Origin of the sequence: Paracoccus sp. J55, assembly GCF_000513975.1 — a bacterium.
Taxonomy (GTDB): domain Bacteria; phylum Pseudomonadota; class Alphaproteobacteria; order Rhodobacterales; family Rhodobacteraceae; genus Paracoccus.
In genome coordinates, this window is sequence record NZ_AZVA01000035.1 from 1 (window position 1) to 42,521 (window position 42,521).

General features: G+C 67.7%; 31 protein-coding genes. 17 read left to right on the plus strand and 14 right to left on the minus strand.

The genetic code is table 11. The features are described from left to right. Positions 1-683: 4-hydroxyphenylpyruvate dioxygenase family protein (locus PARJ55_RS0117830; RefSeq protein ID WP_028714258.1), on the minus strand; the 683-nt coding region annotated here is incomplete at its 3' end. 126 nt (positions 684-809) lie between these two features. Between PARJ55_RS0117830 and PARJ55_RS22475 the strand changes: the two genes are divergently transcribed. Then, positions 810-1,295 carry an Lrp/AsnC family transcriptional regulator gene (locus PARJ55_RS22475; protein WP_036714446.1) on the plus strand — a complete coding sequence of 162 codons (486 nt, stop codon included), beginning with the start codon at positions 810-812 and terminating at the stop codon, positions 1,293-1,295. A gap of 97 nt (positions 1,296-1,392) precedes the next feature. On the opposite strand, the gene PARJ55_RS22480 is transcribed toward PARJ55_RS22475, so the two are convergent. From PARJ55_RS22480 to PARJ55_RS0117865, 6 genes are read right to left on the minus strand one after another with little or no spacing between them, the layout of a single operon-like run. Then, positions 1,393-1,587, minus strand: a complete 195-nt coding sequence (locus PARJ55_RS22480) for a hypothetical protein (protein WP_028717064.1) — start codon at positions 1,585-1,587, stop codon at positions 1,393-1,395. 10 nt (positions 1,588-1,597) lie between these two features. Continuing rightward, positions 1,598-2,884, minus strand: coding sequence for a TRAP transporter large permease (locus PARJ55_RS0117845; RefSeq protein ID WP_028714259.1), 1,287 nt, complete (start codon positions 2,882-2,884; stop codon positions 1,598-1,600). Continuing rightward, positions 2,881-3,417: a TRAP transporter small permease gene (locus PARJ55_RS22485; protein ID WP_051416340.1), complete on the minus strand. Its 537-nt coding sequence runs from the start codon at positions 3,415-3,417 to the stop codon at positions 2,881-2,883. The genes PARJ55_RS0117845 and PARJ55_RS22485 overlap by 4 nt, the downstream gene beginning before the upstream one ends. Then, positions 3,414-4,406, minus strand: a complete 993-nt coding sequence (gene dctP / locus PARJ55_RS0117855; protein ID WP_028714260.1) for a TRAP transporter substrate-binding protein DctP — start codon at positions 4,404-4,406, stop codon at positions 3,414-3,416. Before dctP ends, PARJ55_RS22485 begins: the two co-directional genes overlap by 4 nt. 31 nt (positions 4,407-4,437) lie before the next feature. Next, positions 4,438-5,391, minus strand: coding sequence for a hydroxymethylglutaryl-CoA lyase (locus PARJ55_RS0117860; RefSeq protein WP_036698386.1), 954 nt, complete (start codon positions 5,389-5,391; stop codon positions 4,438-4,440). Further along, positions 5,391-6,533 carry a CaiB/BaiF CoA-transferase family protein gene (locus PARJ55_RS0117865; protein ID WP_028714262.1) on the minus strand — a complete coding sequence of 381 codons (1,143 nt, stop codon included), beginning with the start codon at positions 6,531-6,533 and terminating at the stop codon, positions 5,391-5,393. The genes PARJ55_RS0117860 and PARJ55_RS0117865 overlap by 1 nt, the downstream gene beginning before the upstream one ends. Positions 6,534-6,639: 106 nt before the next feature. Between PARJ55_RS0117865 and PARJ55_RS0117870 the strand changes: the two genes are divergently transcribed. The 3 genes from PARJ55_RS0117870 (at position 6,640) to PARJ55_RS0117880 (ending at position 11,585) form a co-directional block, all read left to right on the plus strand. After that, positions 6,640-7,581: a LysR family transcriptional regulator gene (locus tag PARJ55_RS0117870; RefSeq protein WP_028714263.1), complete on the plus strand. Its 942-nt coding sequence runs from the start codon at positions 6,640-6,642 to the stop codon at positions 7,579-7,581. A 197-nt stretch (positions 7,582-7,778) separates the two neighbouring features. After that, positions 7,779-9,710: a Hint domain-containing protein gene (locus PARJ55_RS0117875; protein WP_028714264.1), complete on the plus strand. Its 1,932-nt coding sequence runs from the start codon at positions 7,779-7,781 to the stop codon at positions 9,708-9,710. A gap of 177 nt (positions 9,711-9,887) precedes the next feature. Beyond that, the gene (locus tag PARJ55_RS0117880) at positions 9,888-11,585 is read left to right on the plus strand and encodes a calcium-binding protein (protein WP_028714265.1); all 1,698 of its coding nucleotides are present in this window, start codon (positions 9,888-9,890) and stop codon (positions 11,583-11,585) included. A 61-nt stretch (positions 11,586-11,646) separates the two neighbouring features. On the opposite strand, the gene PARJ55_RS0117885 is transcribed toward PARJ55_RS0117880, so the two are convergent. After that, positions 11,647-12,420 carry a WecB/TagA/CpsF family glycosyltransferase gene (locus PARJ55_RS0117885; protein ID WP_028714266.1) on the minus strand — a complete coding sequence of 258 codons (774 nt, stop codon included), beginning with the start codon at positions 12,418-12,420 and terminating at the stop codon, positions 11,647-11,649. A 118-nt stretch (positions 12,421-12,538) separates the two neighbouring features. Here PARJ55_RS0117885 and PARJ55_RS0117890 point away from each other — a divergent pair, with 118 nt between their 5' ends. The 5 genes from PARJ55_RS0117890 (at position 12,539) to PARJ55_RS0117910 (ending at position 26,600) form a co-directional block, all read left to right on the plus strand. Beyond that, positions 12,539-13,963 (plus strand): hypothetical protein, encoded by a 1,425-nt coding sequence (locus PARJ55_RS0117890; protein ID WP_028714267.1) that lies wholly within the window; start codon positions 12,539-12,541, stop codon positions 13,961-13,963. A gap of 100 nt (positions 13,964-14,063) precedes the next feature. Then, positions 14,064-20,369, plus strand: coding sequence for a type I polyketide synthase (locus tag PARJ55_RS0117895; RefSeq protein WP_028714268.1), 6,306 nt, complete (start codon positions 14,064-14,066; stop codon positions 20,367-20,369). A gap of 2 nt (positions 20,370-20,371) precedes the next feature. Beyond that, positions 20,372-21,364 carry a glycosyltransferase family 2 protein gene (locus PARJ55_RS0117900; protein WP_028714269.1) on the plus strand — a complete coding sequence of 331 codons (993 nt, stop codon included), beginning with the start codon at positions 20,372-20,374 and terminating at the stop codon, positions 21,362-21,364. Beyond that, on the plus strand, positions 21,361-25,980 hold the full coding sequence (locus tag PARJ55_RS0117905) for a MupA/Atu3671 family FMN-dependent luciferase-like monooxygenase (RefSeq protein WP_028714270.1): 4,620 nt from the start codon (positions 21,361-21,363) through the stop codon (positions 25,978-25,980). Before PARJ55_RS0117900 ends, PARJ55_RS0117905 begins: the two co-directional genes overlap by 4 nt. Continuing rightward, positions 25,977-26,600, plus strand: a complete 624-nt coding sequence (locus tag PARJ55_RS0117910) for a 4'-phosphopantetheinyl transferase (RefSeq protein ID WP_028714271.1) — start codon at positions 25,977-25,979, stop codon at positions 26,598-26,600. Before PARJ55_RS0117905 ends, PARJ55_RS0117910 begins: the two co-directional genes overlap by 4 nt. On the opposite strand, the gene PARJ55_RS0117915 is transcribed toward PARJ55_RS0117910, so the two are convergent. Next, on the minus strand, positions 26,581-27,786 hold the full coding sequence (locus PARJ55_RS0117915; protein ID WP_028714272.1) for a glycosyltransferase: 1,206 nt from the start codon (positions 27,784-27,786) through the stop codon (positions 26,581-26,583). The genes PARJ55_RS0117910 and PARJ55_RS0117915 overlap by 20 nt on opposite strands. Positions 27,787-28,175: 389 nt before the next feature. Beyond that, positions 28,176-28,874 carry a sugar transferase gene (locus PARJ55_RS0117925; RefSeq protein ID WP_028714274.1) on the minus strand — a complete coding sequence of 233 codons (699 nt, stop codon included), beginning with the start codon at positions 28,872-28,874 and terminating at the stop codon, positions 28,176-28,178. Between the two features lie 391 nt (positions 28,875-29,265). On the opposite strand from PARJ55_RS0117925, the gene PARJ55_RS0117930 reads away from it, so the two are divergent. Then, on the plus strand, positions 29,266-29,952 hold the full coding sequence (locus PARJ55_RS0117930) for a hypothetical protein (RefSeq protein WP_232215741.1): 687 nt from the start codon (positions 29,266-29,268) through the stop codon (positions 29,950-29,952). On the opposite strand, the gene PARJ55_RS0117935 is transcribed toward PARJ55_RS0117930, so the two are convergent. Then, positions 29,949-30,779 carry a glycosyltransferase family 2 protein gene (locus tag PARJ55_RS0117935; protein ID WP_028714276.1) on the minus strand — a complete coding sequence of 277 codons (831 nt, stop codon included), beginning with the start codon at positions 30,777-30,779 and terminating at the stop codon, positions 29,949-29,951. The genes PARJ55_RS0117930 and PARJ55_RS0117935 overlap by 4 nt on opposite strands. A gap of 295 nt (positions 30,780-31,074) precedes the next feature. Here PARJ55_RS0117935 and PARJ55_RS0117940 point away from each other — a divergent pair, with 295 nt between their 5' ends. From PARJ55_RS0117940 to PARJ55_RS0117955, 4 genes are all read left to right on the plus strand, one after another. After that, on the plus strand, positions 31,075-31,812 hold the full coding sequence (locus tag PARJ55_RS0117940; RefSeq protein ID WP_028714277.1) for a chromosome partitioning protein: 738 nt from the start codon (positions 31,075-31,077) through the stop codon (positions 31,810-31,812). 43 nt (positions 31,813-31,855) lie between these two features. After that, the gene (locus PARJ55_RS0117945; protein WP_028714278.1) at positions 31,856-33,340 is read left to right on the plus strand and encodes an LPS biosynthesis protein; all 1,485 of its coding nucleotides are present in this window, start codon (positions 31,856-31,858) and stop codon (positions 33,338-33,340) included. Continuing rightward, the gene (locus PARJ55_RS0117950; RefSeq protein ID WP_028714279.1) at positions 33,340-34,713 is read left to right on the plus strand and encodes an oligosaccharide flippase family protein; all 1,374 of its coding nucleotides are present in this window, start codon (positions 33,340-33,342) and stop codon (positions 34,711-34,713) included. Before PARJ55_RS0117945 ends, PARJ55_RS0117950 begins: the two co-directional genes overlap by 1 nt. An 82-nt stretch (positions 34,714-34,795) precedes the next feature. Next, positions 34,796-37,078 carry an NADP-dependent malic enzyme gene (locus PARJ55_RS0117955; RefSeq protein ID WP_028714280.1) on the plus strand — a complete coding sequence of 761 codons (2,283 nt, stop codon included), beginning with the start codon at positions 34,796-34,798 and terminating at the stop codon, positions 37,076-37,078. Between the two features lie 55 nt (positions 37,079-37,133). On the opposite strand, the gene PARJ55_RS0117960 is transcribed toward PARJ55_RS0117955, so the two are convergent. Both PARJ55_RS0117960 and PARJ55_RS0117965 read right to left on the minus strand, forming a co-directional pair. Beyond that, positions 37,134-37,736 (minus strand): outer membrane protein, encoded by a 603-nt coding sequence (locus PARJ55_RS0117960; RefSeq protein ID WP_028714281.1) that lies wholly within the window; start codon positions 37,734-37,736, stop codon positions 37,134-37,136. A gap of 258 nt (positions 37,737-37,994) precedes the next feature. Continuing rightward, complete coding sequence (locus PARJ55_RS0117965; RefSeq protein ID WP_028714282.1) at positions 37,995-38,891, minus strand: rhodanese-related sulfurtransferase; 897 nt, start codon at positions 38,889-38,891, stop codon at positions 37,995-37,997. A 101-nt stretch (positions 38,892-38,992) separates the two neighbouring features. On the opposite strand from PARJ55_RS0117965, the gene pncA reads away from it, so the two are divergent. Both pncA and pncB read left to right on the plus strand, forming a co-directional pair. Beyond that, a complete protein-coding gene (gene pncA / locus PARJ55_RS0117970) occupies positions 38,993-39,589 on the plus strand; it encodes a bifunctional nicotinamidase/pyrazinamidase (protein WP_028714283.1) in 597 nt (198 codons plus the stop codon). Beyond that, positions 39,586-40,896, plus strand: a complete 1,311-nt coding sequence (gene pncB, locus PARJ55_RS0117975; protein WP_028714284.1) for a nicotinate phosphoribosyltransferase — start codon at positions 39,586-39,588, stop codon at positions 40,894-40,896. The genes pncA and pncB overlap by 4 nt, the downstream gene beginning before the upstream one ends. Positions 40,897-40,944: 48 nt before the next feature. Here pncB and PARJ55_RS23485 read toward each other — a convergent pair whose 3' ends face one another. After that, the gene (locus PARJ55_RS23485; RefSeq protein WP_084637904.1) at positions 40,945-42,081 is read right to left on the minus strand and encodes a Hint domain-containing protein; all 1,137 of its coding nucleotides are present in this window, start codon (positions 42,079-42,081) and stop codon (positions 40,945-40,947) included. A gap of 211 nt (positions 42,082-42,292) precedes the next feature. Between PARJ55_RS23485 and PARJ55_RS23490 the strand changes: the two genes are divergently transcribed. Beyond that, on the plus strand, positions 42,293-42,521 hold a 229-nt coding region (locus tag PARJ55_RS23490; protein WP_156929528.1), incomplete at its 3' end, for a transposase.

Genomic DNA, 42,521 nt, shown 5'->3' on the forward strand with positions numbered 1-42,521 from the left:
GTGGATTCGTTGATCGGGATGCGGATCTTGCCGTCGGGCGAGGTCAGCGCCCGGCTGACCAGGCCGGTCTGCTTGCCCTTGATGTCGAAATACTTGATCTCGCGGAAATTGAACGTGTCGTGGTAGAACTTGTACCAGGTGTCCATGTTGCCGCGGATGACATTGTGGGTCAGGTGGTCGAGATAGTAGAAGCCGAAGCCCTCGGGGCGCGGGTTCGGTTCGGCCAGCCAGTCATAGTCCGCATCATAGGCGCTGCCGGCATCGCCGTAGCGGTCGATGAAATAGAGCAGCGAGCCGCCGATGCCGTAGACCGCCGGCGCGTCGATGGATTTGCCCGCCCCGGTATATTCCTCGGCGCCCAGGTCCAGCGCCCGCTTCAGCGCCACCTGCGCATCGACCACGCGCCAGGCCATGGCGGGGGCGCAGGGGCCGTGGTCCTTGACGAAACCCGCCGCATGGCTGTCCGGGTCGGCATTCAGCAGATAGTTGATGTCGCCCTGGCGATAGAGCGTGATGTCCTTGCGCTTGTGCTTCGCCACCGGGACGAAGCCCATCTGGCGAAAGATGCGATCCAGCACCCCGGGCTGCGGATGGGCGAATTCGACGAATTCGAACCCGTCGGTCCCGGCGGGATTGCCGGCGCTGATCGTGGCTTTGGGGGCGTCATGCGGGAACGGTCCCATAATTTCCTCCTGTTCGCTCCATGTGCAGGAATGTGACACAATGTCGCTGCAAAGGGGTTGCAAATTTTGCGGAATCCACGCCATATTCGCATGAGATAAGCATATTGAGCTGGATTCTTGCGCGAAATGAATCTTGATAGCTTTGACATCGCGATACTTGTTGCATTGCAGGCCGATGGCGCGATGACCAATGCCGCCCTGTCCGAGCTGGTGAACCTGTCGCCCTCGCAATGCTCGCGCAGGCGGGCGGCGCTTGAACAGGCCGGTGTCATCGAAGGCTATTCGGCACGGCTCAATGCGGCCAGGCTCGGCTATGGGCTGCGCGCCATCATCCGGGTGAACCTGTCCAGCCACGGCCAGCGGAAAGACGACGATTTCGCCCGTTTCGTCGCCGCGCATCCGCAGATCCGCTCGGCCTTTTCGGTGTCCGGCGACGCGGATTACGTGCTCGACGTCAGGGTCCGCGATCTGGAGGCGTTTTCGGATTTCATCCATCGCCACCTGCTGCCGCAGCCGCAGGTCGCCCAGGTGCGCTCCGAGATCGTGCTCAGGACGCTCAAGGACGAAAAGGGCGTCGCGCCCGGTCTGGTCGCGACGTCCGATCCAGGCTGATGCGAGCTCAGATCTCGGCGAGGCCGGTTGCGAAGCGCCGCCAGTCCGCCACATAGCTCGCTGCCGATGGTGGCCGGAAAACCTGGATCGGCATGGATCATCGCGTGTTCCTGGATGTGGTGCGCGCGCCCACCAAGATCGGTTCGTTGTCGCCGCGCAGGACCGCGCCGGACCAGATGCCGACCTCGGGGCCGGGCGCGACATCCCCCACCACCGTGGCAGACGGCGCGATCCAGTAGTTGCCCCCGGCCGGCAGCCGGGGCCGGCGGTCATTCAGCCTGTAGAGGCTCATCCCGCTGTCCTCAGAACTTGTAGCCGGCGACGCGCGGCAACCATGTCGCCAGCTCGGGCACCGCCATGATCGTGAGGATGCCGCCAATCATCAGCAGCACGAAGGGCGCCGCGCCGCGGATCACCGTCGAGAGCGGGCTGCCGGTGATGCCCTTGATGACGAAAAGGTTCATGCCCACCGGCGGGGTGATCATCGCCAGTTCCAGATTGATCATCAGCAAGACGCCATACCAGATCGGGTCGATGTTCAGCGCGATCATCGAGGGCAACAGGATCGGCGTGGTGATCAGGATAATGGCGATGCTTTCCAGAAACATCCCCATCACAAAGATCATCGCCATGACCACGAGGATGAACAGCGTGGGCGTCAGGTTCAGCGCAATGATCAGTTCGGAGACCTGGTTCGGCAGGCGAAGGATGGTGATCGCATTGCCGAAGACCGCCGCGCCCGCGATGATGGCGAAGACCATCAGCGAGGTCAGCACCGTGTCGCGCAGGCAAAGGCCCAGATTGCGCAAGCCCAGATTGCGATAGGCCAATATCCCGACCAGCAGTGCGTAAAGGCAGCCGATGGCAGCGGCCTCGGTCGCCGTGAAGATACCGAAATAGATCCCGCCCATCACTACCGGAGGCATCAGCAGCGCCCAGATCGACTTGTGCATGGCGCGCCACACCGACAGCCAGCCGGGGAAGGGCGCCTGGTCGATCCGGCCGGACCGGCGGGCGCTGATCAGGCAGAAGACCGCGAAGACCAGGGCCAGAAGCAGGCCGGGAATGATCCCTGCCAGGAACAGCGCCCCGATCGAGGCGTTGGCCACCACCGCATAGAGGATCATCGGCCCCGAGGGCGGGATCAGGATGCCGAGCGTGCCGCCCGCCGCCACCAGCCCAAGCGCGCTGCGTTCGGGAAAGCCGTATCGCTTCATCTGCGGGATCGCTGTCTGGCCGATGGAAACGGCGGTCGCGACCGACGATCCCGAGATCGCGGCGAAGATCGTGCAGCTGAGGATGGTCGCCACACCGATGCCGCCCTTTACATGGCCGATCAGCGTGTTGGCCATCTGGAACAGGTCGTCGACCGCGCCGGACCGGATCATCAGCTGCGCCATCAGGATGAACAGCGGGATGGTCAGCAACACGGGCGAATTGAGATGTGCGAAAACCGTGTCGGCCACGCTTTCGACCGAGCCCTCGGCCAGGAACAGCACCGCCGATCCGGTCAGCAGCAGGGCGGCGAAGATCGGAATGCCCGACAGCAGCAGCGCGATCAGCCCGATGACGATGAGCAGTCCGGTCATTTCGTTTTCTCCTGCATGGTGCGCAGCAACCGCATCAGCGCCGCAAGTCCCAGGACGACGGCGCCGGGAACCATCGGCGCCTGCGCCCACCAGATCGGGATCTCCAGCGGGCCGGTGGAATAGGTGCCGAAGTCGCGGTTGAACAGGACGGTATGCCAGGCCGAGGAGGCAAGTATTGCCGCGCAGACGAGCACGCAGAGCGATGCCCAGATCTCGAGCCCGCGCTTGGCGCCGCGACCAGCCGAGGCGGTCAGGATATCGACCCCGATATGCTGGTCCAGGAGCAGCGCGCTGCCCAACCCGCAAGAGGTGATGGCGACGACCAGATAGCCGGTCAGCTCATCCACGCCGTTCAACGGCGCACCCAGCAGGTAGCGATAAAAGACCGCGATCACTACGGCCGCGAAACCCACCGCCACCAGCGCCGCCGAGACCGCCGCAAGCGTATGGATGGGCCAGGTCAGGAAGGACCAGAGCGATCCGACCCCTTCGCCTCTCAGGCCTTGTCGTTTGGCCGGATGCGTCACCGTCATTGCACCATCCTGTCGACCAGCTTCAGCAGTTCCGTGACGGACTCGCCGCCTTCCTTGATGAAAGCCTGATCGAAGGCGGGCTGCATCACGGCACGCAGGGCTTCGTTCTCCTCGGCGGTCGCAACATGCAGCGTCACGCCTTCGGCTTCCAGAAGACCCGGCGCGGCTTCTTCGGCCGCCAGCCCTTCCTCGACCGCCCAGACCGCGGCCTTCCTGCCGGCCTCGTCCAGGGCCGCACGCTGCGCATCGGTCAGGCCCTCGTAAAAGCGCTGGTTCATGTAGCCGTTGAAGAAGACCGATATGATGGGCGTCACCGTCATATGGTCCTGGACCTCGTAATATTTGCGAGCATAGGCAGCGGCCACGTCGGTAAGGGCAGCGTCGATGACACCGGTGGACAGCGCCTGGTAGACTTCGGACCCCGGCATCGAACTGGTTGCCGCTCCCATGGCCGTCAGGCCGGTGTCAAAGGCCGGGTTCAGACCGCGGATCTTGATGCCCCGGAAGTCGGCGGGCGCGGTCAGCGGCTTGCCCTTCGAGGTGAAGACGCTCATCCGGGTCTGAAACAGCCAGGCAATGTTCTTCAGCCGTTTTTCCTCCATCAGCCCTTCCAGATAGGCGGCGGGTTCGGAATCCGGCCAATTGCGCCAGATCTCGGGATCGCTGAAGGCATAGGGGCGCAGCGTCACGTTCATGGCGGGCAGGGTCTTGCCCCACTGGAAGTTGACCGAGAAGGCGCATTCAAAGCTGCCCTTGGCGACGGAGGGAATGTTCTCCTCGGGTTTCGCCAGAGCGTTGGCGCCGAACAGCTGAACATCGAGGTCGCCCTCCGACAGCGTCTCGACCTCGGCGGCCCAGCGTTCGATGACTTTCGCCACCTCGTGCTGCGGCGGCAACTGATGGCTGCAACGGATCGGCGTCGCTGCCATCGCCGGAAGCGTGGTCAGGACCAGCAGCGTCGTGCTGGCCAGAATGGTTCGTGCGGGCATTGGGTTCCTCCTCCCCGTGATCGTTGTCGGATCAGGCCGCCTCGGCCTGCCATTTCATCTCCTTGGGCGGGCCGGCTTGCGCCAGGGCGCCGTGAAGCTGTTCTTCGGGCATTTCGCGCGCCAGGATCTCGCGGATGGCGATGACCTCCTCCAGGTCGATGCCGGTGCGGATGCCCGCGGTTTCGAACAGATAAACCAGATCCTCGAAAACCACATTTCCGGTCGCGCCGGGTGCGAAGGGACAGCCACCCAGCCCCCCCAGCGAGGCATCGAAGACCCGCGCCCCGGCATCATGGGCCGCCAGCGCATTGGCAAGGCCCATGCCGCGTGTGTCGTGCAGATGCACGACATAGGGCCGCTTGCCCATCAGCGCGGTCATGCGGCGGCACAGGTCGGCGATCTGGCGCGGCCCTCCATAGCCCACGGTATCCGCGATGCCGACCAGGTCGACGCCCGCATTCAGGCAGAGCTCGGCCAGCCGCTCGACCTCGGCGGGATCGACCGCCCCCGACAGCGAACAGCCGGTCGCCATGGCGATGCCCACATTGACCAATGTCGCCGAACCCGCCTCGTCGCGCAGCCGCACGATGTCGGCGATCTCGGCCAGGGATTGCTCGCGCGGACGGCGGGCATTGGCCATATTGTGCGCTTCGGTCGCGGACAGCACCATGGTCAGTTCGCTGACCCCGGCGGCCAGCGCGTCGCGGGCGCCGCGCTCGTTCAGCGCCAGCCCCAGCGCATGGGCGCCCAGCCCGTTGACCAGTTCGGTCAATGCGCGCACGTCGGCAAATTGCGGGAAACGGCTGGCGGGAAGGAAGGATCCGACCTCGAAATGCCTCACGCCCGCAGCATGTTCGCGCCGGATCCATTCGGCCTTGGCTTCCGTCGAGGGAAAGCCCTTGGTCAGCTGCAGGCCGTCGCGCAGCCCGACCTCGCGCAGGATCAGCTGCCCGGCGGGATAGACTCGCTTCACATCGCTGACCATTACGCCTTCTCCATCTGCGGCAGGGACGACAGGATCTCGGCCGTGTGTTGGCCGATCGACGGCAGATCGGCGTTGGCCGGCACCGGCGCCGCGCCATCGACCGAGAAGGGCAGGCCCGGGGCGCGGAAATCCTTCTTGTCGGCATAGCGCGAATGAATCAGCCCGCCGGGACGCGTGACATGCGGATCGTCATACATCTCGGCCGGCCGGGCGATCGGCGAGCACAGCAAGGCCGCGGCCTCGCAAGCGGCCAGGAGATCGCCGAAGTCGCGGCTGGCGACGGCCTGCGCCACGATGGGCAAGGTCCAGTCCCGCGCGGCAATCTGGTCAGGGCGGGTCTGAAGCCGCGGGTCAGACAGCAGATCCTCTAGCCCCAGCACATGGCAAAGCGCCGTCCATTGCGTCTCGGTCACCGCGCCCATGAAGATCTGGCGGCCGTCGCGAGTCTGGAAGATGTCATAGACCGGCCACGAGAATATGCGCTCCGGCATCGGCGGGCTTTCGGTGCCTTCGATGTCGAATTGCACCATGTGCTGCGCCACCAATAGCAGGCAGTTCTCGAACAGGCCCGCGCGCACGACGCTGCCCTTGCCATCCCGGCCGCGCCGGATGATCTGACCCAGAACGCCATACGCGGCGAAAAGCCCGCCCATGATGTCGTTGGCCGAAGAGCCGATCCGCAGCGGCCGTCCTGTCGGCCCGGTCATGTAGGCCATGCCGGTCATCATCTGCACCAGCTCGTCCATGGCGGCGCGGTTTTCGTAGGGCCCTTCCAAGAAGCCCTTGCAGGACGCGACGATCAAGCGCGGGAAGCGTTTGTGCAGGCTTTCGGGGTCGAGGCCCATCTTCGCCAGGCTCTCGGTGCGGAAATTCTCGACGAAGACATCGGCCGAGTTCAGAAGCTGCTCGAGATCGGCGCGGCCTTCGGGCTGCTTTATGTCCAGGACCACCGACTTCTTGCCGCGGTTGAAGGTGGGAAAGAAACCGGCGCCCATGCCGGTCAGATTGCGAGTCTTGTCGCCCTCGGGCGGCTCGACCTTGATCACCTCGGCCCCCAGGAAGGCCAGGAACATCCCACAGGACGGGCCCATGACCATATGGCTCATCTCGACGACGCGGATGCCGTCCAAAGGCAGATTCATCGATTTCCTCCCGTTTCTCTGTGCACGGAGGTTGCCAAGCATCAAGGCATCGGACAAATAGAAGATACAGATCCACGATATCTGTAAAACAGATGGATGAGCATGAATGCCGCTGAGCCTGCGCCAGCTTCGGTATTTCGAGCATATCGCCCGCATCGGGGTCATTGGCCATGCCGCCCAGGATCTGGGCGTTGCGCAATCCGCGCTGAGCCATCACATGGCCGAGCTCGAGGCGCAGCTGGGCGTGCGCCTTTTCAACCGCCGCCCGCGCGGTGTCGCCCTTACCCCGGCGGGCGAGCGGCTTCATGAGCATGCGCAGGTGATCCTTGCCGCGCTGGAGCGCGCGGAAGCGGACGTGCGCGACTTCACCGAACAGGCGGTGGGACCGTTCGTGCTGGGTCTCTGTCATACGGCGACCGAGGTTGCGGCCCTGACGATCATGCAGAAGGCGGCCGAACGGCTGCCGGGTATCCACCTGACCATCGTCGAAAGCGTCAGCGGCAACCTGCTGGCGATGATGCTGCGGGGCGAGGTCGACCTGGCCGTGGCCTATCAGCCGCCCGAGGACAGCCGGTTCAACGCCCTGCCGATCCTGAACGAACATCTTTATCTTGTCGGCCTTCCGCAGATGATCGGATCCCAGGATGCTCCGATTTCCTTCGACGACCTGCCTCAGGGGAAGGTGCTGGCGCTGAACCTGGTCCGGTCCTCGCGTTCGATCGTGCACAGCCAGTTCTTGCGCCGCCAGATCACCCCCCATCCGCAGCTTGAGATCGAATCCCTCAGCGCGCTGATCCAGGCGATGCGGGCGGGGCTGGGCTGTTCGATTCTCGCACGCGCAACGGTGGCGGAGGATCTTGCCAAGGGCAGCCTCCACGCGCGCAGGATCAAGGATCCCGAGCTGACCCGGACGCTTTATCTGGTCGTCCCGGCAAACCGTCCGCGGCGCCGGGTGGATGACGAGATGCGCAAGCTCATCTCGACAACTCTGGTTGATGCTGTGGCTGCGGGGCGTTGGCCCGGTGAACGTCTGATGAGCTCTGCGTAACTTAACATGTCGCAGAAAATCATTGCTGCCAGCATTCTCGAACAGACGATAGCCTGGGCAACACCGCCCGGACCTGCCCAAAAGCACAGCTGAACTCGGGCCCGCCAAGCGGGTTAAATCGGCATGAATCTGCCGATTCGGCCGCATTGTGCAGCGGCCTTTTGCGTATGGGTAACGATTTCAGCGGAGGTCTTTTCATGGCGACGATTCCCGGAACCGCAGGCGACGACAGCCTCCTCGGAACGGCCGAAGACGACTTCATCGAAGGCGGTGCGGGCCATGACACGCTCAACGGCGGGCCGGGCAGCGACACGGTCGATGGCGGCGAAGGCCGCGACCTGCTGTTCTGGGACGAGGATGCGGATGCCTCCGGCGTCCATGACGTCTATCACGGCGGCAGCGGCGGCGAGGATTTCGATCCCAGCCCCTATACCCATGCGGGCGGCGACACGCTGAACCTCGGTCATGGCGGCAGCGGGCTGGGCGGCTTCACCGTGCAGTTCGACAGCGCGCAATCCGGCCAGGCCCAGGACGCCTATGGCAACAGCCTGGCATTCGACGGGTTCGAGCGGCTGGTTTCCGGCGGGGGCGCCGATTCCATCGACGCCTCGGGCGCGACGATCACCGACGGGGTCGGCATCCGGGCCTATACCGGCGGCGGCGACGACACCGTCATCGGCAGCGCGGCTGCGGATTACATCCATGCCGGGGTCGGCGACGATCTGATCCATGGCGGCGACGGCGACGACGTCATCGAGGCGGGGCCGGGGGACGACACCGTCTATGGCGAGGGCGGCAATGACGGCATCCGCTGGGGCGACGGCCATTACGACGGTCCCGTCGGCAACGACCTGTTCTATGGCGGCGAGGGCTACAACACGCTGAACGCCTGGCAGCACGACACTGCCGGCAATGGCGTGCGCATGGCGCTGACCACCTCGGACAGCGGCACCGTCGATGCCACCGGCCCGGCCGCAACCGGGCATCTGGAGTTCTACGAGTTCCAGAACCTGCTGACCGGCAACGGCAACGACACGGTGGACGGCTCGGCGGCGGGGGTGGACGGGTTCCGCGTCTATACCGCCTGGGGCGACGACCTGATCCTCGGCAGCGCCGGCAATGACACGATCGAGGGCGGTTTCGGCTCGGACACGATCGACGCGGGGGCCGGCGACGACCTGATCTCGATGGCGGCCGACCTGTTTGCCGCCCATGCCGCGCCGGATGACGGGGCGGACCTGCTGGTGCTGCGCGACGGGTTCGGCAACGACACCGTGCGCGCCTTCACCATCGAGGCCGGGCTGGACGAATGGGGCAACCCGATCCCGATGGATCGGCTGGACGTCAGCGATCTGCACGATGCCGATGGCAATCCGGTCGATCTGGACGACGTGACCGTGATCCCCTTTGCCGACGCCTTCGGAACCCATGCGAAGCTGATGTTCCCGAACGGCGAAAGCCTGGTCCTGCACGATGTCGATCCGGCCCAGCTGACCCGCGAGAAGCTGCGCGAAATCGGCATTCCCTGCTTCTGCCGCAGCACGCTGATCCAGACGGATCGCGGCGCCGTCGCGGTTGAACAACTGCGGGTGGGCGATCTGGTGCAGACCCGCGACCATGGGTTGCAGCCGATTCGCTGGATCGGGCGGCGGGCGCTGGATGCGGTCGATCTGGCGGCGGCGCCGCGGCTGCGGCCGATCCGCATCCGCGCCGGGGCGCTGGGGCGGGGGGTGCCGGCCCTGGACCTGACGGTCTCGCCGCAGCACCGCATCCTGGTCCGCTCGGCCATCGCGCAGCGCATGTTCGGCTGCGCCGAGGTCCTGGTCGCGGCCAAGCAATTGCTGGCGATCGAGGGCATCGAGCAGGTCGAGGCCGAGGCGGTCGAGTATTTCCACATCCTGTTCGACCGGCACGAGATCGTGCTGTCGAACGGTGCCGAGACCGAGTCGCTCTATACCGGCGCCGAGGCGCTGAAGGCGGTCGGCAAGGCGGCGCGGGACGAGATCCTGGCGCTGTTTCCCGCCCTTCGCGACAGCCCGGCCGAGGCGGCGCGGCCGCTGATTCCGGGTGCGAAGGCGCGTCAGCTTGCGCAGCGCCATGCGCGGAACCGAAAGGCCCTGAATGGATAAAATATCAACCGAAAGGTGAAAACGCAGCGTAAAAACCGGGGTTGAACTGTCCAAAAGGACAGGTGCCTTGGCTTCAGTCAATTTAATCTAATCCGCCCCGGATAGGCGATTCGGGCGGGGTGTCCTGCTGTTCTTTCTTCAAAGCCTATCCCCAACGACATCGAATTGGGGACAGACATGGCCGTGATTACTGGGACAGCGGGCAATGACAGCCTGCGCGGAACCGTGGGCCGCGACACGATCAACGGATTGGCCGGGCGCGATACCCTGAACGGCGGCCATGGCAACGACTCGGTGCATGGCGGGCCCGGCGCGGATACGCTGATCTGGGAACAGAATCCCAACGCGACCGGCGGCCTGGACCTCTATTACGGCGGGCTTGCCGAGGAACGCTATGACGCCAATCCCTATGGCGACCTCTCGGGCGGCGACCGGCTGCATCTGGCCGGGCTGGCCGGGTTCCGCGTCACCTTCAACACCAGCGAGAACGGCTTCGCCACCGATGCCTTCGGCAACCGGCTGAACTTCTGGGGCATCGAGCGGCTGCAGACCGGCAACGGCAATGACTGGATCAGCGCCCAGGGCGCGCCGCTGAACGCCGCGCGCGGCACCGGCGTGAACCATACGCCGGCGCATGGCGTGACGATCAACAGCGGCGGCGGCAACGATTACGTGCATGGCGGCCCGGGCGACGACGTCCTCGACGGCGGCAATGGCAACGACACCATCTTCGGCGGCAACGGCAACGACCTGCTGATGCCTTCGCAGGGCAATGACTATGGCCATGCCGGCGCCGGCGACGACAATGTGCGCTGGGGCAATAACGGCGGCATGGCGCCGATCCAGAACATCGGCCACGACACGCTGGTCGGGGGCGCCGGCTACGACCTGCTGAACATGTGGGCCAAGGGCAATGCCGAGAACACCGTCGGCGTCAATGTCGTGTTCACCAGCCGCAGCGCCGGCAATGCCAGCTATCCGCAGGGCAACGGCACCTTGGTCTTCAGCGAGTTCGAGCTGTTCTGGACCCATGAGGGGCGCGACACGGTGACGGCCGCCACGGCCAATATCGGCCTGAACGCGCAGGGCATCCATATCAACACCCGCTGGGGCGATGACCGCATCACCGGCAGCGCCGGGCGGGACACCATCGAGGGCGGTGCCGGCGCCGATACCATCGACGGCGGCCGCGGCAACGACTTCATCTCGATGTTCGAGGACATCTTCGCCTCGAACGGCGCCTCGGTCCTGCCGGATTCGTCGCGCGACGTGCTGATCCTGCGCGACGGTTTCGGCGTGGACACCGTCCGCGCCTTCCAGGTCGGCGACGTGCGCGACGCCGGCGGCAACATGCTGCGGCCCGGCGACCGGCTGGACGTCAGCGGCCTGCATGATGCGCAGGGCAATCTGGTCGATGTGAACGACGTGCGGGTCTCGGCGCAGGGCAGCAGCGCCGTGCTGAGCTTTCCGAACGGCGAGCGGCTGATCCTGGAGGGGGTGAATGCCGCCACGCTGACCCGCGCCATGCTGAACCAGATGGGCATTCCGCTGACCACGGGCCAGAGCGGGCAGGTCTCGGCGCAGGCGGTGCGCACGGCTTCGGCCGAGGAGGGCGCCGCGTCGGCGGTCCTCGTCGCGCCGCTGGACGGCGAACTGGGCGATGCGGCCGATCCTGGCGCCGCGGTGCTGCGGCATCTGGGCTGGCTGGGGCAGGGCGGCGACAAGGCCGGTTCCGTGCTGGACGAGGGGTCGCATTCCGGCGGCTGGAACCCCCGCGCCCTGCTGGACGCCTATCTCCAGCAGGCGCAGCAGGACGGACCGGAGCCGCTGCAGGCGCTGAGCCTGGCCGACAGCCTGCAGTTCGACTGGCACTGAGCGCAGCGCCCGCCGGCGCACCGAGCGAAGGGCGCGTCTGCGTCGCTGCGGGCGGGCGCCGTTACTTCCCCGTCTTGTTGTCCTCGGCCCGGATCGCCAGCGCCCGGCGCACATGCCCCGGCAGGATGGCGAAGCCCTTCGCATAGCGCAGGAACAGCCGGCGCGGGTTCGACAGCATCCGCCACAGCCATTCCAGCTTGATCCGGCGCAGCAGTTCCGGCGCCCGCCGCTGGTGGCCGGACAGGAAGTCGAGCCCGGCCCCGATCGAGGCGAAGCCGACATCGCCCAGCCTGTCCCGGGCGCGGATGGCGAACAGCTCTTGCCGCGGCGCGCCAAGCGCCAGGAAGCACAGCCGCGCGCCCGAAGCGCGGATGCGCTCGATGATCGCGGCCGCTTCCTCGCCCATCGGGTCGAAGGGAAAGCCCGGCGCATGGGTCAGCGCCACCCGCAGCCCCGGAACGGCGGCCTGCATGCTCTGCGCGGCCAGCGCCAGCGATTCGTCGCTGCTGCCGATCAGCGCCACGGGCAGGCCGGCCCGCGCCGCCTCGGCCGCCAGCGGCAGCACCAGGTCCGAGCCCGGCGCCAGCGCCACCGGCCGCCCGGCGATGCGCGACAGCCAGACCACGGGGTTGCCGTCGGCGCAGATCAGGTCATGCGCGGCATAGGCGCGGCGGAAAGCGGCGTCCTCGCGCAGCCTTTGCAGGTGATCGACGTTGATCGTGGCGATGGCGAAGCCCTGCCCGTCCTGAAGCCGCTGCCGCACCGCGGCCAGCAGGGCGGAAGAATCCCGACAATTGATCCGGACGGCATTGCCGTCGGGAAAGCTGAAATGCATGATATGCCTCGGTCCGGCTGGAATCCGCGGCAGGATGTGTTGATGGCGAGGGGATTGCAACGTCCTTCCCCGCCGTGGATCGAAAAGGCGGCCGCGCCGCGAGACGGGAGTCAGGGCCATGCCCGTATTGGCCTTTCTGGTGCTGTTGACCTGGCCGCTGGTGGTCGCGGTGCTGTTCCAGCGCATGGAGCGGGCGCGGGCGCTGATCTGGTCGATCTTTGCCGGCTATCTGCTCTTGCCGCAGCTGGTCGAGATCGACCTGCCCGCCTTTCCCGGCCTGAACAAGCACATGATCCCGGCCCTGGCCGCCGCCGCCATGGTCTATTTCGTCACCAAGGACCGCGCCCGGGACGAGCCGGCGCCGCCGCCGCTGGGCCCGTGGGTGATGCTGCTTCTGGCGATGAACTGCGTCTCGCCCATCATGACGGCGGTGACCAATCCCGATCCGCTGATCGACGGCGTCAACTATCGCCCGGCCATGTCGATCAGCCAGGGCTTTGCCGACCTGATCCTGCAGCTGATCCAGCTGCTGCCCTTTCTTCTGGGCTACAGGCTGTTGTGGAACGCCAAGGGGGCCGAGCTCTGGATCCGCTGCCTGGTGCTGGGGGTGCTGTGCTATACTGTCCCGATGCTGATCGAGCTGCGGCTGAGCCCGCAGATCAATGTCTGGGTCTATGGCTATTTCCAGCACGATTTCATCCAGACCATCCGTTACGGCGGCTATCGGCCCATCGTGTTCCTGGAACATCCGCTCTGGGTGGCGCTGATGACCATGACCGCCTTCCTGTCGGCCATCGCCATCGCGCGCAACGACCGCACGCGGCGCAACCTGCTGATCGCGGCCTATCTGGGCTGCGTGGTGGTGCTGTGCAAATCGGCCGGCGCGCTGATGCAGGCCTTCATGGCGGCGCCGCTGGTGGCCTTCGCGCGGCCGCGCATGATGGTGCTGGTGGCCGCCCTGGTCGCCAGCGTCGCCTTTGCCTATCCGACGCTGCGCACCACCTCCTGGATGCCGCTGCAGGGCATCGTGGACACGGCCATGTCCGTTTCGCCCGAGCGGGGACGGTCGCTGGAATTCCGGCTCATGAACGAAGAGGCGCTGCTGGAGCGCGCCATGGAGCGGCCGCTGTTCGGCTGGGGCGGCTGGGGCCGGCCGCTGTTCTACGATCCCTATAGCGGCCGGCTGGCCTCGATCCCGGACGGGCAATGGGTGATCTGGGTGGGCGCGCGCGGCATCTTCGGCTACATGGCCTATTTCCTGCTGCTCCTGACGCCGATCTTCGCCCTGCTGCGGGCGATGCCCGGCGGCCGCCGCCCCCCGCGCGAGCGCGAGCTGGTGGTGCTGGGGACCCTGTCGCTGATGCTGGCGATGAATCTGCTGGACCTGATCCCGAACGCCACGCTGACCCCGCTGAGCTGGCTGACGGCCGGCGCGCTGCTGGGCAATGCCCACCGCCTGCGGCAGGGGGTCGCAGAGGCGGGCGATTCCCCGGCTGCCGAGCGGATTCTGCCTAAAAAGGCAGGCATCCAGACGGTTTTATAGGTTGGTGCCGGGCGCCGGATTCGCTATGCCGGACACGCGCGCCAGTTGTTAAGTCATTGCCGCCCACAAGGGCATTCCACGAGTTGAAAGAGGCATCGCCATGGCCTTCGACAAGACCGTCGTTGAGGACACCGATATCGCGATCGTCGGCATGGCGGCCCAGCTGCCCGGGGCCGCGGGCGTCGCTGAATACTGGGACAACCTGTGCCGTGGGGTCGAATCGATCCAGCGCGTCCCGCAGGCCGAACTGCTGGCGCGGGGCGAGTCGCGGGCACGGCTCTCGGACCCGAGCTATGTCGCCTCGGCAGCGGTGCTGGACCAGTTCGACGAATTCGATGCCGAATTCTTCGGGCTTTCGCCCAAGGAAGCGGCGATCATGGACCCGCAGCACCGCAAGTTCCTGGAAACCTGCTGGCACGCGCTGGAGGATGCCGCGCATGTGCCCGAGCGTTTCGCCGGCAATATCGGCGTCTGGGCCGGCTGCGGCGCGGGCAGCTATTACTACTGGAACGTCTGCTCGAACCGCGATCTGGTCGATGGCGTCGGGCATTTCCTGCTGCGCCATACCGGCAACGACAAGGACTTCCTGTCTACCCGCGTCAGCCATGTCTTCGACCTGAAGGGGCCGTCGGTCAACGTGCAGACGGCCTGCTCGACCTCGCTGGTGGCGATCCACATGGCCTGCCAGTCGCTGCAATCGGGCGAATGCGACATGGCGCTGGCCGGCGGCGTGACCATCGAGCTGCCGCATGGCCTGGGCTATCTCTACAAGGAGAACGAGATCCTGTCGCCCGACGGCCATTGCCATGCTTTCGACCATCGCGCGCAGGGCACGGTGTTCGGCAGCGGCGCGGCGGTGGTGGCGCTGCGCCGGCTGCGTGATGCGCTGGCCGACGGCGACCACATCTGGGCGGTCATCAAGGGCTCGGCCATCAACAATGACGGCGCCGCCAAGGCCGGCTACCTGGCCCCCAGCGTCGAGGGCCAGGCGCAGGCGGTGGCCGAGGCGCTGGTGATGGCCGGGGTCTCCTCGGACAGCATCGGCTATGTCGAATGCCACGGCACCGGCACCGCGCTGGGCGACCCGATCGAGGTGGCGGCGCTGAACCAGGCCTATGCGCGCGTCTCGGAAGGGGGGCGGCAGGGGCCGTGCCGCATCGGCTCGGTCAAGACCAATATCGGCCATCTGGACACCGCGGCGGGCAGCGCCGGGCTGATCAAATCGGCCCTGGCGGTGCATCACGGCAAGATCCCACCCAGCCTGAACTACGAAGCGCCCAACCCCGCCATCGACTTCGAGGGCGGGCCGTTCCAGGTCAACGACCGGCTGTCGGACTGGCCGGTGCCGGGGCCGCGCCGCGCCGGGGTGAACTCGCTGGGCGTCGGCGGCACCAATGCGCATGTGATCCTTGAGCAGCCGCCGGCGGCCGAGGCTTCGGGCGAGTCCGACTGGCCTTTCCACATCATCGCCGTGTCGGGCCGCAGCAAGGCGGCGCTGGATGCCAATTCGGCGGCGCTGGCGGGCTGGCTGCAGGCCAATCCGGGCGTGGACATGGCCGACCTGTCCTTTACCCTGACCCAGGGCCGGCGGCAGTTCGACCGCCGCCGCGTGCTGGTGGCCGAGACGGCGGCCGAGGCGGCGCGGCTTCTGGCCGAGCCCGATCCGCTGCTGGTCTTCGATCACCAGCCGGTGGGCGATCCGGCCGAGGCGGTGTTCATGCTGCCCGGCGGCGGCGCGCAATATGCCGGCATGGCGCGCGGGCTCTACCAGACCGAGCCGGTGTTCCGCGAATGGATGGACCGCGGCCTCGACCACGTGGCGCAGGCTCATGGCACCGACCTGCGCGCGCTCTGGTTGCCCGAACCGGGGCAGGAGGCCGAGGCCGACCGGCGGCTTCTGCAGCCCTCGCTGCAACTGCCGCTGCTGATGATCACCGAATACGCGCTGGCGCAGCTGTGGATCAGCTGGGGTGTGACGCCCGCGGCGCTGATCGGCCATTCCATGGGCGAGAACACCGCCGCCTGCATCGCCGGGGTGATGAGCTTCGAGGATTGCATCGGCCTGGTGCGCCTGCGCGGGCTGCTGATGGACCGGGTGCCGGCGGGCGGCATGCTGTCGGTGCCGCTGCCGCCCGAGGAGTTCGCCGCCGAGCTTGAGGCGCTGGAACTGGACCTGGCGGCGGTGAACGGGCCGGGCCTGTCGGTGGTCTCGGGGCCCGATGCGGCGCTGGACCGCTTTGCCGCGCGCATGGCGGCGCAAGAGGTGGAATGCCAGCGCATCGCCATCTCCATCGCCGCGCATTCGCGGCTGCTGGAGCCGGTGCTGGGCGAATTCCGCGCCTATCTCGCCTCGATCCGGCTGAACGCGCCGCAGATCCCGATCATCTCGAACCGCTCGGGCCAGCCCTTGACCGCGGCCGAGGCGACCAGTCCCGACTACTGGGTCGCGCATCTGCGCGGCACCGTGCGCTTTGCCGACGGCATCGCGCATCTGGCGCAGGTGCCGGGGCGGGTGTTCGTCGAGGTCGGGCCGGGCCGGGCCATGCAGGCCATGACCAAGGCGCATCCGGCGGTCGCCGCCAACCAGGTGATCTCGACCCTGCGCCACCGCGACCATGCCACCGGCGATGACAGCTATTTCATGGCTGCGCTGGCGCGGTTCTGGGCCTGCGGCGGGCAGATCGACTGGGATCAGGTCTGGGGCGGTGCCCGGCGCCGGCGCCTGTCGCTGCCGGGCTATGCCTTCCAGCGCAAGCGCTATTTCATCGAGCGTTCGGCCAATGCCGCGGCGGAGACTGCCGAAGAACTGGCGCGGATCGAGGAGCCGGCGGAATGGGGCTGGCGCCCGGCCTGGAAGCTGGCCTCGCCGAATATCGAGATCGGGCCGCAGGGGCCGGTCGCGCGGGGCCAGCGGAACTGGCTGGTCTTTGCCGACGATCTGGGCCTTGCCGAGCGCGTGTCCGAGGGGCTGCGGGCCCGCGGCCAGCGCGTCGCGGTGGTCGAGGTGGGCGATACCTTCGCCGACAAGACGGTTGCGGGTGGCGACGGTCGCTTCCTGCTGCCGGTCGAATCCGACCGCGAGGGCTATGAGATGCTGCTGGCCGCACTGGCCGGGCAGGAGATGGTGCCCGACCGCATCCTGCATCTCTGGTCGGTGACGCAGGGGGCGAAGTTCCGCCCCGGCTCCAGCCTGCTCAACAGCCAGCTGGAACGCGGCTTCTTCGGCCTGCTGCATCTGGCGCAGGCCATCGGCGCCGAACTGCCCGACGCGAAGCTGGAGGTGATCGCGGTCTGCAACGACGCGCTGCGCGTCGCCGAAGAACCGGCGCCGGTGCCGGAAAAGGCCACGGCAGCAGGGCCGATCCGCGTCATGCCGCATGAGATGCCGAACGTCTCGGCCCGTCTGGTGGACATCCGCCTGCCGGCGAAGGGCGGCCTGGACGCGCTGGCCGCCAACCTGCTGGAGGAGGCGCTGGCCCCTTCGGGCGCCGCCGTCGCCGCATGGCGCGACGGGCGCCGCTTTGAGCAAAGCCTTGAAAAGGTTGCGCTGGCCGATGACGGCATGGCCGCCATCCCGCAGGGCGCGGCCTGCCTGATCACCGGCGGCTTCGGCGGCATCGGCCAGGCCATCGCCCGCGAGCTGGCGCAGCGCGGCGGCGCGAAACTGGCGCTGACCACGCGCGGCCGGGTGGATTCGCCCGCCGTCACCGCCTCGGTCCGCCAGCTGGAATCGCTGGGGGCCGAGGTGCTGGCGATCCGCGCTGACGTGACCAGCCCCGAGGACATGGCCCGCGCCGTGGCCGAGACCAAGGCGCGTTTCGGCAGCCTCGACGTGGTGCTGCATGCCGCCGGTGTGATCCGCGACAGCCTGATCGCCGCCAAGACCGACGACGATGCCTGGGACGTGCTGGCGCCGAAGCTGTTGGGCACCCGCGCGCTGATCGAGGCGCTGGCGGACAATCCCGCCAAGCTGACGGTGCTGTTCTCCTCGACCTCCTCGGTGATCGCGCCGGCGGGGCAGGCGGATTACGTCGCCGCCAACGAATATCTGAACGCGGTGGCGCGCAGCGCGCCGCAGGCGCTGGGCCGGGTGGTCGCGGTCAACTGGGGCGTCTGGGCCGATGCCGGCATGGCGGCGCGGGCCATGGGGCTGGACACCGCGTCCGCCGTCGCCGTGCCGCAGGGCCGGCCGCTCTTGGACGAAAGCCTGCCCATGCCAGGCGGGCGCGAGTTCCGCACCGCGCTGAAGATGCAGGACTGGATCATCGGCGGCCACAAGACCGCGCAAGGCCAGGCGCTGATGCCCGGAACCGGCTGGATCGAGCTGATCTCGGAAGCCGCGCTGGAATGCGGGCTGAGCCTGCCGCTGGTGATCCGCGACCTGGAATTCCGCCGCCCGGTGCTGGTTTCCGATACCGCGCTGGTCAGCACCCGCGTCCTGCCCGAAGGCGATGCGATGCGCGTCGAGATCCTCGACGACCCGCAGGGAGAGCCGAACGTCTCGGCCCTGGTCGCCGGCCTGCACGAGGCGGCGCCCGAGGCGCTGCGGATCGCCGGCGGCTGGGACCGGGACGGACAGGGCGCGGCGATCGCCTCGGCGCAGGAAGGCCAGATGGTGTTCGGCCCGCGCTGGCAGGTGCTGCGCCGCTATCGCATTGCCGGCGACGAGGGGGTGGCGGAACTGTCGCTGCCGCCGGAATATGCCGCCGAGGCCGGGGAATGGCTGACGCATCCGGCGCTTCTGGACATCGCCACCGGCTGGGCGATGGAATTGATCAAGGGCTGGACGCCCGGCAATCTCTGGGTGCCGATGGGCTATCGCGCGATTCGGCTTTATGCGCCCTTGCCGGCGCAGGTCATCAGCCACATCCGCAATGCCGGCGACAACAGCGACGCGCAGGGCATGGCGCAATTCGACATCACGCTGGCCGCGGCGGACGGCACGGTCTGCGCCGAGATCAAGGGCTTCGCCCTGCGCAAGCTGGCGGCGGCGATTTCCGCCACGCCGCAGGCGCGGGTGCAGCCGGCGCGCAGCCTGTCCCCGGCCGAGCGGCGCTTGCATCACAATATCAGCCAGGGCATCCCGGCCGCCATCGGCCCGGCGATGCTCAGCCGCGCCATCTCGACCGGGCTTTCTCAGGTCTATGTCTCGTCGCTGGACCTGCCGGCGCTGATTGCCGAGGCGGGGGTGGTCGAGGATGCCGCGCCCGCCGAGGGCGGCTTCGAGCGCCCCGACCTCGACAGCGATTTCGTCGAACCGGCGCCGGGCATCCAGGCGGAACTGGCGGCGATCTGGTCCGAGCTCCTGGGCATCGCCCAGGTCGGCGCCGCCGACAGCTTCTTCGACCTTGGCGGCCATTCGCTGATCGCGGTGCGCATGTTCGGCCAGCTGCGCAAGGCTTTCGGCGTGGACCTGCCGATCTCGACCCTGTTTGAGGCGCCAACCATCGCCGAATTGGCCGCACTGGTCGAGGAGCGCACCGGCCCGCGCGAGCTGGTCTCGCCCGACAACGTGCGCGAGCTGCCGGTTTCGGCCCGGCCGCGCTTCCGCTTCCTCGTCGATATGGGCGGGCGGGGCGAGGGCACGCCCTTCTTCATGGTCGCCGGCATGTTCGGCAATATCATGAACCTGCGGCAGCTGGCGCAGCGGCTGGGGCCGGACCGCCGTTTCTGGGGCATCCAGGCGCGCGGCCTCTTGGGCGACGACAAGCCGCATGAGGATTTCACCGAAGCCGCCCGCGACTATATCGAGGAACTGCGCCAGATTCAGCCGGCCGGCCCCTATCTGATCGGCGGTTTCTCGGGCGGCGGGCTGACCGCCTATGAGATGGCGCGGCAGTTGCGCGCGGCGGGCGAGGAGGTGGCGATGCTGGTCATGCTCGACACGCCGCTGCCGCTGCGCGAGCCGGTCAGCCGCAAGGACCGGCTGGCGATCCGCCTGGGCGAGCTGCGCGAGGGCGGGCCGGGCTTCGTCTGGAAATGGCTGCGCGACCGCGTGGCCTATGAATTCCAGCGCCGCAGCAAGGCCAAGGCGGTCGAGGCCGAGGTTTCGGCCGAGGCAACCGGCGCCTTCCACGACCTGGCCATCGAGGCCGCCTTCCTCGCGGCGCTGCCGAAGATGCGGCTTTCGGTCTGGGACGGGCCGGTGGCGATGTTCCGGCCGCCGCTCGACCGGCGCTGGAAGGTGACCGGCGGGCGCTGGATCAATTCCGGCCGGGATTACGTCATCGAGGACAATGGCTGGTCGCCCTGGATGCCCAATCTGCGGGTGATCGAAGTGCCGGGCGATCACGATTCGATGGTGCTGGAGCCGAATGTGCGCCGCCTGTCTTCGGTCCTGCGCGAAATCCTGCGCGAGGCCGATGCCGAGATGGACGCCCCGGCCGGGATCAAGGCGGCGGAGTGACCATGACCCAGAATCCGACCACGGCCAGCGTGCATGTCATCGTGCTCAACTGGCGCACGCCAGAGATGTCCTTGCAGGCCGCCGAGGCCGCATTGCGCGAAATGCAGGGCATCGACGGCGGGCTGACCATCGTGGACAACGATTCCGGCGATGGCAGCTACGAGGCGATGCAGGCTGGGGTGCGGGCGCGCGGCTGGCCCTCGGATCGCGTCGCGGTGGTGCAATCGGGCTGGAACGGCGGCTATGGCGCCGGCAACAATCACGGCATCCGCCAGGGCCTGCCGGACGGGCGCCGCGCCGATCTGGTCTATCTGCTGAATTCCGACGCGATTCCGCAGCCCGGTGCGATCCGGGCGCTGGTCGATTATCTGGCTGCGCATCCGCAGGCCGGGATCGCCTGTTCGCGCCTGCGCGGCACCGACGACGTGCCGCACAGCACCGCCTTCCGCTTTCCCACCGCGCTGGGCGAGTTCGAATCGGAATGCCGCACCGGCCCGATCTCGCGCCTGCTGCGGCGGCGCATCGTGGCGCTGCCGCAGCCCGAGGCATCGGGTCGCGTGGACTGGTCGGCCGGGGCGTCGATGATGATCCGCATGGATGTGCTGGATCGAATCGGTCTCTTCGACGAGGGCTTCTTCCTTTACTACGAGGAGACCGACCTGTGCCGCCGCGCCGCGCTGGCGGGCTGGCAGACCCATTACGTCGTCGAAAGCCTGGTGCTGCATATCGGTTCGGTCAGCACCGGCATGAAGGAATGGAAGCGCGCGCCGGATTACTGGTACGATTCCCGGCGCCGCTATTTCGAAAAACATCATGGGCGTCTGGGCGCGCTTTGGGCCACGGTCGCGCATCTGGGGGGCGCGGGCCTGTTCCGCCTGCGCTGCCTTCTGTCGGGGCGCAAGCCGGACGGGCCGCCGGGCCATCTGGCGCATCTGGCGCGCCACGCCTTTCGTTCACAACCAAAGCCCGTTCATGTTGAAAAGGGTAAGCCATGACGCAATTTTCCGCGATTCTGGTGGGTAACGAATCTCTCTTGCGCCACGCGGCCGAGACGCTGCTGGCGCGCGGGCATCGCATCCATGCGGTGGTGACGCGCAATCCCGACCTGCGCGACTGGGCGCAGGGCGCCGGTCTTGCGGTCGAGGATCAGGACGCGCCGATGGCCCCCGATGCGCCGCCTGCCGACTGGCTGTTCAGCGTCGCCAACCTGTCGATCCTGCGCCCCGAGATGCTGGCGCGCGGCCGGCTGGGCGCGATCAACTTCCACGACGGGCCGCTGCCGCGGCTGGCGGGGCTGAACGCTCCGGTCTGGGCGATCATCGGCGGCGAGGCGCAGCACGGCGTCACCTGGCACATGATCGAAGGCGGCGTGGACGAGGGCGACATCTTGTCCCAGACCCTGTTCGAGATCCGCCCCGACGACACCGCCCTGACCCTGAACGCCCGCTGCTTCGCCCGCGGGGCGGAAAGCTTTGCCGAGGTGGTGGCTCAGCTTGAGGGTGCCGGCCCGCAGCGGGTGAAACAGGACCTGTCGCAGCGCAGCTATGTCGGCCGCGACAAGCGCCCCGAGGCCGCGGGCCTGATCGACTTCTCCCAGCCGGCGGGGCGCATCTGCGCGCTGGTGCGCGGGCTCGACCATGGCGGCTACTGGAACCCGCTGGCCGAAGCCAAGGTCCGGCTGGCCGATGGCCGGGTGCTGGCGGTGACCGCCTCGGCCGGGACCGAGCCGGCCAGCGCCGCGCCGGGCACCGTGCTGGCCCATCACGGCGATATCGCCACCGTCGCCGCCGCGGATGCGGCGATCCGGCTGGTCTTTCGCGGCGAGCTGCCTCCGCTTGGCGCGGTGATCCCGGCGCTGGCCGCCGAGGAGCGCGCGCGGCTGAGTGATCTGGCCGCGCAGGCCGCCAAGCATGACGGCTTCTGGCGGGGCCGTCTGGCGCGGATGAACCCGGCGGTGCTGCCGGGCGAGGGCTCGGGCGCGACGCAGCGCCTGCCGCTGCTGCCCGGCGCCGCGCCCGAACGCATCGCGCTGGCCGCGGCGCTGCTGGCGCGGCTGGCCGGACAGGCCGAGTTCGATCTGGCGCTGCGGCCGCAAGGCCAGCCCGAGGCGGCGGGGATCGTCGCCGACTGGCAGCCGCTGGTGGTCGAGGCACGCAGCGACCGGACCCTGGCCGATCTGGGGCAGGCGCTGGCGGCGCAGATCGCCGATCAGGCGAAGCGCGGCTTTTTCATGGCCGACCTGCTGCACCGCGCGCCCGAGCTGCGCGACATGGCGCTGCCGGATCTGGCGATCAGCCTCGATGCCCGCGGCCCGGTCAAGGGCGCGGCGCTGACCGTGATCCTGACCGGGGACGGCGCCTGGCTGGACCACGACCCGGCCCGCGTCACGCCGGCGCAGGCGCAGCGGCTGGCCCGGGCGCTGGACGGCGGGCTGGCGCTGCCCGGCTCTACGGCGCTGCGCGACATCCCCCTGATGGACGCGGCCGAGCGCGAGGAACTGCTGGTCGGCCGCAATGCCACGCAGCTGGATGTGCGGCTGGCCTGCATTCACGAGCTGATCGCGGAAAAGGCTGCCGAGAACCCCGATGCGGTGGCGCTGGCCTTCGAGGATCACCGCCTGACCCGCAGCCAGCTGGATCGCGCCGCCAACGCGCTGGCCGAAAAGCTGGTGGCGATGGGCGTCGGCCCGGATCAGCCGGTGGGCCTGTTCGCGAAACGCTCGCCCGAGCTGGTGATCGGCGCGCTGGCGATCTGGAAGGCCGGCGGCGCCTATGTGCCGCTGGACCCGGACTACCCCGCCGATCGCATCGAGCTTTACATCGAGGATTCCGGCGCCCGGGTGGTGCTGGTCCAGGACGGTCTGGCCGAGAGGCTGCCTGCGCATGGCGCGCAGGTTGTGACCATCCCGTCCGACCTGCCGCATGGCCTGGTCGCGGCCCCGGTCAGCGCCGTCGGACCGGAAAACCTTGCCCATCTGATCTATACCTCGGGCTCGACCGGCCGTCCCAAGGGGGTGATGGTCGAGCATCGCAATGTCGCCAATTTCTTCGCCGGCATGGACGCGGTGATCCCGCATGCCGAGGGCGATGCCTGGCTGGCGGTCACGAGTCTTTCCTTCGACATCTCGGTGCTGGAGATCTTCTGGTCGCTGGCGCGGGGCCTGAAACTGGTGATCGCGGGCGAGGAATCGCGGCTCGCCGTCTCCTCGACGCCGGCGCAGCCGCGCCGCGAGCCATCCGGCGGCATGGATTTCAGCCTGTTCTACTGGGGCAATGACGACGGCCCCGGCCCAAAGAAATACCAGCTGCTGCTGGAAGGCGCGCGCTTTGCCGACCAGAACGGCTTCGTCGCCGTCTATACGCCGGAACGGCATTTCCACGCCTTCGGCGGCCCCTATCCGAACCCGGCGGTTTCGGGCGCGGCGGTGGCGGCGGTGACGAAGAACATCTCGGTTCGCGCCGGCAGCTGCGTGCTGCCTTTGCATCACCCGGCCCGGGTGGCCGAGGAATGGGCGGTGATCGACAACCTGACCTCGGGCCGGGCGGGGCTGGCCATCGCCTCGGGCTGGCAGCCGGACGATTTCGTGCTGCGCCCGGAAAACGCCCCGCCGAACAATAAGACCGCGCTGGCCCAGGGGATCGACCAGCTGCGCCGGCTGTGGCGCGGCGAGGCGGTCGAGTTCCCGCGCAAGGACGGCAGCCTGTTCGGCGTGGTGACGCAGCCGCGTCCGGTGCAGAAGGAGCTGCCGCTGTGGATGACCGTCGCCGGCAACCCGGAAACCTGGGTCGAGGCGGGGCGGCTGGGCATGAACGTGCTGACCCATCTGCTGGGGCAAAGCATCGACACGGTCGCGGCGCGGATCAAGGATTACCACGCCGCGCTGCGCGAGGCCGGCCATGACCCGGCGCGCTTCACCGTCACGCTGATGCTGCATACCTGCCTGGCCGAGGATCGCGAGACGGCGCGCGAGATCGCCCGCGAGCCGATGAAGAACTACCTGAAAAGCGCCGCGGCGCTGGTCAAGCAATATGCCTGGGATTTCCCGGCCTTCCGCCGCCCGGCGGGCATGACCAACCCGATGGCCATCGACCTCGGCTCGCTCTCCGAGGAAGAGCTGGACGGCATCCTGGAATTCGCTTTCCTGCGCTATTTCGAGGATTCCGGCCTTTTCGGCTCCATCGAGGACGGCATCGCCCGGGTCGAGCAGCTGAAGGCCATCGGCGTGGGCGAGATCGCCTGCCTGATCGACTACGGCATCGCGCCCGAGCAGGTCATGGCCGGCTTCCCGCTGCTGGCGCGGCTGCGGGCCGAGGTGAACCCGCATGGCGAGGAACCCGAGGACGGCGATTTCTCGATCGCGGCGCAGATCCGGCGCTGGAAGGTCACGCATCTGCAATGCACGCCCAGCATGGCGCGCATCCTGGTCTCGGACCCGCAGGTGGCGGCGGCGATGGCCGGGCTGACATGCGTGATGGTGGGGGGCGAGGCGCTGCCGCCCTCGCTGCTGGCCGAAATCAAGGCGGCCACGCGGGCGCGGGTGCTGAACATGTACGGCCCGACCGAGACGACGATCTGGTCCACGGTGGCCGACATGACCGATGCGGCCGAGGTGACGCTGGGCCGGCCGATCGCCAATACCCAGCTTTACGTGCTGGACGCCGACGGTGTGCCGGTCCCCCCCGGCGCGCAGGGCGAGCTTTGGATCGGCGGCCATGGTGTGACCCGCGGCTATTGGCGGCGCGAGGACCTGACTGCGGCGGCTTTCCGTCCCGATCCCTTCGTGCCCGCGGATCGCGGCGCGCCTTGGGGCGCGCGCATGTATCGCACAGGCGATCTGGTGCGCTGGCGCGAGGATGGCTGCCTCGACTATATCGGCCGCGCCGACCACCAGGTGAAGCTGCGCGGCTTCCGCATCGAGCTGGGCGAGATCGAGGCGCAGCTGGCCGCCCAGCCCGGCGTGCGCGAGGCGGTGGCGCTGGTGCGCGAGGATGCCCCCGGCGACAAGCGGCTGGTGGCCTATGTCACCGGCGCGGGCGAGTTGTGCGAGAAGGGGCTGCGCGAGGCGCTGCTGGCGCATCTGCCGGCGCATATGGTGCCCGGCCGGATCGTGCGGCTGGAAAAGATGCCGCTGACCCCGAACCGCAAGATCGACCGCAAGCATCTGCCGGTGCCGGGGGCTGTCGCCTCCGCTCCGGTGACGGCGCCGACCGTCGAGGCCACCACTGCTGTCGCCGCCAACGCCCCGACCGAGGATCTGGCGCAGGCGGTGCAGGCGCTGTGGTCCGAGGTGCTGGGCGTCGAGCAGATCGGCCCGCGCGACAACTTCTTCGCCTTGGGTGGGCATTCGCTGCTGGCGATCCAGCTGCACCGGACCATGCGGGACCGGCTGGCGCTGCCGCGGCTGGGGGTGACGGATATCTTCCGCTTCCCGGTCATGGCGGATTTCCTGAAGCACGTCGCCGCGCTGGCGCCGGCGAACAATGTCGCTCCGGCGGTGGCGGTGTCGGCCCCTGTGGCACCTGTGCGCCCCGAGCCCGAGCCGGTCGGGGCCGGTGACGATGCCATGGCCCGGCGCCGGGCCTTGCGGGCGCAATTGCGCGGCGGGCGGTGAGCGGCGCCGAGGCGCTCGAGGCGCTGGCCCGCCGCCTGCTGCCCGCGGGTCATGGCTGCGCGGTGCTGCCGCTGACGGCCGAGCCCGCGCCGCTTTTGCCCGAGGAGGCGGGGGCTATCGCCCGCGCCGTCCCGAAGCGGCGGCGCGAGTTCGCCTTGGGGCGCATGGCGCTGCGCGCGGCGATCCGGCAGGCCGGGCATGACCTGCCGGCGGATCGGCCCATCCCGGCGCGTTCCGACCGCCGGCCGGACCTGCCGCCGGGCATCCGCGCCAGCCTGTCGCATGGCGGCGATTACTGCATCGCCATCGCCGCCCCACCCGGCGGGGCAAGCGTCGGCGTCGATCTGGAGCCTTGCGACCGCGCCCTTCCGGAAGGTCTGGCCGAGACCATCATGCCCTTTCGCCTGAACGGGGCCGGGGATGCCTTGCTGGCCTTTTGCGCCAAGGAGGCGATGTTCAAGGCGCAATATCCGCTGACCGGGCGGATGCTGGACTTCCGGGCGGTCCCGGCGGTGATCGATGCGCAGCGGTTCCGCGCCTGCATGGGCGACCGGCTGATTGGCGGGCGCTGGGGGCAGGCGGCGGGCTATTGGCTGGCGCTCAGCCTGTGGCGCGGCTGAACAACGCCGCCAGACGCCGGGCGGATTCGCGGATGTCGTGGCGTTCCGTGACGCGGGCGCGGGCCGAGGCGCCCATGCGTTCCAGCGTGGCGTGGTCGGTTTCAGCGGCTTGCAGCATGGTTTCGGCCAGGGCCTCGGCATCGCCGGCGGGGACCAGCCAACCCTCTTGTCCGGGGCGGACCAGTTCGGGGATGCCGGCGATATAGGTGGCGATCACCGGGCGGGCGCAGGCCATAGCCTCCATGATGACCACCGGCAGGCCCTCGGCGAAGCTGGGGGTGACCAGCGCATGGGCGGCATCCATGGCGGCGCGGACGCCGGCCTCGTCCTGCCAGCCGAGCAGGCGGACGGCCTCGCCCATGCCCTCGGCCGCGATCAGCGCCTCGATTTGCGGGCGCAGCTCGCCGTCGCCGACCAGCGACAGGCGCAGCGCGGGATTGCGCCGCCAGGCCAGGGCGAAGGCGCGGATCAGCAGGCCGAATCCCTTCTGCTCGGCGAAACGTCCGACCGCGACCATGTGAAGCGCGCCCGGGGGGAGCGGCGAAGGCTCTGCCCAGCGGGGCAGATCAAGCCCGCAATGCACCACATGCACCTTTTCCCAATCTTCAGCGGCCGACCAGCGGAAGATTTGCGAGCGGCCATAGCTGCTGACCGCAATGCAGAACTCCGCCAGCGCCAGCTTGCCGCCCAGGTCCAGGGCCAGGCTATTGTCGAATTCCTCTGGGCCGTGGACGGTAAAGCTGAAGCGCGGGCCGCCCAGCAAGCGGGCATAGGCCGCGACCCGGGCCGAGTTCGTGCCGAAATGCGCGTGGATATGCGCAAGCCCCAGCGCCTTGGCCCGGGCGGCGACATGGGCACCCTCGGCCAGATAGATGATCTGCCGCGCCAGGCTGGATTCCCCGGCCCGCGCCCGCCGCCGCGCCAGGCGCATGGCGCGGAAGAATCGCGCAGGATTTTCCAGAGCTTGCCGCGCAAGTCCGGCGAGGAGCCGCTTGCCCCCGGCCTCAAGCACCCGCTCGGTCCGGGCATGCTCGGCGCGGTCGGCGGGATCGGTCAATGCGGCCGGATCGCCGCGCATGGCGAATCGTTGCACCTGCAGGCCCTGCGCCTCCAGGGCCGCGATCTCGCGCCGGATGAAGCTGTGCGAGGGGCGGGGATAGGTATTGACCAAATAGCCGATTCGCAAGGCGGCAGGCTCCAATTCAAAGGAAAATGCTCAACTGTCGCGGTATTCAAACACCATGCAGGCTGGATTGCGCTGATTTTTGCTTAAGAATGAGCGGATATGCAGTAAGAGGGAATGCGGCACTAAAGTTTGTCTAGCGATTCGTTTTTTCTTTGGCACTATTGATCCAAGGACCTGTGCATTTTGAGGAGAGCACCTCTGACCGGCATCTTGACCATTGGCGTTGCAGTTGCGCTGGCCAGCGCGGTGATCGGGGCTGTGGCCTTTGATCTGTCGCTCTGGACTGCCCTGCTGGTTTACTCCGTCAGTGGAACCGCCGCCACGCTTTTCGTCGCATGGCGGCGCCTCAGATGCATCGAGCGGCATGAGGCCGAGACCGGCCGGACCGCTCAGTAGCCGGTGCAGCGCAGGACCACGCCCACCGTCTTGGCGATGATGGTCACATCCCCGGCAAGGCTGAGCTCTCCGGCATAGCGGGCGTCGAAGGTGGCGCGGGCCGCGAAGGTGCTGTCGTTGCGGTCCGAGATCTGCCAGAGCCCGGTCACGCCCGGCCGCAGGTGATAATAATCCGCCCCGGGATAAAGCTGCGCCTGCTCGATCATCATCGGCCGCGGACCGACGATGCTCATGTCGCCGCGCAGCACGTTCCACAGTTGCGGCAGCTCGTCCAGAGAGGTCTTGCGCAGGAAGCGGCCGGTCGAGGTGATGCGCGGATCGTTCTTCAGCTTCTGGGTCAGATCCCATTCGGTCTTGGCCTCGGGGTTCGCGGCCAGATATTCGGCCAGGCGCTTGTCGGCATCCTCGACCATGGTGCGGAGCTTCCACAGCCGGAAGTTGCGGCCCGAGCGCCCGACCCGCAGTTGGGTATAGAAGGGCTTTTCCCCATTGCACAGGATGACGATGGCAAGGATCATCACCACCGGCAGGACAATCGGTGCGGCCAGAACAACGGCCGCAATGTCCAGGGGACGCTTGAGAAAGCGGGCATAAAAAGATCGGACCCCCATGGGTTCGCCGATGGTTCCGCCGGGGTCCGATTGCAGCACCGAGCCGATCGTCTCGATATCAAAATCCGTGGTGTGCCGCATTTTGAAAACCTGTCCTAATCACTACTGGCGCAGTATAGCCGTGCATTTGAATAAAACTAGAACGAATTGAGGCACTGACGAAAAGTATAGGTTCATTTTAAAACAATGACTTATCTGAAAGAACCGGAGGGCTGCGCGGCCCTTACCCTAGGTAAACATGATGTGAGAATCCGTGATCGCCGCGGTCTTTGGGCAAGCAATTGGTTGTCTTGAGCCGATATTAGCAACTGCCGGTTGAATTGCGGTCTTGGGGCAATTCTGCGATAACGGCGCGCAGGCAGGTAATTCACAATCGAGGGTTGTTAATATGGCGGGGTTTTTGCAATTTTTAATTGAGGGCGTCTCGGCTTTCTACATCGGCCACAGCCTCGTCAGCCCCACGGTTCCCGGCATGATGCAGAATCTGCTGCACGAATCCGTCGAGATGCAGATCATCAACGGCGCCCCGCTGGAGATCCAATGGACGGAGGCGCGGCACGCCCAAGGGGTGAACGGGCGCGAATGGCTGCCGAATCACGCGGTCGGCGCGCTCATCATCACCGAGCGCGTGCCGCTGGCCCCGGCGATGGATTATCACGACAGCGCCGGCTATGCCGCGAAATGGGTGGCGCTGGCGCGGCAGTCGAACCCGGATGTGAAGCCCTATCTCTACCAGACCTGGGACCATATCGAGCCGGGCTCGACGCGGCCCTGGCGCGACCGCATCCTGGCGGACCTGCCGCTATGGCAGGCGATCGCCGATCGGGTGAACGAGGACCTGCCGGAGGGAGGGGAGCCGATGCGGCTGATCCCGGCCGGCCTGGGCATGTTGCGGCTGCATGATGCCATCGAGGCCGGCAAGGTGCCCGGCGCCCGCTCGATCCGCGACTTTTTCCGCGACGACATCCATCCGACCGAGGCGGGAGGCTTCTATTTCATCGCGATGATCCATTACGCGACGTTGACCGGCCAGAGCCCGGTGGGGCTGACGAACCGGATCCCCGGCGGCGGCGGCCCCTATCCCGAAGTGCCGAAGGAGCAGGCCGCCGTGCTGCAGCAGCTTGCCTGGCAGGTGATGCGGGACTTCGCGGCCGACTAGCGCCCGCGCGCCCATTCCTGGCGGTTGCGCCCCATGCGGACCGCCAGTGCGACGGCGGCATAGGTCGCGAAGCCCAGCGGATCTGCGGCGGCAAGGCGCAGCAGTTCGCCCTTGCCGGGGCGGACATGGCCCTGCCGGGAGGGCAGGTCGGGGAACAGCCGGGCGATCTCGGCCACGCCCATGTCCTGGCGCCGGCGCACGCGGACCAGCGGCGAAAAGCCCTCGACCAGCGGCCATTCATAGGGCTCGTCCACCAGGAACCGCTCGGCTTCCGCGAATTGCAGCCGGGCGAAGGTATCGTCCGAGATGATCTGCGGGAATGCTCCCCAGCGCGCCCGCCCTGCCTCGTTCACCGCGAAAAGCCCCGCTCCGGTGACGCCTTGGGCCACGAAGGGCAGCTTCTGCCAGAACCGGGCATAGGCGCGCGACACGGCGCTGCGCGCCGGGGCGACCACCAGCCGCCCGCCGGCATAGCGCGGCTCGTCCGCGTCCAGCACGCGGACGAGCCCCGACAGCAGCCGCGGCCCCATGCGGATATCGGCATCCAGATACAGCCGGATCCCCGGGCCGGCGCAGGTGTCGCCATGGTTCAGCGCGCCGATCTTGCCCCCCTGCGCCAGTTCCTCGACCCGCAGCTGCCAGCCGCGGGCGGCAAAGCCGGGCTGCTGGGCGCGGGCGCGGGCGGCGGTATCGTCGCTGCAGCCGTTGGCGATCACGATGACTTCGACCGGACCCCGGTGGTCCTGGGCCAGGATGTGCCCGAGACAGGCGCCGATATAGTCCGCCTCGTCATGGGCGGGCAGGATGATGGAGCAGGGGGGCGTCATCGGGCTGCGTCCGGGCTTTCGGGCTGGCCGCGGCCGAATCGCCCGTCGCGGCCGTCCTGGGTGGATAATCGCGGGGCCGGGCCCGCCCCGATGTCGGAGCCGGGGCGGCCGGCCCGCCGCGACATGGGGATTCCGCCGCGCCGGGCCGGGAAATGCGGCGCATTCTTGTTATCGGGCGTGTTTTCGGTTGTCGCGTTCATGGCCGGGACGCTACCATGCCGCTGCCGTGAAAGTCATCGGCAGGCCGCAGTCCCCGGGACGGCGCCGTTTCATCAGAGGCAGAGGGGCCACAGGTTTGACGCCTGCGACAGGGAATGACCCGGACAGGACGCCGGCAGGACAGGCTGCGCCGGAAGCGGCGCGGGGCCATGTCTCCAGCAAGTTCATCCGGCGCGAGGCGGCGCTGGCCGCTTCGGACGCGAAACATGCCAAGATCATCGCGCAGCGATTCTCGCTGCTGCGCACCCGCATCCTGCGCGAGATGCGCAGCCGCGGCTGGAGCAAGCTTGCCGTGGTGCCGGTGACGCCGGGCGCGGGCGGCACCTTCGTGGCGGTGAACCTGGCGCTGGCGCTGGCACGCCAGCCGCATACGCAGGTGGCGCTGATCGACCTCGACCTCGGCCAGCCGGAGGTAGCGGGCCAGCTGGGCGTGCCGGGCTGCGGCGCGGTCTCGGCGGCGCTGCGCGAGGGCGGCGACCTGGACGCGCTGGTCTCGCGCGTGGACGAGGCGCCGAACCTCGCGGTTCTGGCGCCGGCGCGGGCCGAGCCGGGCGCGGCCGAGCTGCTGCAGGACGAGGCGCTGGCCCGGGCCATGCACCGGCTGCACGACAGCCACCCGGCCGAGATCGCCATCATCGACACCGCCGCGCTTCTGGGCGAGGATGCGGCGCTGGCTGCGCTGCCGCTGGCCGATGCGCTGCTGCTGGTGGCGGACGGGCGCCGCGGCACCGCCGCCGACATGGCGGAATGCGAACGGCTTCTCGTCGGCATGCCGCCGGTGATGGGCGTGGTCCTGAACAAGTCGGAAGACTGAATTTAAGAAAGACAGGGTTCGAGATTTGGGACCGATTCAATCCTTGCAGGATCTGATCTCGATGGTCTGGCGGCGCTTGCCGCTGGTCCTGACGATCCTGGTCCTGGGCGTGCTGATTTCCTTTTACCTGATCACCTCCTCGCCCCGTGTCTACGAGGCCTCGGCGGTCATCCAGCTGGACATGCCGGCCGCGATCGACCAGGGCAGCGACAGCTCGTTGCCGGCCTCGCGCCGCGTGCAGCTGATCGAGCAGCGCCTGATGGCGCGCGCCAACCTGCGCGAGGTGATCGAGCGGCTGGGCCTGTTCGCCGATTCCCCGCTGAGCGAGACCGAAAAGCTGGGCGCGCTGCGCAGCTCGACCCGGATCGAAAGCATCACCGCACCCGGCGTTTCGGTCGATTCCCGCATGTCGCTGGCGGCCATCGTCATCACCGCCCAGGCCGAGACCCCGGCCATGGCCGCCGCCCTCGCCAATGACTTCGCCAACAGCGTGGTGAACCGCGACCGCGAGAACCGCCAGCTGCGCATCCTGGAATCGCAGGAATACCTGCGCAACGAAGAGGCGCGCCTGAACGAGCAGCTTTCCGTACAGGAACGCAAGGTGGTCGAGTTCAGCGCCCGCAACGAGGATTCGCTGCCCACCTCGCAGGAATTCCTGCAGACCGAGCTGGCCCAGCTGACCGAGATGGAGACGACGCTGGACCGCGACGTCATGACCCTGCAGCGCGAGCGGCTGTCGCTGGAGGCGGGGGGCACGGCCTCCGAGGCGCGGCCCTCGGCCTCGCTGGTGCAGCAGATCCGCTCGGCCGAGATCGAGCTGGCGCAGGCGCGCCGGACGCTGTCGCCGAACCACCCCGAGATCAAGCGGCTGGAGGAGATCCTGGACCGTCTGAACAGCGGCGGCGGCAGCGGCGGCTCGGACGTGATCCGCCGCCAGGCCGAACTGATCGACGCCCAGCTCGCCAAGCTGAACGAGCAGAAGGCCGGGATCGCGGCGCGCCGGGTCGAGATCGACCGCGCCCGCGCCCGCGCGCCCGAAGTCACCCGCGAGCTCGAGGCGATGAACCGCCAGCAACGCCGCCTGCAGGACCGCTATAACGAGATCTCGCGCCAGCTCGCCCAGGTCGAGACCCAGCAGATGCTGATGGAGAACGACCAGACCGAGCGTTTCGTGCTGCTGGAGCGCGCCCTGCCGCCGGAATATCCCGCCATGTCCAACCGCAAGAAAAGCGCGGTCATGGGGGTGGGCGGCAGCATGGCGCTGGCGTTGACCGTGGCCTTCGTGCTGGAGTTGCTGAACCCGGTCCTGCGGCGCAGCGACCAGTTCGCCCGCGCCACCGGCACGCGGCCGGTCATCTCGCTGCCCTATCGGCTGTCCAGCGCCGACCTGCGCGCCCGCCGGCTGCGCAACATCTACATGGTCGCGCTGCTGGTGCTGGGGGCGCTGGTCGCGCTGTGGCTGATCGGCAAGATTCCCGGCCTGCCCTCGCCCGGCGTGGTCAGCATGCCGACCGACGGGATGGGCTGATGAGCCAGCCCGGCGGAACCGAAAGCCCCGGCGAGGCGCCGCGCAAGAGCCTCGCCTCGCGGGCTCTGGGCAGCGGCGCCTGGTCCATGGCCAATTTCGGCCTGGGCCAGATCATGCGGCTGGGGTCGAACCTGATCCTGACCCGCATCCTCAGCCCCGACGATTTCGGCCTGATGGCGCTGGTGACCAGCTTCCTGATCGGGCTGAGCATGTTCAGCGACATGGGTTTCGGTCCGTCGATCATGCAGAGCAAGCGTGGCGACGACCCGGATTTCCTCGATACCATCTGGACGCTGAAGATCATCCGCGGCTTCCTGATCTTCCTGGCGGCGATGGCCATGGCCTGGCCGCTGGCCTGGTTCTACGACGCCTCGCTCTTTGGCTGGGTGTTCCCGGTGGCGGCCACCTCGATGATCGTCGGGGGGTTCCTGCCGACGCGGATCGACACCGCCGCCCGCCATCTGCAGCTGGGCCGGCTGACGGTGATCGAACTGTGCAACCAGCTCATCGGCATCCTGCTGACCATCGCCGCCGCGCTGATCCTGCAATCGGTCTGGGCGCTGGTCTGGGGCAATGTGCTGGGCGCCTTTGCCCAGCTGCTGATGTTCCGCCTGTTCCTGCCCGGCCACCGCAACCGCTTCCGGATGGAGCCCGAGGCCCGCGCCGAGGTGATGAAATTCGGCAAGTGGATCTTTTTCAGCACCATCTGCGGCTTCCTGCTGTTCCAGGGCGACCGCATCATCCTGGGCCGGGTGCTGACGCTGCATCAGCTGGGCATCTACAATATCGGCCTGTTCCTGGCCACGGTTCCGGCCATGCTGGGCTCGTCCATCGCCAGCCGGCTGTTCATTCCGATGTATCGCCAGCACCCGCCGGCCGAGGGTCCCGAGAATGCCCGCATCCTGGCCCGCACCCGCGCCGGTCTGACCGCGCTGCTGCTGGTGGCGGCGGTGGTGCTGGCCTGGGCCGGGCCGCCGCTCGTCGATCTGCTCTATGATCCGCGCTATGCCGCGGCGGGCGGCATCCTGGTCGCCGTCGCCTGCATCCAGATGCTGCAGGTCATCCCGATCAGCTATGAATATTCGGCGCTGGCCGCCGGGGATTCGCGCGGCTTCTTCATCATGCAATCCTCGCGGGCGGTGATCTATTTCACCCTGGTCGTCACCGGGGCCGCGCTTTACGGCCTGCCGGGCCTGCTGATCGGCCAGGCGCTGTCGCAGGTGTTCTGCTATCCGGTGACGGTCTGGCTGGCGCGCCGGCACGGCTGCTGGGACCCGCGGCACGATCTGGTCGCCGCCATGATCGCCCTGGTCGCGGCCGCGGCCGCGCTGGCCGGGCATCACGGCGCGGTGCTGGCCGCCATGTCGCCCTGACGGGCATCGCCGGCCATTTTCCCTCTTCCGGTTCCGCTTGCCCTGGCGCTATTGCTGCCGGAACGTCACGAGGAGGCACCGGATGAGCGACGACAACACCCCGCGCAAGTCCCGCATCACGCGGGAAGAGGCTCTGGCCTATCACCTGGAGCCCCGTCCGGGCAAATACGACATCGTCGCCTCGACCCCGATGGCGACGCAGCGCGACCTGTCGCTGGCCTATTCCCCCGGCGTGGCGGTGCCTGTCGAGGCCATCGCCGAACGGCCCGAGACCGCCTATGACTATACCGTCAAGGGCAACATGGTCGCCGTGGTCTCGAACGGCACCGCGATCCTCGGCCTTGGCAATCTGGGCGCGCTGGCCTCGAAGCCGGTGATGGAGGGCAAGGCGGTGCTGTTCAAGCGCTTCGCCGACGTGAACGCCATCGACATCGAACTGGACACCGAAGACCCGGATCAGATCATCAACGCCGTGCGGCTGATGGGCCCGACCTTCGGCGGCATCAATCTCGAGGACATCAAGGCGCCGGAATGCTTCATCATCGAGCAGCGGCTCAAGGAGTTGATGGACATCCCGGTCTTCCATGACGACCAGCACGGCACGGCGGTGATCTGCGCGGCGGGGCTGATCAACGCGCTGGAGCTGTCGGGCAAGAAGATCGAGGACGTGCGCATCGTGCTGAACGGCGCCGGCGCGGCCGGCATCGCCTGTCTGGAACTGCTGAAATCCATGGGCGCGCGGCATGAGAACTGCATCATGTGCGACACCAAGGGCGTGATCTACCAGGGCCGCACCGAGGGCATGAACCAGTGGAAATCCGCCCATGCCGTGGTGACCGAGGCCCGGACGCTGGAAGAGGCGATGAAGGGCGCCGACGTGTTCCTGGGCGTTTCGGCCAAGGGGGCGGTGACGCAGGACATGGTGCAGAGCATGGCCGAGAACCCGGTCATCTTCGCCATGGCGAACCCCGATCCCGAGATCACCCCGGAAGAAGCGCATGCCGTCCGCCCCGACGCCATCGTCGCCACCGGGCGGTCGGACTACCCGAACCAGGTCAACAATGTCCTGGGCTTTCCCTATCTGTTCCGCGGCGCGCTGGACATCCATGCCCGCGCCATCAATGACGAGATGAAGATTGCCTGCGCCCGGGCGCTGGCCGAACTGGCGCGCGAGGATGTGCCGGACGAGGTCGCCGTGGCCTATGGCCGCAAGCTGCAATTCGGCCGCGACTATATCATCCCGACGCCCTTCGACCCGCGGCTGATCCATGTCGTTCCGCCGGCCGTGGCACGCGCGGGCATGGATACCGGCGTCGCCCGCCGGCCGATCATCGACATGGAAGGCTATGTCCAGTCGCTCAAGGCGCGCATGGACCCGACCGCGGCGATCCTGCAGGGCATCCATGCCCGCGCCCGCCAGGCCCAGGCCCGGATGATCTTTGCCGAGGGCGACGACCCGCGTGTGCTGCGCGCCGCCGTCGCCTGGCAGCGCGGCGGCATGGGCCAGTCCATCGTCGTCGGGCGCGAAACCGATGTGAAGGAGAAGCTGGAGGCCGCCGGCCTGGGCGATGCCGCGCGCGAGATCGCCGTGGTCAATGCCGGCAATTCCCGGCATCTGGAGCAATATCACGAGACGCTCTACGCCCGGTTGCAGCGCAAGGGCTATGACCGCGAGGACGCGGTCAAGCTGGCCAATCGCGACCGGCATGTCTTCGCCTCGCTGATGCTGGCGCATGGCCATGGCGACGGGCTGGTGACCGGCGCGACGCGCAAGAACGCGCATGTGCTGTCGCAGATCGGCATGGTCTTCGACGTTACCCCCGCCGACGGCGCCGTGGGCATCACCGCGGTCCTGCACAACGGCCGCATCATCCTGATGGGCGACACGCTGGTGCATGAATGGCCCGAGGCCGACGACCTGGCCGACATCGCCACCCGCGGCGCCCATGTGGCGCGCGGCCTGGGGCTGGAGCCGAAGGTCGCCTTCCTGTCCTTCTCGAACTTCGGCTATCCGGTCAGCGAGCGGGCGGTGAAGATGGCCCACGCCACCGAGGTGCTGGATGCGCGCCGCGTCGATTTCGAATATGAGGGCGAGATGACCGTGGACGTGGCGCTGAACCCGTCGCAGGCGGCGAAATACCCGTTCTCGCGGCTGAAGGGGCCGGCCAACGTGTTGGTGGTGCCGGCACGGCATTCGGCCTCGATCTCGGTGAAGCTCTTGCAGGAGATGGCGGGGGCGACGGTGATCGGCCCGATCCTGACCGGGGTGCCGCAGCCGATCCAGATCTGCTCGACCGGCTCGACGGTGAACGACATCCTGAACATGGCCGCCATCGCGGCGGGCCGGCTGGGGCAGGTGAAATAGGCCCGGAACGGAAAAGCGCCCCCGAAACGGGGGCGCTTTCTTCCTTGCGTCGGGATCAGAACCGATAAGAGGCGCGCAGCTGCACCAGGTCGAGGTCCAGATCGTTGCCGCTTGCGCCGGTGCTGTCCTCAAGCACGTCCTTGAAGTCGTTGCGGGTATATTCCGCGCCGACGGTGAAACGCTCGGCCACCTTGTAATCGACGCCGATGCCGTAGGTCAGGCCGGTATCCGAGAACTCGTCCGTCTTCAGCTTGGCGGCGCCCACGGTGACATAGGGCAGGAACTTGCCCATGTCGGCGCCGGCGCGCAGCCGCAGCCGGGTCAGGTCGCCGTCGCTGTAGTCATTGTCCGGCGAGATGCGGTTGTAATCCAATTCGCCGCCCAGCACGAACTTGCCGAAGCCGCGCTGATAGCCGGCATGCAGGCCATAGCCGTCGAAATCGCCGAAATCGGCCAGCGCGCCGCGATCACCCAGATCGCCCGAGCCCTGCCCGTATTGCAGACCTGCGTAGAAGCCCGTCCAGTCGCTCGCCTCGATCGTCATCGGCGGAGCGACGGGCGCGACCACCGGCTGCTCGACCACCGGGGCGGCATAGCCGCCTGCATATGCCCCACCCGCCAGCAGCGAGATCAGCGTTGCGTAACCAATTGTTTTCATTTTGAGCTCTCCATTTCTTTCGGGCTGTTGGTCGCCCAGATCACTCGGCCCTATGCCTATCACCCGGCTCGCCGATTGGAAGGTTTTGCGGCGCCGCAGCACGGACAAGTGCGAAGCGGTGACCGGCCCCCCGTAGCGCGACAGGGGAAATGCAAAGGGATGAACGGCTTAGCCGCTCAAGCGGATTTGAGCAGGCGTGATCGGGTAAACCTGTTGTTTTTCAGCTTGTTGCTGTTGTTAACGAATGTTGCCGGATTGTCAGTCTTGCGCTTCGCCGAAACATTCCCCGCGCTCGGCCTGACGCTGGCGTTCGCGGAATCGGGCGCGGTCGGTCTCGGAATATTCGCCGGCGCAGCGGTGGCAGCTGACGCCTTCCTCGTATTCCGGGCGGTCGCGATCCTCGGGCGCCAGGGGCCGGCGGCAGGCGTGGCAAAGCGCGTGGCGGCCCTGCCGCAACCCGTGGCCCAGGCTCACCCGCCTGTCGAAGACGAAGCATTCGCCGCGCCAGAGGCTGTCCTTTTCGGGCACCTCCTCCAGGTATTTCAGGATGCCGCCTTTCAGGTGAAAGACCTCGGGCACGCCCTCGCCCAGCAGGAAATTCGTCGACTTCTCGCAGCGGATGCCGCCGGTGCAGAACATGGCGATGCGCTTGCCCGCGAAGCGGTCGCGGTTCTGGCGCCACCATTCCGGAAAGTCGCGAAAGCTGCGGGTGCCGGGATCGACGGCGCCGGCGAAACTGCCGATTTCGACCTCGTAATCGTTGCGGGTGTCGATCACCGCCACGTCGGGGGCGCTGATCAGCGCGTTCCAGTCCTGCGGGGCGACATAGCGGCCGACCGCGGCGGTGGGATCGACCTCGGGCTGGCCCATGGTGACGATCTCGCGCTTCAGCCGCACCTTCATGCGGCCGAAGGGCATGGTCTCGGCGGTGCTTTCCTTCCAGTCCAGCCCCGCGCAGCCGGGCAGGGCGCGGATATGGGCCAGCACCGCGTCCAGCCCCGCGCGGGTGCCGGCGATGGTGCCGTTGATCCCCTCGGGCGCCAGCAGCAGCGTGCCCCTGACCCCGTTCGAGCAGGCGCATCTGGCCAGCGGCGCCTTCAGCGCGGCGGGGTCGGGAAAGCGGGTGAAATGGTAAAGCGCGGCAACGATCAGCATGGGCTGGCCATAGCGCCGCGCCGGGGTGCAATCAAGTTGCCGCATTGACGCCTCCGCCGCCTGCGCCTACCAATTTTCTTGGGAAAAACAGGAGAGGCGCCATGGCAAAAGCCCTGATCGTCATCGACATGCAGCTGGATTTCTGCCCGGGCGGGCGGCTTGCCGTGGCCGGCGGGGACGAGATCGTGGCGCCGATCAACGACCTGATGGCGGATTTCGACGCCGTGGTGCTGACCCAGGACTGGCATCCCCATGACCATGCCAGCTTTGCCGACAACCATCCCGACGCCGCCGCATTTTCGCAAGTCGAGATGCCCTACGGCCCGCAGGTGCTGTGGCCCGCGCATTGCGTGATCGGCTCGGCCGGGGCGGGGTTCCATCCGACGCTGGCCGTCGATTGCGCCGATCTGGTGATCCGCAAGGGCTTCCGGCCGCAGATCGACAGCTATTCCGCGTTTTTCGAGAACGACCACCGCACCCCCACCGGGCTGGCCGGCTATCTGCGCGAGCGCGGGCTGGACGACCTGACCTTCGTCGGCCTTGCGCATGATTTCTGCGTCGCGTGGTCGGCCGTCGATGCGGCGAAGCTGGGTTTCCGCGCCACCGTGATCGAGGAGGCCACCCGTGCCATCAACCTGAACGGCTCGCGCGAGGCGGCGCGCGAGACCATGCGCAAGGCAGGGGTGACACTCGCATGATGATCCCGACGGTCGATATCGCCACCCGCGTCTATAACCACAAGTGGAAGATCGACCCGATCGTCCGCTCGCTGATCGACGACGATTTCTACAAGCTGCTGATGTGCCAGTCGGTGTTCCGCAACCGGCCCGACACGCAGGTGACCTTCAGCCTGATCAACCGCACCAGCCGCATCCGCCTGGCCGAGCTGATCGACGAGGGCGAGCTGCGCGAGCAGCTGGACCATGTCCGCGGCCTGTCGTTGACGCGGGGCGAAAGCACCTGGCTGCGCGGCAATACCTTCTACGGCAAGCGGCAGATGTTCCGCCCGGATTTCATGGAGTTCCTGGAGAACCTGCGCCTGCCCGCCTATCACCTGGAAAAGCGCGACGGCCAGTATGAGCTGATCTTCGAGGGGCGTTGGCCCGAGGTCATGCTGTGGGAGATCCCGGCGCTGGCCATCATCATGGAGTTGCGGAGCCGCGCCGTCCTCAAGGACATGGGCCGGTTCGAGTTGCAGGTGCTCTATGCCCGGGCCATGGCCCGGCTTTGGGAAAAGATCGAGGAATTGCGCACGCTCGGCCCCGACCTGCGCATCGCCGATTTCGGCACGCGGCGGCGGCACAGCTTCCTGTGGCAGGACTGGTGCGTGCAGGCCATGGTCGAGGGCTTGGGCGACCAGCGCTTCATCGGCACCTCGAACTGCCTGATCGCCATGCGCCGCGACATCGAGGCCATCGGCACCAATGCCCATGAACTGCCGATGGTCTATGCCGCGCTGGCCGATACGGACGAGGAATTGCGCCGGGCGCCCTATCGCGTGCTTGCCGACTGGCACGAGGAACATGACGGCATGCTGCGCATCATCCTGCCCGACACCTATGGCACCAAGGGCTTTCTGGACCACGCGCCGGACTGGCTGGCCGGCTGGACCGGCATCCGCGTCGACAGCGGCGACCCGGCCGAGGGCGCCGAGACGGCGATCCGCTGGTGGCAGGACCGCGGCGAGGATCCGCGCGACAAGCTGATCATCTTCTCGGACGGGCTGGATGTCGAGAAGATCAAGGAGCTTTTCCAGCGCTTCCACGGCAGGGTGAAGGTCAGTTTCGGCTGGGGCACCTTGCTGACCAACGACTTCCGCGGGCTGGTGCCGGGCGACGGGCTGGCGCCGTTCTCGCTGGTCTGCAAGGCGGTGGCGGCCGAGGGGCGGCCGACCGTCAAGCTTTCGGACAATCCCGAAAAGGCCACCGGGCCCCAGGACGAGATCGAACGTTACAAGCGCATCTTCGGCGTCGGCCGGCAGCAGCGCATGGACGTGGTGGTCTAGACCGGGAAATGGACAGGCCCCGGCACGTGGGGTCCGGGGCCTTGGGTGTCAGCGCGAAAGCGCCGGTTGCAGCGCGCGACGGTTGGCAGCATGGCGCTTGGCAAGCTGCCGTCCCTCGCGACCGTTGCCCAGACGGCGGGCGGGCTCGCGCGCGCCGCTCTCGGACAACAGTCCGGGGAACAGCGCCAGGATTTCGGCACGGGCCTCGGGCGAGACCGATTTCAGCGCCTCGGGGCCGGTGAACAGCGATTCGGTCAGCGCGCCTTCCGAGCAGACGATCTCGTGCCGGTCGAACAGCAGATGGTAATAGGTCAGCGCCTCGCAATCATCGACCAGCTCGATGCCCTCGATCCCGGTCAGGTGCTTGGCGGCGACCAGGACCTCGGCCGCGCCGCAGATGCGCTCGGCGATCTTCGAGCTGACCAGGATGCGGTGCTGCTGCGAGACGTAAAGGTCGCGGCTGGGCAGGCCCGAGCCAAGCGCGCCGGCGCGGATGCGCACCGGGCGCATCTTCTCGAAGGCCCGCAGCAAGGCGCTTTCGACCGGCTTCGAGCCGATCCAGCGCAGCGGCTGCGCGCCATGGTCGCGGGTGACGACCATGTCGCCGATCCGCAGCGCCTCGACCGGCACCTGGCCGCGCTGGGTCAGGATCAGCGTGCCGTGGCGGAAGCAGATGAAGGCCGGCGCGCCTTCGAGCCCGTAGCGCGAGGTGTCGAGCCGGTCGAAATCGCTGCGCACATAGCTGGTCAGGGTGATCGACTGGATCGGCTTGCTGGTGACGCCGTCGATCTCGGCCTGCGCGGCCGTGGCGGGCGGCGGCACCAGCACCAGGTTGCCGTCGGTGTCCTGCAGGATGCGCAGCTGCACATTGCGGGCGCTGGTGCCGTCCGTATAGGTTACGGTGCCGCGATAGATGATCCCGGAATCGGCGTAATGGCGCACGCCGTCATGGATGCCGTATTCGCCCGAGGACACGCCGAAGCGGTTGTCGAAGGAAATCGCGCCGTCGTCATTGCCGTCGTGCAGCGTTATGGCGTTGATCTCGCGCGCCAGTGGCCGGTCGGCGCTGCCGAAGGTCGAGCCCACCAGTTCCGCGGCGCGCTCGGCGCCCAGAAAGCGTTCATCGCGATCCAGATCCCGATGCGTTCCAAGATAGATGACACGGATCGACGTCGTCGTCGGCATGGCAGACCCTAATCGTTAACAGGCCCCCGCACATGAGGGCACAAGAGACACATTCAACCATCGCGCCATTCCGGACCGGCGACGCCGACCCGTGCATGGAGAAGAGGGCGGAAAAACACATGCCCGCGCCTCACCGGCTAACTAGGTCGTGTTGACAAAAGGGATTCCTCTGGCAGTCGTCCTATGATTCAAGCTCATCTCTACGTGGGAGATGAACTTGGCACGCAACCTGATATCCGACGATGAGTGGACCTTCTTCGAGGGCTTCATTCGTGCCGTCCGGCACCCTAACGGGCGGAAACCTGCGGACCATCGTCTTGTTCTGAATGGTATATTCTGGATCGCAAGGACTGGTGCGCCATGGCGCGATCTGCCCGAAGAGTTTGGCAAGTGGTCCTCGGTCTACCGTCAGTTCCGCCGCTGGACTTTGGCGGGACTGT

Excerpts from the sequence above, each read along its gene's own strand:
- PARJ55_RS0117925 (WP_028714274.1), bottom strand. The coding sequence starts at position 28,874 with ATGCGGCACACCACGGATTTTGATATCGAGACGATCGGCTCGGTGCTG.
- PARJ55_RS0117965 (WP_028714282.1), bottom strand. The coding sequence starts at position 38,891 with ATGCTGATCGTTGCCGCGCTTTACCATTTCACCCGCTTTCCCGACCCC.
- pncB (WP_028714284.1), top strand. The coding sequence starts at position 39,586 with ATGATGATCCCGACGGTCGATATCGCCACCCGCGTCTATAACCACAAG.
- pncA (WP_028714283.1), top strand. The coding sequence starts at position 38,993 with ATGGCAAAAGCCCTGATCGTCATCGACATGCAGCTGGATTTCTGCCCG.
- PARJ55_RS0117845 (WP_028714259.1), bottom strand. The coding sequence starts at position 2,884 with ATGACCGGACTGCTCATCGTCATCGGGCTGATCGCGCTGCTGCTGTCG.
- PARJ55_RS0117895 (WP_028714268.1), top strand. The coding sequence starts at position 14,064 with ATGGCCTTCGACAAGACCGTCGTTGAGGACACCGATATCGCGATCGTC.
- dctP (WP_028714260.1), bottom strand. The coding sequence starts at position 4,406 with ATGCCCGCACGAACCATTCTGGCCAGCACGACGCTGCTGGTCCTGACC.
- PARJ55_RS0117875 (WP_028714264.1), top strand. The coding sequence starts at position 7,779 with ATGGCGACGATTCCCGGAACCGCAGGCGACGACAGCCTCCTCGGAACG.
- PARJ55_RS0117935 (WP_028714276.1), bottom strand. The coding sequence starts at position 30,779 with ATGACGCCCCCCTGCTCCATCATCCTGCCCGCCCATGACGAGGCGGAC.
- PARJ55_RS0117955 (WP_028714280.1), top strand. The coding sequence starts at position 34,796 with ATGAGCGACGACAACACCCCGCGCAAGTCCCGCATCACGCGGGAAGAG.
- PARJ55_RS0117905 (WP_028714270.1), top strand. The coding sequence starts at position 21,361 with ATGACGCAATTTTCCGCGATTCTGGTGGGTAACGAATCTCTCTTGCGC.
- PARJ55_RS0117890 (WP_028714267.1), top strand. The coding sequence starts at position 12,539 with ATGCCCGTATTGGCCTTTCTGGTGCTGTTGACCTGGCCGCTGGTGGTC.
- PARJ55_RS23485 (WP_084637904.1), bottom strand. The coding sequence starts at position 42,081 with ATGCCGACGACGACGTCGATCCGTGTCATCTATCTTGGAACGCATCGG.
- PARJ55_RS0117860 (WP_036698386.1), bottom strand. The coding sequence starts at position 5,391 with ATGGTCAGCGATGTGAAGCGAGTCTATCCCGCCGGGCAGCTGATCCTG.
- PARJ55_RS0117885 (WP_028714266.1), bottom strand. The coding sequence starts at position 12,420 with ATGCATTTCAGCTTTCCCGACGGCAATGCCGTCCGGATCAATTGTCGG.
- PARJ55_RS0117880 (WP_028714265.1), top strand. The coding sequence starts at position 9,888 with ATGGCCGTGATTACTGGGACAGCGGGCAATGACAGCCTGCGCGGAACC.
- PARJ55_RS22485 (WP_051416340.1), bottom strand. The coding sequence starts at position 3,417 with ATGACGGTGACGCATCCGGCCAAACGACAAGGCCTGAGAGGCGAAGGG.
- PARJ55_RS22475 (WP_036714446.1), top strand. The coding sequence starts at position 810 with ATGAATCTTGATAGCTTTGACATCGCGATACTTGTTGCATTGCAGGCC.
- PARJ55_RS22480 (WP_028717064.1), bottom strand. The coding sequence starts at position 1,587 with ATGAGCCTCTACAGGCTGAATGACCGCCGGCCCCGGCTGCCGGCCGGG.
- PARJ55_RS0117870 (WP_028714263.1), top strand. The coding sequence starts at position 6,640 with ATGCCGCTGAGCCTGCGCCAGCTTCGGTATTTCGAGCATATCGCCCGC.
- PARJ55_RS0117900 (WP_028714269.1), top strand. The coding sequence starts at position 20,372 with ATGACCCAGAATCCGACCACGGCCAGCGTGCATGTCATCGTGCTCAAC.
- PARJ55_RS0117950 (WP_028714279.1), top strand. The coding sequence starts at position 33,340 with ATGAGCCAGCCCGGCGGAACCGAAAGCCCCGGCGAGGCGCCGCGCAAG.
- PARJ55_RS0117960 (WP_028714281.1), bottom strand. The coding sequence starts at position 37,736 with ATGAAAACAATTGGTTACGCAACGCTGATCTCGCTGCTGGCGGGTGGG.
- PARJ55_RS0117930 (WP_232215741.1), top strand. The coding sequence starts at position 29,266 with ATGATGCAGAATCTGCTGCACGAATCCGTCGAGATGCAGATCATCAAC.
- PARJ55_RS0117865 (WP_028714262.1), bottom strand. The coding sequence starts at position 6,533 with ATGAATCTGCCTTTGGACGGCATCCGCGTCGTCGAGATGAGCCATATG.